Origin of the sequence: Paenibacillus beijingensis, assembly GCF_000961095.1 — a bacterium.
Lineage (GTDB): Bacteria > Bacillota > Bacilli > Paenibacillales > Paenibacillaceae > Paenibacillus_O > Paenibacillus_O beijingensis.
In genome coordinates, this window is sequence record NZ_CP011058.1 from 5,251,373 (window position 1) to 5,308,609 (window position 57,237).

General features: G+C 50.4%; 60 protein-coding genes, 1 pseudogene and 1 riboswitch (2 of these 62 only partly in view). Of the genes and pseudogenes, 16 read left to right on the top strand and 45 right to left on the bottom strand.

Annotated elements, in window-relative coordinates; genetic code table 11:
- The 4 genes from VN24_RS26610 to VN24_RS23685 form a co-directional block, all read left to right on the top strand.
- A protein-coding gene (locus VN24_RS26610; protein ID WP_052703117.1) for a plastocyanin/azurin family copper-binding protein crosses the window boundary here: on the top strand, positions 1-215 show its 3' portion. The gene continues 1,384 nt to the left of window position 1, outside the view; 215 of the gene's 1,599 nt are visible here — the last part of the coding sequence; the start codon falls outside the window, past its left edge; its stop codon occupies positions 213-215.
- Between the two features lie 5 nt (positions 216-220).
- The gene (locus VN24_RS26615) at positions 221-967 is read left to right on the top strand and encodes a cupredoxin domain-containing protein (RefSeq protein WP_082084107.1); all 747 of its coding nucleotides are present in this window, start codon (positions 221-223) and stop codon (positions 965-967) included.
- Between the two features lie 97 nt (positions 968-1,064).
- Positions 1,065-1,634 (top strand): RNA polymerase sigma factor, encoded by a 570-nt coding sequence (locus VN24_RS23680; protein WP_045672430.1) that lies wholly within the window; start codon positions 1,065-1,067, stop codon positions 1,632-1,634.
- Between the two features lie 2 nt (positions 1,635-1,636).
- The gene (locus tag VN24_RS23685) at positions 1,637-2,380 is read left to right on the top strand and encodes an anti-sigma factor (protein ID WP_045672431.1); all 744 of its coding nucleotides are present in this window, start codon (positions 1,637-1,639) and stop codon (positions 2,378-2,380) included.
- Here VN24_RS23685 and VN24_RS23690 read toward each other — a convergent pair whose 3' ends face one another.
- From VN24_RS23690 to VN24_RS23725, 9 genes and pseudogenes are all read right to left on the bottom strand, one after another.
- Positions 2,381-2,767 carry a YkvA family protein gene (locus tag VN24_RS23690; RefSeq protein WP_045672432.1) on the bottom strand — a complete coding sequence of 129 codons (387 nt, stop codon included), beginning with the start codon at positions 2,765-2,767 and terminating at the stop codon, positions 2,381-2,383. It abuts the gene before it with no gap.
- A 155-nt stretch (positions 2,768-2,922) separates the two neighbouring features.
- Positions 2,923-3,066, bottom strand: coding sequence for a hypothetical protein (locus tag VN24_RS27865; protein WP_169751052.1), 144 nt, complete (start codon positions 3,064-3,066; stop codon positions 2,923-2,925).
- Positions 3,067-3,161: 95 nt separating this feature from the next.
- On the bottom strand, positions 3,162-3,500 hold the full coding sequence (locus VN24_RS23695; RefSeq protein ID WP_045672433.1) for a cupin domain-containing protein: 339 nt from the start codon (positions 3,498-3,500) through the stop codon (positions 3,162-3,164).
- A 38-nt stretch (positions 3,501-3,538) separates the two neighbouring features.
- Positions 3,539-3,829 (bottom strand): DUF6509 family protein, encoded by a 291-nt coding sequence (locus VN24_RS23700; protein WP_045672434.1) that lies wholly within the window; start codon positions 3,827-3,829, stop codon positions 3,539-3,541.
- Positions 3,823-5,757: an ATP-dependent DNA helicase gene (locus tag VN24_RS23705; protein ID WP_045672435.1), complete on the bottom strand. Its 1,935-nt coding sequence runs from the start codon at positions 5,755-5,757 to the stop codon at positions 3,823-3,825. Before VN24_RS23705 ends, VN24_RS23700 begins: the two co-directional genes overlap by 7 nt.
- 224 nt (positions 5,758-5,981) lie before the next feature.
- Entirely contained in the window at positions 5,982-6,470 is a 489-nt protein-coding gene (locus VN24_RS23710; protein WP_045672436.1) for a DoxX family protein, read from the bottom strand.
- A gap of 72 nt (positions 6,471-6,542) precedes the next feature.
- A complete protein-coding gene (locus VN24_RS23715) occupies positions 6,543-6,995 on the bottom strand; it encodes a MarR family winged helix-turn-helix transcriptional regulator (RefSeq protein ID WP_158453707.1) in 453 nt (150 codons plus the stop codon).
- A gap of 120 nt (positions 6,996-7,115) precedes the next feature.
- Positions 7,116-7,598: a tyrosine-type recombinase/integrase gene (locus VN24_RS23720; RefSeq protein ID WP_238590764.1), complete on the bottom strand. Its 483-nt coding sequence runs from the start codon at positions 7,596-7,598 to the stop codon at positions 7,116-7,118.
- Between the two features lie 347 nt (positions 7,599-7,945).
- Positions 7,946-8,353 (bottom strand): annotated as a pseudogene (locus tag VN24_RS23725) (alpha/beta hydrolase); the annotation flags it as partial.
- Positions 8,354-8,511: 158 nt separating this feature from the next.
- Here VN24_RS23725 and VN24_RS23730 point away from each other — a divergent pair.
- The gene (locus tag VN24_RS23730) at positions 8,512-9,420 is read left to right on the top strand and encodes a LysR family transcriptional regulator (RefSeq protein ID WP_045672438.1); all 909 of its coding nucleotides are present in this window, start codon (positions 8,512-8,514) and stop codon (positions 9,418-9,420) included.
- Between the two features lie 305 nt (positions 9,421-9,725).
- A complete protein-coding gene (locus VN24_RS23735) occupies positions 9,726-10,115 on the top strand; it encodes a MerR family transcriptional regulator (protein ID WP_045672439.1) in 390 nt (129 codons plus the stop codon).
- A gap of 175 nt (positions 10,116-10,290) precedes the next feature.
- Here the strand turns inward: VN24_RS23735 and VN24_RS23740 are convergent, their stop codons facing one another.
- The 12 genes from VN24_RS23740 to VN24_RS23800 form a co-directional block, all read right to left on the bottom strand.
- Entirely contained in the window at positions 10,291-11,481 is a 1,191-nt protein-coding gene (locus tag VN24_RS23740) for a trans-sulfuration enzyme family protein (protein ID WP_045672440.1), read from the bottom strand.
- Between the two features lie 36 nt (positions 11,482-11,517).
- Positions 11,518-12,105, bottom strand: a complete 588-nt coding sequence (locus tag VN24_RS23745) for a helix-turn-helix domain-containing protein (RefSeq protein WP_045672441.1) — start codon at positions 12,103-12,105, stop codon at positions 11,518-11,520.
- Positions 12,106-12,133: 28 nt separating this feature from the next.
- The gene (locus VN24_RS23750; protein ID WP_045673642.1) at positions 12,134-12,637 is read right to left on the bottom strand and encodes an L-2-amino-thiazoline-4-carboxylic acid hydrolase; all 504 of its coding nucleotides are present in this window, start codon (positions 12,635-12,637) and stop codon (positions 12,134-12,136) included.
- Positions 12,638-12,642: 5 nt separating this feature from the next.
- A complete protein-coding gene (locus VN24_RS23755; RefSeq protein WP_202967405.1) occupies positions 12,643-13,371 on the bottom strand; it encodes an ABC transporter ATP-binding protein in 729 nt (242 codons plus the stop codon).
- Positions 13,352-14,137, bottom strand: a complete 786-nt coding sequence (locus tag VN24_RS23760) for an ABC transporter ATP-binding protein (RefSeq protein ID WP_045672442.1) — start codon at positions 14,135-14,137, stop codon at positions 13,352-13,354. The genes VN24_RS23755 and VN24_RS23760 overlap by 20 nt, the downstream gene beginning before the upstream one ends.
- Positions 14,138-15,148, bottom strand: a complete 1,011-nt coding sequence (locus VN24_RS23765) for a branched-chain amino acid ABC transporter permease (RefSeq protein WP_052703120.1) — start codon at positions 15,146-15,148, stop codon at positions 14,138-14,140.
- A complete protein-coding gene (locus VN24_RS23770) occupies positions 15,149-16,021 on the bottom strand; it encodes a branched-chain amino acid ABC transporter permease (RefSeq protein ID WP_052703121.1) in 873 nt (290 codons plus the stop codon).
- Between the two features lie 6 nt (positions 16,022-16,027).
- Complete coding sequence (locus VN24_RS23775) at positions 16,028-17,218, bottom strand: ABC transporter substrate-binding protein (protein ID WP_052703122.1); 1,191 nt, start codon at positions 17,216-17,218, stop codon at positions 16,028-16,030.
- 498 nt (positions 17,219-17,716) lie between these two features.
- Positions 17,717-19,102 carry an SGNH/GDSL hydrolase family protein gene (locus tag VN24_RS23785; protein WP_052703123.1) on the bottom strand — a complete coding sequence of 462 codons (1,386 nt, stop codon included), beginning with the start codon at positions 19,100-19,102 and terminating at the stop codon, positions 17,717-17,719.
- Positions 19,103-19,313: 211 nt separating this feature from the next.
- Positions 19,314-20,732, bottom strand: a complete 1,419-nt coding sequence (locus tag VN24_RS23790; RefSeq protein ID WP_045672444.1) for a sugar porter family MFS transporter — start codon at positions 20,730-20,732, stop codon at positions 19,314-19,316.
- 235 nt (positions 20,733-20,967) lie between these two features.
- Entirely contained in the window at positions 20,968-22,125 is a 1,158-nt protein-coding gene (locus VN24_RS23795) for a mannitol-1-phosphate 5-dehydrogenase (protein ID WP_045673648.1), read from the bottom strand.
- Positions 22,126-22,407: 282 nt separating this feature from the next.
- On the bottom strand, positions 22,408-23,076 hold the full coding sequence (locus tag VN24_RS23800) for an HAD family hydrolase (RefSeq protein WP_045672445.1): 669 nt from the start codon (positions 23,074-23,076) through the stop codon (positions 22,408-22,410).
- 144 nt (positions 23,077-23,220) lie between these two features.
- Positions 23,221-23,365: riboswitch (cyclic di-AMP (ydaO/yuaA leader) on the bottom strand.
- 284 nt (positions 23,366-23,649) lie between these two features.
- Here VN24_RS23800 and VN24_RS23810 point away from each other — a divergent pair.
- The 3 genes from VN24_RS23810 to VN24_RS23820 all read left to right on the top strand — a co-directional run bounded on the left by VN24_RS23810 (position 23,650) and on the right by VN24_RS23820 (position 27,734).
- A complete protein-coding gene (locus VN24_RS23810) occupies positions 23,650-25,518 on the top strand; it encodes a DUF2334 domain-containing protein (RefSeq protein WP_052703124.1) in 1,869 nt (622 codons plus the stop codon).
- 185 nt (positions 25,519-25,703) lie between these two features.
- Entirely contained in the window at positions 25,704-26,645 is a 942-nt protein-coding gene (gene glsA, locus VN24_RS23815) for a glutaminase A (protein ID WP_045672447.1), read from the top strand.
- Between the two features lie 42 nt (positions 26,646-26,687).
- Positions 26,688-27,734, top strand: coding sequence for an AI-2E family transporter (locus VN24_RS23820; protein WP_045672448.1), 1,047 nt, complete (start codon positions 26,688-26,690; stop codon positions 27,732-27,734).
- 98 nt (positions 27,735-27,832) lie between these two features.
- Here the strand turns inward: VN24_RS23820 and VN24_RS23825 are convergent, their stop codons facing one another.
- Positions 27,833-29,065 carry an aminopeptidase gene (locus VN24_RS23825; protein ID WP_045672449.1) on the bottom strand — a complete coding sequence of 411 codons (1,233 nt, stop codon included), beginning with the start codon at positions 29,063-29,065 and terminating at the stop codon, positions 27,833-27,835.
- A 278-nt stretch (positions 29,066-29,343) separates the two neighbouring features.
- Here VN24_RS23825 and VN24_RS23830 point away from each other — a divergent pair, with 278 nt between their 5' ends.
- Positions 29,344-30,741 carry a hypothetical protein gene (locus VN24_RS23830; RefSeq protein ID WP_238590767.1) on the top strand — a complete coding sequence of 466 codons (1,398 nt, stop codon included), beginning with the start codon at positions 29,344-29,346 and terminating at the stop codon, positions 30,739-30,741.
- Between the two features lie 176 nt (positions 30,742-30,917).
- Here the strand turns inward: VN24_RS23830 and VN24_RS23835 are convergent, their stop codons facing one another.
- The gene (locus VN24_RS23835) at positions 30,918-31,430 is read right to left on the bottom strand and encodes a hypothetical protein (protein ID WP_045672450.1); all 513 of its coding nucleotides are present in this window, start codon (positions 31,428-31,430) and stop codon (positions 30,918-30,920) included.
- 257 nt (positions 31,431-31,687) lie between these two features.
- Between VN24_RS23835 and VN24_RS23840 the strand changes: the two genes are divergently transcribed.
- Positions 31,688-32,836 carry a metallophosphoesterase gene (locus VN24_RS23840; RefSeq protein WP_045672451.1) on the top strand — a complete coding sequence of 383 codons (1,149 nt, stop codon included), beginning with the start codon at positions 31,688-31,690 and terminating at the stop codon, positions 32,834-32,836.
- A gap of 101 nt (positions 32,837-32,937) precedes the next feature.
- On the opposite strand, the gene VN24_RS23845 is transcribed toward VN24_RS23840, so the two are convergent.
- The 3 genes from VN24_RS23845 to VN24_RS23855 form a co-directional block, all read right to left on the bottom strand.
- A complete protein-coding gene (locus VN24_RS23845) occupies positions 32,938-33,483 on the bottom strand; it encodes an NADPH-dependent FMN reductase (RefSeq protein ID WP_045672452.1) in 546 nt (181 codons plus the stop codon).
- A gap of 157 nt (positions 33,484-33,640) precedes the next feature.
- Complete coding sequence (locus VN24_RS23850; RefSeq protein ID WP_082084112.1) at positions 33,641-34,297, bottom strand: response regulator; 657 nt, start codon at positions 34,295-34,297, stop codon at positions 33,641-33,643.
- The gene (locus VN24_RS23855; protein ID WP_045672453.1) at positions 34,294-35,976 is read right to left on the bottom strand and encodes a GAF domain-containing sensor histidine kinase; all 1,683 of its coding nucleotides are present in this window, start codon (positions 35,974-35,976) and stop codon (positions 34,294-34,296) included. Before VN24_RS23855 ends, VN24_RS23850 begins: the two co-directional genes overlap by 4 nt.
- A 231-nt stretch (positions 35,977-36,207) precedes the next feature.
- On the opposite strand from VN24_RS23855, the gene xerS reads away from it, so the two are divergent.
- Together xerS and VN24_RS23865 are read left to right on the top strand one after the other, a co-directional pair.
- Positions 36,208-37,305, top strand: a complete 1,098-nt coding sequence (xerS, locus tag VN24_RS23860; protein ID WP_045672454.1) for a tyrosine recombinase XerS — start codon at positions 36,208-36,210, stop codon at positions 37,303-37,305.
- Positions 37,306-37,375: 70 nt separating this feature from the next.
- The gene (locus tag VN24_RS23865; protein WP_045672455.1) at positions 37,376-38,389 is read left to right on the top strand and encodes an LLM class flavin-dependent oxidoreductase; all 1,014 of its coding nucleotides are present in this window, start codon (positions 37,376-37,378) and stop codon (positions 38,387-38,389) included.
- A 144-nt stretch (positions 38,390-38,533) separates the two neighbouring features.
- Here the strand turns inward: VN24_RS23865 and VN24_RS23870 are convergent, their stop codons facing one another.
- Positions 38,534-39,055: a hypothetical protein gene (locus VN24_RS23870; RefSeq protein ID WP_045672456.1), complete on the bottom strand. Its 522-nt coding sequence runs from the start codon at positions 39,053-39,055 to the stop codon at positions 38,534-38,536.
- A 226-nt stretch (positions 39,056-39,281) separates the two neighbouring features.
- Here VN24_RS23870 and VN24_RS23875 point away from each other — a divergent pair, with 226 nt between their 5' ends.
- Complete coding sequence (locus VN24_RS23875; RefSeq protein ID WP_045672457.1) at positions 39,282-40,265, top strand: YpdA family putative bacillithiol disulfide reductase; 984 nt, start codon at positions 39,282-39,284, stop codon at positions 40,263-40,265.
- Positions 40,266-40,397: 132 nt separating this feature from the next.
- Here VN24_RS23875 and VN24_RS23880 read toward each other — a convergent pair whose 3' ends face one another.
- The 10 genes from VN24_RS23880 to VN24_RS23925 form a co-directional block, all read right to left on the bottom strand.
- On the bottom strand, positions 40,398-40,748 hold the full coding sequence (locus tag VN24_RS23880) for a VOC family protein (RefSeq protein ID WP_045672458.1): 351 nt from the start codon (positions 40,746-40,748) through the stop codon (positions 40,398-40,400).
- A 163-nt stretch (positions 40,749-40,911) separates the two neighbouring features.
- The gene (locus VN24_RS23885; protein WP_045672459.1) at positions 40,912-41,463 is read right to left on the bottom strand and encodes a pyridoxamine 5'-phosphate oxidase family protein; all 552 of its coding nucleotides are present in this window, start codon (positions 41,461-41,463) and stop codon (positions 40,912-40,914) included.
- Positions 41,464-41,552: 89 nt separating this feature from the next.
- Complete coding sequence (locus VN24_RS23890) at positions 41,553-41,846, bottom strand: GNAT family N-acetyltransferase (RefSeq protein WP_238590956.1); 294 nt, start codon at positions 41,844-41,846, stop codon at positions 41,553-41,555.
- 242 nt (positions 41,847-42,088) lie between these two features.
- Entirely contained in the window at positions 42,089-42,547 is a 459-nt protein-coding gene (locus tag VN24_RS26620) for a pentapeptide repeat-containing protein (RefSeq protein ID WP_052703126.1), read from the bottom strand.
- A gap of 162 nt (positions 42,548-42,709) precedes the next feature.
- The gene (locus VN24_RS23900; RefSeq protein WP_045672461.1) at positions 42,710-43,375 is read right to left on the bottom strand and encodes a hypothetical protein; all 666 of its coding nucleotides are present in this window, start codon (positions 43,373-43,375) and stop codon (positions 42,710-42,712) included.
- A 150-nt stretch (positions 43,376-43,525) separates the two neighbouring features.
- A complete protein-coding gene (locus VN24_RS23905) occupies positions 43,526-44,335 on the bottom strand; it encodes an SDR family NAD(P)-dependent oxidoreductase (RefSeq protein ID WP_045672462.1) in 810 nt (269 codons plus the stop codon).
- Between the two features lie 5 nt (positions 44,336-44,340).
- Positions 44,341-45,012 carry an MOSC domain-containing protein gene (locus VN24_RS23910; protein ID WP_045672463.1) on the bottom strand — a complete coding sequence of 224 codons (672 nt, stop codon included), beginning with the start codon at positions 45,010-45,012 and terminating at the stop codon, positions 44,341-44,343.
- Between the two features lie 450 nt (positions 45,013-45,462).
- The gene (locus VN24_RS23915) at positions 45,463-45,768 is read right to left on the bottom strand and encodes a hypothetical protein (RefSeq protein WP_045672464.1); all 306 of its coding nucleotides are present in this window, start codon (positions 45,766-45,768) and stop codon (positions 45,463-45,465) included.
- 80 nt (positions 45,769-45,848) lie between these two features.
- Positions 45,849-46,460, bottom strand: a complete 612-nt coding sequence (locus VN24_RS23920; protein ID WP_045672465.1) for a DUF3298 and DUF4163 domain-containing protein — start codon at positions 46,458-46,460, stop codon at positions 45,849-45,851.
- Positions 46,461-46,546: 86 nt separating this feature from the next.
- Complete coding sequence (locus VN24_RS23925; RefSeq protein ID WP_045672466.1) at positions 46,547-47,272, bottom strand: phosphonate ABC transporter ATP-binding protein; 726 nt, start codon at positions 47,270-47,272, stop codon at positions 46,547-46,549.
- A gap of 191 nt (positions 47,273-47,463) precedes the next feature.
- Between VN24_RS23925 and VN24_RS23930 the strand changes: the two genes are divergently transcribed.
- On the top strand, positions 47,464-47,682 hold the full coding sequence (locus VN24_RS23930) for a hypothetical protein (RefSeq protein ID WP_238590768.1): 219 nt from the start codon (positions 47,464-47,466) through the stop codon (positions 47,680-47,682).
- A 136-nt stretch (positions 47,683-47,818) separates the two neighbouring features.
- Here VN24_RS23930 and VN24_RS27870 read toward each other — a convergent pair whose 3' ends face one another.
- Entirely contained in the window at positions 47,819-47,956 is a 138-nt protein-coding gene (locus VN24_RS27870) for a hypothetical protein (RefSeq protein ID WP_169751053.1), read from the bottom strand.
- A 135-nt stretch (positions 47,957-48,091) separates the two neighbouring features.
- On the opposite strand from VN24_RS27870, the gene VN24_RS23935 reads away from it, so the two are divergent.
- Complete coding sequence (locus VN24_RS23935; RefSeq protein WP_045672468.1) at positions 48,092-48,826, top strand: HAD family hydrolase; 735 nt, start codon at positions 48,092-48,094, stop codon at positions 48,824-48,826.
- A 101-nt stretch (positions 48,827-48,927) separates the two neighbouring features.
- On the opposite strand, the gene VN24_RS23940 is transcribed toward VN24_RS23935, so the two are convergent.
- The 7 genes from VN24_RS23940 to VN24_RS23970 form a co-directional block, all read right to left on the bottom strand.
- Complete coding sequence (locus VN24_RS23940; protein WP_045672469.1) at positions 48,928-49,119, bottom strand: CLC_0170 family protein; 192 nt, start codon at positions 49,117-49,119, stop codon at positions 48,928-48,930.
- A gap of 100 nt (positions 49,120-49,219) precedes the next feature.
- The gene (locus VN24_RS23945; RefSeq protein WP_338012199.1) at positions 49,220-50,392 is read right to left on the bottom strand and encodes a Ger(x)C family spore germination protein; all 1,173 of its coding nucleotides are present in this window, start codon (positions 50,390-50,392) and stop codon (positions 49,220-49,222) included.
- A complete protein-coding gene (locus VN24_RS23950; protein WP_148505294.1) occupies positions 50,361-51,482 on the bottom strand; it encodes a GerAB/ArcD/ProY family transporter in 1,122 nt (373 codons plus the stop codon). Before VN24_RS23950 ends, VN24_RS23945 begins: the two co-directional genes overlap by 32 nt.
- Before the next feature lie 4 nt (positions 51,483-51,486).
- The gene (locus VN24_RS23955; RefSeq protein ID WP_045672471.1) at positions 51,487-53,118 is read right to left on the bottom strand and encodes a spore germination protein; all 1,632 of its coding nucleotides are present in this window, start codon (positions 53,116-53,118) and stop codon (positions 51,487-51,489) included.
- A gap of 317 nt (positions 53,119-53,435) precedes the next feature.
- Positions 53,436-55,802: a type IA DNA topoisomerase gene (locus VN24_RS23960; protein ID WP_045673653.1), complete on the bottom strand. Its 2,367-nt coding sequence runs from the start codon at positions 55,800-55,802 to the stop codon at positions 53,436-53,438.
- Between the two features lie 43 nt (positions 55,803-55,845).
- Positions 55,846-57,069 (bottom strand): glucosaminidase domain-containing protein, encoded by a 1,224-nt coding sequence (locus VN24_RS26625; RefSeq protein WP_052703127.1) that lies wholly within the window; start codon positions 57,067-57,069, stop codon positions 55,846-55,848.
- 49 nt (positions 57,070-57,118) lie between these two features.
- Positions 57,119-57,237, bottom strand: the final stretch of a protein-coding gene (locus VN24_RS23970; RefSeq protein WP_045672472.1) for a hypothetical protein. Its footprint extends 205 nt past the window's final position; 119 of the gene's 324 nt are visible here — the last part of the coding sequence; its start codon lies off the right edge, out of view — the gene reads right to left on this strand; the stop codon is at positions 57,119-57,121.

Consider the following 57,237-nt stretch of genomic DNA (forward strand, 5'->3'; position numbering starts at 1 on the left):
GTTCCGAACCGCTTACCGTAGAAGCAGGCTCTAAAGTGATCTTCACCAACTATGACGACATGAAGCATAATGCGGTAGCCGTGGACGGCTCATTCGCCAGTCCGTTGCTTGCGAAAGGCGAATCGTATACCGTCACGCTGGATAAGGCCGGCACAATCGATTACTACTGCGAGCCCCATAAATCGTTCATGACCGGCCAAATAATTGTGAAGTGAGATCAATGATGAGAACAATAACGCGAAAATTCGGATGGCCTGCCGCTCTTGTCTGTCTCCTGCTCTTATTCGGCTGCGGTCAATCCGGCAACGTTTCCGATTCGGAATCAAGCGGCGCAGCTGCCGCCAACACAGCAACTGCGGATGCCGGCGCCGGGCAGCAAACGGAGACGACCGAATCCGCCTCCCCGCCGCCCGATTCCGGACAACCGGCGCCGGCACAGGAGAGCGCCTCCAATACCGGCGGAACATCGACATCGGAACCGGCTGCCGCGCACGAGGATCATCCGGAGAAAAAGGAAGAGCCGGAGAAAGTCGAAAAGCGCGAAAAAACCGAAACAGCGGAGAAGACTGAGAAACCCGAGAAAAGCGAAACTCAGGAGAAAACCGAGAAGCTCGAGAAAAGTGAAACTAAGGAGAAAACCGATCCGGTTAAGCCTGCTCCGGAGCCTTCCGGCAGCACAGCAAACGTTCCAAAGCAGCCTTCGCATCAAAGTCAACATTACACGGTTGAAATCTCGAATTTCGTCTTCTCGCCCGCAACGCTGGAAATCAGCAAAGGCGACACCGTCACGTTTATTAACCGCGATGAGATCGGCCACACGGCAACGGCAGATGACGAATCGTTCGATACCGGTATTCTCGAACAGGATGACGAACAGAAAATCACTTTTGCAAAAACCGGCAATTTTTCGTATTACTGCGCCCCTCATCCCGGTATGAAAGGTACGATTGTCGTAAAAGACCCATAAGCGAATGCGCACATCGTGAAGCAGGGGCAGCCGTTCTCGGATGCCCCTGCTTCTGGTAAGATAGAACAAACAAGCCTGTGTTGGGGGGCACATTTCAATGCGGAATCTATCCGATTATGAACTCATGCAGCTTGTAAAAAACCGAAAGCAAAAAGCGCTGTCCGTCCTTTATGACCGTTACGGGGCCCTGGTCTACTCCTTTGCCATGAAGGCGCTTCGGGACGAAACGGCCGCGCGGGAAATTGTGCAGGCTGTCTTTCTCCGGCTATGGACGACCGGATCCGGATACGATCCGGAGAAAGGAAAGTTCACGAGCTGGCTGCTCACGGTGACCCGCAATTTAACGACGGACTATATCCGCCAACAGCGGAGAGAATCATTAGGACGGATTCAAATCGACCGGGAACGGTTGAATGCACTTCCCGACCAACATGCGGAATCTCCCGAGGAACATATCGTCCGTCATTCGCTGCGGGAGCAAATCCGCCATGCATGCAAACATTTATCCAAACCCCAGCAAACGTTGCTGGAGCATTTTTACTGGCACGGTTACAGCTTGAACGAGCTCGCGCTGATGTATGATCAACCGCTCGGCACCGTTAAAAACAGGCTTCATCAAACGTTGAAAATTTTGCGCAGGCATCTTGCTTCGGAAGGGGACTCGTAAGGATGAATGACGAACTATACTCAGCCGAGTGCGAATTGGTGCTGGACTATCTGTCCGGTACTGGCACGAAGGAAGATAAAGAGGCTTTCGAACGTCATTTGCCTCATTGTAACCGCTGCAAGCAGGAGTTGGCCGAACTGCAAATGGTATGGGAGGCGCTTCCTACAGATATGGAACGGGTCGAACCGCCGAAAGATTTAAAAAAGCAAATCATGACCGCCGTCAAATCGGAAGCCCGCAGCCAAAACAGCCAACAATATCCAAAGCGAATCCGGTGGGGAAAAGCGGTTTTGGGCGCCGCTGCCGCAATATTGATTTTTGCAGCAGGTTCGTTTTGGGACAATCCGTTCCGCAGCCGTGATGCGGCTCTCCCTTCTTTGGAACAAGCGTTGTCCATTCCGGCATCTCAGATCGTCCGGATCGACAGGCTGATCGCGGAACCGGGCGAAAAAGCGAACGCATACGGCGTTGCCTGCATTATCGACAACGGCACAAGCCGGCAGTTCGCCGTTTATGTATTCGGCGCCCAAGCGACCAGCGGACAACAGGCGTATCAGGTTTGGCTCGCGAGCGACGGCAGCCGGATCAGCGCCGGAACGTTCCGCGTCAACGATTCAGGCGTCGGTTTGCTGGCGATGCCGATTGCATCAAGCGATTTATCCTATGACCGGATCGGAATCACACTGGAACCGGACGATACGGGGGATCATCCGCGCGGACCGAAAGCGTTCGGAACGAAAGCCTGATCAAATGAAAAGAGTTCCAACCCAAACGATAAGCAAAATCCAAACGACGATAACGATAGCGGCGGCAGTCCAGTTTTTGGGCTCGCCTTTTTTTCGCATTTCATCCGCCTTCGCTCTGCAGTCTTCAATCACGCGCTGCGGAATCATTTTGAGTGCCAGCGAAATCCCGATCGGTACAATAATCAAATCGTCCAAATACCCCAATACCGGGATGAAATCCGGGATCAAGTCAATCGGACTAAACGCGTAGGCGACGACACAGACGGCGAACAATTTTACGTACCATGGAACTCTCGGATCTTGATAGGCTAAATAAAGGATAAAGATGTTTTGCTTTATCGCTCTCGCCTGTTTTTTCAGCTTATTAAACGCGTTATTCTCCGTCACTTCCTATCCTCCACGATGAACAGATTGACATCTCTTTGTTGACTCTATTATATCGCAATTTGGCACAAATTCATTTTTACAAAATGGAAGGGCCGCCCCTTAGGCAGGAAGACACCATAAGGGACAGCCCTTTTTTCTCGCAACCCGGTTGCCGGCTAGCCTGTCGAAGGGCTGTTCGGCACGTGGCCTTTCTGGTTCTTGTTTTCCGCAGTAGATGCCGCGACGTTGTTCTCCGCTTGCATGGATCTCACTCCCATCGCAAGCATCTTGCCTTGGAACGACATTTTTTTGCGAGCCATTGCACTTTCCTCCTCGGATCGAAATGGTTGTGAGGATTGAGGCAGTATTAGATTACCCATTAAAGGCAATCGTTAGTTATCCGTCTTCGAACGGATCACTCTTCAATTCGATCTCCCTTGGTCGTCGGCTGGGAAATGACGATAAACTCGACATCTTCATTTGAATCGTTGACTGCCTGGTGCAGCTTTGTCGGCGACACTTCGATCCCTTGCCCCTCCTTCATTTCAAACCATTCGCCCTCGATTTCCATTTTCAAGGTTCCACGCAGCACAAAAAAGAACTGACGGGATTTTTGATGATAATGCCGGGTCTCCATCGTCCCCTGCGGCATTCTTTCCTGCTTGATGCTCAAATCCGAACGTTCGACAAGCGGCCAGCCGTCGCAGTTATTTCCCCAAACGTAATGATTTGCGGTTTCTTTGCTGACAATCACGGGTAGCCCCCCTCAATGAATAGTCATGCCCTATTTTTCTATGCTTCGGAATAGTGCTCCCTGCAAAAGGCTTCAACCGCCGCGATTTCATCTTCTTCGAGGTCAAACTCAATATACTTTTCGGTTGTTCTTTCGAAAATTTCGTATTTCACGATGCCGCTCCCGCTTTCCTCGACGCGGTAAATGACCCTTACATACAATCCGTTATCGGAATGCAGCTCATCATCCTCGGGCACATCGATATCGAGAATAAATTCATACCGCTTCCCGGCCAATATTCCAAAAGGATCCTTCACAAGCTCCACGCTGTACTCGGTAATGGTTAACATAGATTCATCCCTTCGTTATCATCAGGCAGCAGCGCGCATACCTGTTTTCTTACGCTCTCTTGCTCCAGTTCTTTGCCGAAAATGGATACGATGCCGCGGTCGTCTCGGGAGCGTATTAATCGTCCGATTCCCTGCCTTAAGCGAAGCAGCATGTACGGCATGTCGACCTCTTCGAAAGGATGCTGGGCATCGCTGCGTTTGGCCATAAACACCGGATCGTTCGGCGGAAAAGGTAGCGACCATATGAGCACATGCGAAAGCGACGGCCCGGGAATATCGAGCCCCTCCCACAGTGTGACTGCGCATAGAATGCTGTGCTCATCCTGCTGGAAGTCGGAAATCAGATGGCTGATTTCCGCCGACCCTTCATACAGAAACCGGAAGGCTTCCGATTCCGGGTATAACGCAAGGTCCTTCTTGAAGAGGAGGAGCTCCTCTTTGGACGGGAACAACATTAGCGCCCTTCCTTCCGTCTGCTGCAGCAGCTGCAGCGCCTGTTTCATTTTACCCCCTTTGTCCAAATAAAGACTTGCATTCATCTGCTGCTCATAATCGTACGGGGAAGGAACCGAAAACGACAGAAACTGTTCGATTCCAAGACTTTGCGCCGTATAATCAAAGGACCCGTCGACCGAAAGCGTGGCGGAAGAAAAAACGATCGGCATTTTTTTCACAAATACCATTTCCTTCAGCACTTCTTTCACTTTTTTCGGCATGATGACAAGCGTGATCCCCTCTTTATCTTCCGAAACCCACGAGATGAGCTGCTCCGGCTCATTAAATAGCCCGAGCGCGAGCTGGATCATTTCCAGATGCTCCTCGACGATCTTTAGCTGGTAAGGGTCCAGTGAAAAAAGTCCGCTTTCAAATACGATCTCTTCATCGATTGCGGCGAGCAGATCGCGAAAACGACCAACCTCCCGCATCAGCGTTTCGCTGAGCACTAGCTCCTTTCTGTCCGAAGCCTGAACGTGGCGGCTCGTCCGCTCAAGCAGGACAAACAGCGCCTCGCTCTGAGCAATCGCCTCTTCAACGGCGACGGCTAACGTTTCGCGAACTTCCCCTTCCAACAATCGAGTGATGATGCCTTCAAACTGGGCATGCTTCAATTTATAGGTGAGGGCATTTTGCGCGGCTGTCTCAAGCAAATGTCCCTCGTCGAAGACGACCGAGCTGTGGTCGGGCAAAAGCGGGAGCTGTCCTTCACGTTTCCGGGCCTCGTACGTCCAAATATGTTCCATATAGAAATCATGCGAGCAGATGATCAAATCCTCAGACTTCCGGTAATGTTCCCGGGAAAGCGTCTGTCCGCAGCGGTGGCGCTGACTGCAGACGAGGCAATCCTGAAACACATCCCACCCAAGCCGGTCCCACTGCTCATCGGTAAGCTCCGGGTAATCTTTGCGGTTTCCATACGGATAAAAGGACTGCATCGAATCCGGAAAATGGACAAAATCCGGAAGCTCGCGGTGAATGTCCCTGTATAGGTCGGCAGCTTCATCCGGTTCAGTTCTGGCTTCGTCCAGTTTGTTCAGACAAATATATTGATCGGGCGATTTGCCGAGCCTGGCATCTATGACCAGATCTAAATGACGCGCAAGCTTGGCGATATCGCCTTCCGGCTTCACCAGCTGCTCGATTAACGATTCATCGGCACAGGCGATGATCGCGGGCTTGCCGGTATAACGCGCATATGCGATCGCGTACAACAAATACACAAGCGTCTTGCCGGTGCCGACGCCGGCCTCGGCAAAAATCGTTTGCTTCTCGGTGTACGCCCTCTCCAATTGAAAGGCCATATAAATCTGCTCATCGCGGACTTCAAAGCCGGCTTCAGGCAAAATGTCATAAAATACATCCGCAATCCATTCGCTTGCTTGCTGTACGAAAGGCTGCGAAGGGTCAAAATCAAAAGGATATGTTCTCAAGTCGGGTTGTGCCTCCATCTCGTTCGTCAAGCTCATCGGTCCATTATACCGCAAATGTGCGGTTAAATGCTAAGATCGGAAAACCAGTAAACCGCGTGATTGTCCAACCATTTCCTGACATTGCTGAAATCGTGCGTAGAAAATTCTCCAATCCACTCAAGAATCCTTAAGTGACACTGCAATGTAAAAATAAACCCAGGGTGTCCCCTGGGCTTAAGTTTGTATCACTTGGACAGTTCGAAATCATTACCCTGTTTCCTAACAGACCGATGACGGCGGTAAAACATCCATACAGTAAGGCTTACGGAAAGGAAGAGGATTTGCATTAGGGTGCGGGGAATCAATTCATCCTCCGGACTTGTCGCTAGGCCATTTATAGCCATGTAGAGATTGGCAGGGAACATGGCAATCAGTAGAAGTGAGAGCCCGCCGGCTGCCCATGTAACAGTGGGACGCCATAGTAAACCTATTGCCCCGGCCAATTCCAGTACACCGGTGATCGTTACAATCAGGTCGGGATATGGCAAGATAGGAGGAACCATTCTAATAATCTCTGTCCGCATATAAACGAAATGAACTGAGCCGGTTAAAATGAACATCGCTGCAAGACCGCCTCGAAGCGCAACGGGCCATGGGCGCAAACGGCTTACTCCAGCAATTCCTGCAACAAGAATGGCAAGCGTGACGACGACGAGCACAATAAGGGGTTCCATAAAATTACCTCCATAAAATTATTCATAATGTGTATAGATGCTAAACGCATTTCTCAAAAAAAATGGATGCTATCATTTTCCAAGTTGGTTTTCTAACTTTATTAAAAACTCTTTGATATATAACACCTTATCGTCGGGAGCATCCCCTAATACTTCCGCGATCATTTGTTTGAATTGGTTCTGATAATCCAAATGGTGAGCGTATGCAATTTCACCTTTAGGGGTTACCTTTAGAATTAACCTTGACTGATTGCGAACATCCTTTTCTTTGGTGACTAACCCTTTCTGTTCAAGTTTTTTCAGTACTTGGGATATTGCGCCTTTCGTAACTCCACAACGTTCAGCTAGCGCAGTGATATGGATGCCTTCATGCTCTCTTATTTCATTTAGCGTATAGATCTCGGAATGAAATAAAGGCTCGTCTACACCATAATCCCTATTTTTCCTATCCAGTTTGCTGAACGTTTTGAACACATCCAAGAGGATGTTGCTAATTTTCTCTTTTGAAAGTTCATCATTATTCATCATAGACTGAAGTGTATAGCATCTAAATACTATTGTCAAATGAATTTTGAGTCGGATGCTTCATTCTAACGGGTGGGGGTAGTACCAGCGAAGCTGACACCACCCTCAAAGTAGATGTTATTAAATGGGAAATTTATTGATAACCTCATTGTACTCCTGCTGTGCATCGGTGATCGCTAACTTTGAATAGACTTCCAACGACTTACGGCTTTCGTGGCCCGAATATGGCTGTATGAGCGCGTCATCGATACCCTGCTTTTTGAGCCAAGTCAACAGGAAATGTCGCAGCTTGTGTGGCGATAGATTTTGGGCAAGACCGGCATCCTCCGAATTTTTGGCCAATATCTTTCGTATTCCCCGATCGGAATATTTTTTCTTCCACGATGATTCGAACAGATAAACCGCCTGCTTCTTTTTCATTGAATCGGCGTGCATGGCCAGCATTTCCTTGAACGATTGAGGGAAAGGGACGATGCGGTCTTTGCTTCCCTTGCCCTTATTAATCCGGATTTGGCAGTAGTGGAAATCAACATCGGACAACTTGATATTGATCAGCTCGCTTACCCGAACGCCGGTATATAACAGCGTCTTGACGATCAGCATGTCTTGAAAGTTCTTCGCTTGCCAAACCACATCGTAATAGCGCTAAAGCTCCTCTTCTGTAGGTACATCGGGGAGCTTCTTACCTGTTTTTGGAACCTCTACCTCAAGCTCTGCTCGAAGGTGCTGAAACAAGCTTTTGAGATAGGAATAATCTGGCCGTCCCCCCCTGAGATATTTCGCCAGCTCCTTCGCTTTGCGTTTCGGGGATATGCGTCTTTCATCACGCAATAACACCTTCTTCCAACGGAAGGCGCTCACTCATGTTCAGCCTAAATGTGCCGTAAGGGTTTACGTGCGTGTAGATGAGCGGGATAAGCGCTCGAAAATCTAATACGCCTGTCAACCTGCGCTGCGCTGATCGCAAAACCACCGCTGCCACACATACCGATTACACCAATTTGATTCCGGTCTACAAATGGACGCGTACCTAAATAATCAACGGCTGCGCTGAAATCTTCTACGAATAGATCAGGCGAAGAAAGGTGCCGCGGCTCTCCGCTGCTGTAACCGTTGAACGATGGGTCAAATGCAAGAGCCGCAAAACCAGGCTCTGCCATGTTTTGAGCATAAATACCGGGCCCCTGTTCTTTAACGCCGCCATAGGGCGCACCTATAATAACAGCTTTGTGCTTCTTTGACTCATCAAAGTTTTTTGGCAAGTAAAGATCAGCCGCAATTTTGATTCCAAACCTGTTTTTATATGAAACTGATTTTCTTGTTACCTTATCGCTTAACTCAAAAATATAGTTTGACATACTTAGATAACATCCTTTCTTACTGTTGTGTTCACCCTTCGTTATTTATTCTAGCTATGCCTTTTGCATATAACAAATACTTATATCTTATATCAAGATATGCTTGTTGGGCATTTCTAAAGTGTGTATACTAAAACATAAGAATGGAGGAGTGTTGGATGGAATTTAGAGTTTTGCGATATTTTCTTACTGTTGCAAGAGAAGGAAGCATTACGGGCGCTGCTGATTTTTTGCATGTTACACAGCCAACCTTGTCCAGACAATTAAAAGACCTTGAACAAGAGTTAGGGAAAAAACTATTTATTCGCAGTAGTCACAGTATCATTCTTACAGATGAAGGAATGCTCCTGCGAAAGAGAGCAGAAGAAATCGTTGATATGGTCGATAAATTAGAGGCAGAATTCAGTTCTATGGAAGAAACAATAAGTGGTGATGTATACATTGGCAGTGGGGAAACTTACGCCATGAAACAGATTGCACGCGTAGTAAAAGATTTACAGTTAAAGTATCCAAATATACGGTATCACCTCTTCAGCGGAAACGAAGACGATGTGACTGAACGGCTTGACAAGGGCTTGATTGACTTTGGTATTTTAATTGATCCAGCAGATTTATCAAAATACAATTATATCAATATCCCAGCCAAAGATGTTTGGGGCGTTGTTATGAGGAAAGACAGTCCTCTGGCTGTCAAAGATAGCATTCAACTAGTGGATTTATTAAAAGTTCCGCTAATCTGTTCACGACAGGCTATGAAACAGACATTGTCTAAAAATGACTTTGTGGATTGGTTTGGTGAAGATTTCGATAAATTAAACATCGTGACTACATTCAATCTTGCATATAATGCTGCTATTATGGTTGAAGAGGGCATCGGTTATGCAGTAACCATTGATAAAATAGTGAATACGTCGAGTGATAGTAACCTTTGTTTTAGACCGCTAAAGCCAAGACTTGAATCTGGCTTGAATATTGTTTGGAAAAAGCATCAGGTTTTTTCCGCTGCTGCTGATAAGTTTTTAAATGAAATTAAGACAAAATTTTCAAATTCTTTATCAGATGTATAGGACAAGCTCGTAGACGTATTATAAATTATTGAATATAATCAATTTCCCCCGCGCTGCCTTGGCTTCGACAGTTCTTCGCCATCGGCCCGCTGCCATTATTCGACAGCTTTTTGCTTACTTTAGTCGTTAGGTCAAACCCCATATTTTTACAACTACTTTGCGGGTGGTGTCAGCTTCGCTGTTACTACCCCGGGTACGAGTTGAATGAATTGAATAAGGGAGCTGCGGATACATGCAAATCTTGTGCAAAAAAAGAATGATATCCGGGACGTTCAGCCGAATGCGGCATCGTTTATAATTAAGGTATGAAAAAAGCATATACCATTCAGCAAACGGCCGAGTGCACCGGCTTGAGTGTCCATACGCTGCGTTATTACGAGAAAATCGGACTGCTTACCGATGTCAATCGCGATGGAAACGGATATCGGCTGTATACGGAAGCCGACCTTGGATGGATCGATTTTTTGATCCGTCTGCGCGCAACGGGGATGCCGATTCATGAAATGAAGACTTTTTCCGATTTGCGGAGCCGGGGCGAATCAACGGTAAGCGAAAGACGGGCGCTGCTCGAGGAGCATCAGAAACTCAGTCTGGAACGGATGAGAGAACTGCAGGAAAATTTGAAAAAAATCGCGGAGAAAATCGATATTTACAAAGAAATGGAAGATCGGCTGAAAAAGGAGCAGTTCATTTAGCTTGGGCTGCGCCTATCAGGATGAGGCTTAGAAACAGCTGCACGGGAATGGCAAAACCGGCAGCCTGATTGACGATATGGAAATCGCCACCTGCTGCCGGGATCGCGGTTTATCATGATATTCCAGGCTGCTTGCCGATTTGCCGGTATTGCCGGTATTGCCGCCGCTTTGCCGATTACACTTGTTGCAACGCTTGACTCAAATCCTCCATCAGATCGTCCGCATTTTCGAGTCCGACATGAAGACGAACTAGCTGGTGGGTAATGCCGATTTTCGCAAATTGCTCCTCATCGATCCCCTTCCCGAAGCTGACAAGAGAAGGAACGCATATCGACTCGTAACCGCCCCAGCTGAGACCGATTTTAATGAGCCGCAGCGAGTTGAAAAATGGGGCCATCCGCTCTTTGGGCGCATCGATCTCAAAGCTGAACAAGCTGCTGAAGCCGCTCATCTGGCTCTTCGCGAGCGCATGCTGGCGAAACGAAGGCAGCCCCGGATAATTGACGCTACGGACTTTCGGATGAGCCTCCAGAAACGAAGCGACCGCAAGCGCGCACTTCGAATGCTCCTTCATGCGGATCGGCAGCGTGCGCATCCCCCGCAATATGAGCCACGCTTCAAAAGGGGCTGGCGAAGAACCGGCTATTTTGTGCTGCTTGCGGATTTTGGGCATATGCGGCTTGTTCGCAACGATGACCCCGCCGATCGTATCGCTGTGGCCGCTTAAATATTTCGTTGCGGAATGAACGACGACGTCAATGCCGAGCTTGAGCGGTTTCTGGAATATCGGCGACGAATAGGAATTGTCAATGACCGTCACAACGCCTCTTGACCGGCACAAATTCGAGATGCCTCTTAAATCCTGCACACAAAACGTCACGCTTGCCGGGCTTTCGAGCACAACGAGCCGGGTATTCGGCTGCATCGCTTCCTCGAACTCATACAAATGCTCTCCGGTGACGTACGTTACTTGCACGTTCATTTTGTCTTCCAAATAATCGAGCAAGCTTCGCGTCGGACCGTACAGGTTGGAAATCGCTATAATATGGTCTCCGATTTGGATCTGGGCCATTATCGCAATCGAAATCGCGGAAACTCCCGAGCTTGTTAACAGCGCTTCATCGCCCTGCTCCAAATCAGCCATTTTTCGGCATAAGATATCGAAATTCGGATTCCCATAGCGCGTATAGCAGTAGCTGTCGCCCCCATGATTGATCGTTTCGGCAAATTCTTCGTAGGTGCTGCTTGTAAACAACGACGTTTGAAAAATCGGAGGCACTACGGAATTCATATAACGGTCATTGTTTTCTTCCCCCAAATGGAGCAAATTCGTCGTCTCGCCGTGAATCGAGTGCTGCTGAATCATCCTTTCACCTTCTCCCAAAGTCCATAAGTAGTTGGTTTAAACCGGCTTGTGCTTGAATCCGATCCAGATTCCGACGGCAACATCGCCGCCCGTATTCTCCGAATGATGCGGAATCATGGAATTGTAGCAGATTGAGTCGCCTTGCTTGCACGTAATCAGCTGATCGCCCAAATGAAGCGTAATTTCACCTTGAATGACATATAAAAATTCCCAGCCTTCGTGGGTTACTATTCCCGGATCGCTGCCATTTTCCGGTTCAAGCGTCACATACAGCGGTTCGATTTCCAAATGCTCTCCCGGTGTCAGGATTCGAATTTTGCGCTGACCGTTCTTTCCTTCCAGCGTAATTTGATCTTCGAACGGAAAATATAAATACTGCTGCTCCTCCGAGTTTTCGGCATCAAAAAAATAATGCAAGTTTTTTTTGAACGTATCGCTCAGTTTGAGCATGACCTGAAGCGAAGGGATCGCTTTCCCGTTTTCCAGCTGGCTTAAATAGCCCGCAGACAACCCCGTAAGTTCGGATAAATCGCGCAGACTCAGTCCTCTTTGGTTACGAAGATCCCGCAGCCGGTAGCCGATGCGTCTTATTTCTACAGCTTCGTTGATGATTTCGTTGGACAAAATAGGACACCTCGCTGCTTTGTGAAGGTTAAGATTGCTTCCGTTCTTCTTTTCTGGAAAATATAAATTTGCAGTATCCGTCTCCTGCGGCAATGCGCTTCTCCGCTTTATATTCAAACTCCGGGAATCCGAGCATCAAGCCGTGATCGCCTTCAATCGCCCATTGGCACAGCGTATCGATATGCTCGTCCGAATTCCCGCCTTTCTTCCAGCTTTCCACGAGCGGGCAGTAATGAAGATGAATTTCCGCCTCATCCGTTTCCACCCGCTCCACGCTCATCTCAAAGACGTTCGCAACGAGCTCGCTCGCAAATTGCTTTACAAACTCTTCCAAGTTATCGGACTGAATCATTTTCTGGCTTTTCAAAAAACCGAACCTTTGAATGGCGCGGCGGGCAATTGTCTCCGGCTCGGCCCCGACCGCTTCCGCCTCCTTCGTCAGCAGATCGAACCAGGCCGCTCTGTCCTCAATTGCGTTTCGCACCATCGTTACGGCTTCACTGTACGGAATAACATCGTTTTTTATCGTCATTGCCATCATGCCTCCTTCGAATATTTTTCGCCTAAATACGCTTTGCGAACGCGGTCGTTATGAAGCATATCCGCCGCCTTTTCTTCAAAAGCGATTTGGCCGGTTTCCAGCACGATGCCGCGGTGGGATACCTTTAACGCCTGCCGGGCATTTTGCTCGATAATGAGAATGGTGATGCCTTTCTGCTGAATATGGCGGATCAGCTCAAATATTTGCTTGATAATGAGCGGCGCCAAGCCGAGCGAAGGCTCATCGAGAATGAGCAGCTTTGGCTCCGACATGAGCGCGCGGCCGATGGCCAGCATCTGCTGCTCCCCGCCGCTGAGCGTTTCGCTAAGCTGGCTGTATCGCTCCTTCAAGCGGGGAAACAGCTCAAGCACATATTCCAGCGACCGGTTCACCGCCTTCGGATCCCGGACGATGTAGCCGCCCATCAACAAGTTTTCGCGGATCGTCATCGATGGGAAAACTTTGCGCCCTTCCGGAGAATGGGAGATGCCCAGACGTACGATTTGGTCCGGACGAAGCTGATCGATTCGCTCGCCCATAAAGCGGATTTCGCCTTCCCGTGCCTTCATCAGACCGGAGATCGTTCTCACTGTCGTCGTTTTGCCGGCGCCGTTGTTGCCGATGAGCGCCACCGTTTCACCCGCATCCACATGGAACGAGACTCCGCGCAAGGCGCAAATATTGCCGTAATACGCGCTTAAATTGTTAATTTCCAGCATGGACATAATCTTCCGCGTCCTCCTCTCCCAAATAAGCCTCGATCACTTTCGTGTTGTTCTGGATTTGGAGCGGCGTCCCTTCGGCGATTTGCTTGCCGAAGTTAATGACATAGATGCGTTCGCACACTTCCATAATGACGCTCATATCGTGCTCGATCAGAAGTACGGTATGGCCGGCGCTGCGGATTTTTCGAATATGCTCCACCAGCTGTTCGGATTCGGTTCCGTTCATTCCGGCTCCCGGCTCGTCAAGAATAAGAAGCGTCGGATCCGTTGCCAGCGCCCGGATGATTTCCAAATACCGCTGCTCCCCGTAAGCGAGGCTGCTCGCCTGGTGCTTTCCTTTAGACTCCAAACCGACCATCGCGAGCAGCTCATACGCCTTCTGTTCGATCCTCTCCATCTCTTCCCGGTATGTCCGGGTCATCAAAATGGAGTTCAGCATGTTCACCTTCGATTTCGGGTATAAGGCGATTTTGACGTTGTCCTCGACGCTCAGCGAACCGAACAGCTTAATATTTTGAAACGTTCGCGCCATTCCCATTTGCGCAATTTCATGGACCGCCTTGCGGGTTATATCGACGCCTCCAAAATGGACACTGCCCTCGCTCGCTTTATGCACGCCGGTCAGCAAATTGAACATCGTTGTTTTGCCGGCTCCGTTCGGCCCGATCAGTCCGAGAATTTCGCCTTCCCGGACTTGTAAGTTCAAGCTTTCCACCGCAACGAGACCGCCGAACCGCTTCGTTAAATTTTCGGTTTGCAGAAGCATTTAACCGCCTCCCTCGCTGGATACGACCGTCAAATCCTGATTGGTCTGTTTCTCCGCAGCTTTTCGCTTCTTTCTTGCCGCCCACTTGATGGAAAGCGTTTCGCTGATGATCCCCTGCGGGCGCAGCAGCACCATCATGAACAGCAGCACGCCATAGATGATCATGCGGTACTCATCCATAAACCGCAGCACGTCCGGAGCGACAGCGAGCAGCAGCGCAGCGACGATGACGCCGGGCATGCTGCCGAGTCCGCCGAATACGACCATCGACAGCAGCGTGATCGATTCCATAAACGAGAAATTGCTAGGGCTGATATAGGCGGCGTGGAAGGAAAAAAACGCTCCGAGCAAACCGGCAATTGCGCTGCCCACGACAAAAGCTTTCACTTTATACGACTGGGCATTGACGCCGAGCGTCTGTGCCGCTTCCTCATTCTCCCTGACGGCTCTTAGCACCATGCCGAACGGCGAGTAGCTTAGCCGCCACATGATATATAGCGCCGGCAGCAGTAACCCGAGCATCAAGTAATATTGGCTGAAATTGCTCATGAATTGAAATCCGAACAAAGACGGAACGGGAATGCCGGCGATGCCCATCGGCCCCCTCGTCACGGATATCCAGTTTAAAAAGATCATGCGGATAATTTCGCCGAAAGCGAGCGTCGTAACGGCGAGGTAGATGCCTTTTAGCCGGATTGTAGGCAGAGCCAGGAGAAATCCCGCCCCCGCCGCCATTAATGCCCCGGCGATCAAGGTGACGAAGAACGGGATGTGAAAGTGGATCGATAACAGCGCCGACGTGTAAGCGCCGATGCCGTAAAAGGCCGCCTGGCCCAGATTGAGCTGACCCGCGATTCCGAACACCACATTCAAGCTGCACGCAAGCCCGACATAAATGCCGGCAATGATCAGCACTTTTGTCACATATGGACTTGCGATTGCAGGTATGAGCAGTGCGATCACAATAGCTGCCATAGAGGCCGACATCGGCGAAATGTAGCGCTTCTGCATTTAAGACCGCCCCCTCTTCCCGCCCAATCCGTTAGGACGGAGAATCAACAGCAGCAGGAGCAGCAGGAATGCGATCGCGTCCTGAAAACCGGAGTTGATGTAAGCGCCCGACAGCGACTCCGACATCCCGAGAATAATGCCGCCGATGACCGCCCCCGGAATGCTCGTCAGCCCTCCCAATGCCATGGCGACAAACGCTTTTATACCGGGCATATAACCCATATGAGGATCGACGGCATTGTAATAAAGGGCTACCAGAACACCGGCTGCCGCGCCCAAAGCCGATCCGATCGCAAACGTATAGTTCACCGTTCGTTCCACGTTGACGCCCATTAAATAGGCTGCATCCCGGTTTTGGGAAATGGCGCGGATACCGGCCCCCACTCTCGTTTTGTAAAGCAATTGCTGCAGGCCGATCATCAATAGGATCGACACCGCGATGATCACAATTTGGGTTCCCGAAAATTCGACGCCGCCGGTTCCCCAGCTGCTCGTCAAAAATTTGTTCTGCGTGCTGAGCGAATGCGTTTCGGGCCCCCAAATAAGCGTGGCGACTTCTTTTAATAAGATCGATAAACCTAATGTGGCCAGCAGCGTCGTTTCGTGCTTCGTATTGCGCAGCGGTTTGAATGCGATCTTTTCCATCGCCATGCCCATCAGCGCCCCTGCGATCACTCCCCCGCAAAAGGATGGGACGATGCCCCATCCTGCAAATTGCGACAACGTGTATGTGACGAAAGCGCCGCTCATGTACACTTCGCCGTGCGCAAAATTGACCAGACCAAGCACTCCGAAAATGAGCGTAAACCCGATCGCCGTCAAGGAGTACGTCATCCCGACACTTAGACCGTTAATGATTTGTTGAAATAGCAACCCGATCTACTCCTTTTTGTACAGAGTAAACTGCCCGTCCTTCACGTCCAGTTTCGCAAGATCTTTTTCGACATTGCGGATGTCGTTAAAGCTTGTTTTACCCGTAATTCCAGGAAAATCTTTCATCGCTGCCAGCGCGTCGCGGATGCCTTTGCGGCTTGTTTCACCCTTTTCGATAATGGAAAGAAGCATATTGGCGGAATCGTATGTCAGTGCGGCGAACATGTCAGGATCTTTGCTGTAGGTTTTCTTGTAAGCTTCAACGAACTTCTGAACCTCCGGACGAGGGTCGGCCGGGAAGAAATAGCTGGAGAGATGCGTCCCTTCGACGTCTTTCCCGCCTAACTGGATATACTGGTCGGAGTAAAGAATGGAGGTGCCGATAAAACCGGCTTTGATGCCCAATTTTTTGGACTGCTGGGCGATAAGAGCCGACTCGGTGTAAGGAGCGCCAAGGTAGATAACATCCGGGCCGCTTTCGCGAATCTTGATCAAAATATTGTTAAAATCCTTTGTGTCGGGGTTGAAATTAAGCGAGTTTGACACTTCGCCGCCGGCTTCTTTAAATTTGGCCTCGAAGTTCTCTTTGGCGGCAATGCCCCAGTCATTCTGGATATAAATGACCGCTGATTTTTTGTAACCGAGCTCTTTCGCATAATCGGCTACAAATGCGCCTTCGATCTTTTGGGTCGGAACGTTGCGGAAAATATAATCTCCGGTACTTGTGAAGTCGGGATGGGAGGAAGTTGGGGATAGCTGTACCAGTCCTGAGCGCTGGTAAATCGGAGATGCGGCCATCGATGTCGTACTGGAAAAGTCGCCGACGACTGCCACGATGTTGTCGTTATCGACCAATTTCTGAGCGATATTGGCGCTTTCCTTCGGATCGTTTTTCGAATCCATTTCAACGAGATTGACTTTTACGGCCCCGCCTTTGGCGTTAAATTCGTCGATCGCCATCTTCATCGCATTCCGGAAGCTTTCGCCGTATTGGGCGCTGTTGCCGGTTAAAGGAGCGGACAAGCCGAGCGAAACCTCTTTCGTCTCTTTACTTTCCGCTGCTGCGGATGAGCCGGATGTTTCCTTGCCGCCGGATGTTTCTTGTGCACCCGATGTTTCCTTGCCGCCGCATGCCGTCATTGTCAATACGAGCAGAGAACATATTGCGAAAAAACCGATTCGAGACCCACGTTTCATAGAAATGCCTCCCTATTAATTTAATTACAGTTAATTTTCTTTCTGTAAGTAAACAAGAAGCTAAAAAAATTTTTCTCTAACGCACTTTGCCTCAACAAAGACTGGCCTTGCCCGATTGAAATCGTCCCCTTCCTTTCGTTCGGAATTGTTTTCTTTTAGTAACTCTTTTTTCTTACAGTAAACAAAGAGCCAAACAAAAATGAAATTTTTCAATTTCATAACCTCATTATAAGACATCGCCGACATGTCGGCAATAAGTAATGTCATGATATTTTACATCATTGTTGAGATTCAATCAAAAAATTAACTTTCATTTGAATTATTCGCTCAAATAAACTTGTAAAATAACAAAATTGCGTCATGTTGTTGTTAGATTTAATGGTGATACGCGCGAAAAGTTAACGCATAAAAAGAAAAAAGGGCAGCATCGGTATGCTTGCTTCCCTTCTTCCCGCAGTTCTTCCTGCACTTCTTCCTGCACATGTCGGCAATCTTACATTAACGGTTAATAAAGACGGTTTTAATTCCGGAGCGGTATACGACCTGCAGATCAAGTCCGCGCGAGAGCGCCGCCAGCGGCAAATACGTTTTTGTGTCGGCTGCGCTTTGCTGTAAAAATGCAGGCGTGGTAAGCGGCACCGCTTTCCCGTCAACCTTCATCGACTTGCTGCCGATGGTGAACGCGACCTCTCGTCCTCCGAGCTTTACGCTGGCCGTTCTCGTCTTGTTGCTCCACTTCAGGTCGGCGCCTGCCGCAATTGCAATATCGCGCATTGGAACGTACGTTGTGTTGTTTTTTACGATCGGCTTGCTGGCGGGACCTAGTTCTTTGCCTGAAACGACGACGGAAATCGGCACATTGGCGGGACGCGGCGACGGCTGAATATAATCTCCCCATATGGCGGACGCAAATTCGCGGCCCATCACGCTGTATCCGGTTTGAGTTGGATGGATGTCCCGTTTGCCGATATTCGAAATATTCGTATATTCGCTCTCATGCCCGGCAAATGCATCCCCGACGGAGGCAACCTTGACGTTGTATCCTTCCGAAGACAACACTTCCGCTATGCCTGACAACCGTTCCTTTATTTGTACTCGGCCCTGATTCAAATAATCGTAATTGCTTCCGCCGCTTGCGTTCGTGCCGGCCAAGTACTTCGTAATCGGCAAATATTGATCCGCCACAACAATTTGCGCTTTGGCGTTCAGCTGCAGGATGGAACGAAGCGCAGCTTCCACATCGCTTGCATATTCGTCTAGTACCGCCGACAACCATTGGTCGGTTACATCTTTATCTTCGTTATCTTTCAATTTGTTGAACAAAGGGGTGAAATTGTTTCCGCCGATCGTGACGACAACCAGACTGGCCTGCATCAAATCGGAACGAAGCCCGGCGGTTGCCGCAAAAATCCGTTCTGCACGCGGATCAATCGATGCGATTCCGCTTTGGATCTCGTCCGCAGCAGGATTCGAACTGCCGCTTTGGGCGCTATTGAGCCAGTTCTGAAGACCCTCCGTGCTCAGTCCGAGGACTCCGTAGTTTGCAAATTCGGTCCGAAGTCCGTGAAATAAAGCCTGCTCATAGACGCGGTCTGCATAGCCGTAAGGTACCGGATTTTTCACGTTTTCCATCCCCGGCTCATAACCTGCCGTCAGCGAGTCACCGATGGCGACAATCCGGTACATTCCGCTTTGCTGCGTCCCGGCCGTGGAAACCTCCGCACTGTTCGCGCTTGCCGCAGCAGCCATTTTGGGACCCGCCTCAAACCTTATTCCCGCTGCCGGATTGCTTCCGGATCCGACAAATGAGCCTGCCAAAGCTGCAGACAGCGCGATAACGGCTGTTTTGGCAGGAATATTCCAAATCTTCAGCTTGCTGTGCAATACGTCCACTTCCTTTTAACGTGATAGGGAGACACATTGAAAAAAACGTGCGGGTTTAAGTAAATGAGGGGGTATAACCAACTAAAAAATGGAAGGCCACATCCTGTATTATTTTAACATCACTCCTAAATGATATCAATGAAAAAGGGTTATCCCCCGTCGTAAGACAAGTGGGATAACCCTTTTCATGATCGGAATGACGTCCGTTTAACTACGCTCGATCCGCCTTTATCCATATGGACTCGATTTCTTCCAGCGATTTCCCTTTCGTCTCCGGAACGACGCGCCACATAAACAAAAAGGTGAACAGTCCCATCGCGCCGAAAATCCAAAAGGTTGGTGCGGATCCGATTGTGTTAAGCAACGGCGGAAAAGCTTGCGTCACGACATAATTTGCCGCCCACAGTGCCATGTTGGCGATCGCGGTCGCAATGCCGCGAATGCGGTTCGGAAAGATTTCGGAAAGCAGCACCCATACCGCTGTACCGAGTGAGATCGCAAAAGACGCTACATACAGCAATATAAAGATCATCACCAAAGGTCCGGCTGTATGGCCCGTATGGAACGCAATACCGATGACAGCAAGCGAAATCGTCATCATAGATGAGCCGACAAGAACAAGCGCTTTGCGTCCTACTTTGTCAATCAGCCATATCGACACCAGCGTAAACACCAAATTGATTAAACCGACGAGAATCGTTTGCAGGAGCGAAGCGTCCGTTCCGGCGCCCGCCGCCTTGAAAATTTCCGGTGCATAATACATGACGGCATTGATGCCTGTAATCTGCTGCGTAAGCGCCACTACAATTCCTACAATTAGAATGGCGCGCAACCCCCGGTCGGACAGCATTTCCCGCATCGTTGCCTGCTTTTCATTAAACGATGCTTTAATGTCCAATACTTCTTTTCTGGCCAGTTCTTCCCCGTGAATCCGCAGCAAGATGGGAAGCGAATCGGCGGGTCTGCCCTGCTTGATCAGCCATCTTGGACTTTCAGGGACAAAGAACAACAGAATGATAAACAAGATGCTGGGTACCGCTCCAACTCCGAACATCCAGCGCCATGCAGTGGAAATGTCCCAAGCATCATCCCCTAAACCTGCAATGAACAGATTGAGGAAATAAACCAATAAAATTCCCGATACGATCGCGACTTGATTAAGCGCTACCAAACGGCCGCGATATTTTGCGGGTGCGATCTCGGCATTATATAGCGGCGCCAACGTGGCGGTAATCCCGATTCCTAATCCGCTAACGAGCCTCGCAATGACGTAAGCCGAAAAAGAGGGCGACAATGCGGCGCCCACGGAACCGATCAAATACAGAACCGCTCCCGCATACAGCACCTTTTTCCGCCCGAATTTGTCGCTGATCCCTCCCGCGCCGGCAGCGCCGAATATACAGCCGACAATCAAGCACGAAACCGCCCAGCCGACTTCCACCTGATTCAAACCGAATCTGATTTTCATGAAGCCGATCGCGCCGGACACGGCAGCAGTATCGAATCCGAACAGCAAGCCGCCAAGCGCGGCTACGATGGCAACGAGCGTAACAAACCGCATATTGATTTGCTGCCCGGTGCTGTCCGATCGGCTCTCGACAGCTTCTTTCTCTACAGCGATGTTCTCCATTTCCACTCTCCAATTTCTTTTCTTTTTCTATATATGGTCCTTTTGTATTAAACCATCTGAGCTGGCGACGGTCAAGTTAACGAATAGGATCAAACCCGGTTGAAAAATAACAAACGTAATGAAATGAAAGCTCCATTCGTTCAAAATAAAAACCCGCTGCATCCGTCAGCGGGTTGTTGTGAACGCGGATTCCATCGAATCCGATCCGTTGCTCGCACTCGTTCTAAATCCGCGGTTACTTTAATTGTTCATATGCTGCAACGATTTCGGAGTGGACGGCATGATTTTTTGCAATCCCCATCCGTTGGGCGATAAAGTGAGAAATGCCCTTCTTCTCAATAATCGACTGCATTTCGACGGCTTCAGGGTCTTTCTCATTGTTGAACAGAAGTGCAGCCGCGATAGCCGACGTTAAATGCGGAGCCTTCAATCCGCGCTCATGCGCCTGTATTAGCGGGCGAACGAGACGGTCGTTGTGTGAGAGCTTGCGCAACGGTGAACGTCCGACCCTGAACACTTTGTCGGTAATGGCCGGATTTTTGAATCGTTCCAACGTTTTATCGATATATTTCCGGTGTTCCGCCGGATTTAAATGATATTTATGAATTAATAATTGGCCGGTTTCCTCTAATACCTGCCGAACTTTTGTTTCAAGAGCGGGATCTTTCAACGCTTGTTGAATGGTCTGGAACCCTTCCAGAAACCCGAAATATGCCGCACAGCAGTGGCCGGTATTAACCGTAAACAGCTTCCGTTCCACAAATGGCTCGAGCGAGTCCGCGTATTTGGCTCCTTCAATTTCTTGAAAGCCGTTCTGGAAACCGGAACGGTCGATCACCCATTCGTAGAAAGGTTCTACTTTAATGGCCAATGGATCTTCATGCTTTTGGGCGGGAACGATACGGTCAATCGTTGAATCGGGGAAAGAAATCAAGCGGTCTGCCTCGGCGCGGGCTTCGGCAGAAAGATGTTGATACACCCATTTTTTGAGCAGCGAGCTTCCGCCAACGGCATTTTCGCATGCAATAACGTGCAATGGGCGTGTATTATGCCTCAGACGTTTTTCGATCCCCTGGGCGATTACTTTGGCGATAGACGGCAAAGCGGATACGCCGACGGCCGTCGTAAGCAGCTCGGCTTCCGTAATATGCTCGTTGACGTCTTTGCGATTATTGATTTGAACGGCTGTGACGTTCTTAACAATTTCCGTATCTTCGTTCTCATTCGCATACGTAACGGTATATTGCTTTTTTTGCTGCAGAAGCTCGATTTGAGTTTCATTTCGAGCGACAAAACAGACCTCGTAGCCTGAATTGGATAACATCATTCCGATAAAGCCGCGACCGATGTTGCCGGCTCCAAAATGAACGGCTTTCCTTTTTTTGCTGGGCATCGTTTTCTTGCTCTCATGACGAAAAGGACGAATTTTCCACTCGTTGCTCGATTCCTTTTTATTATAACTGACACTCAATTTGCTTCTCCCCTTTCCGAATTCCTGCTTACCACCTCTTGAAGTTGTAATATTAGCAATTTTCAGATCATTTAAGCTGCGATAATTGAACTAACGCAACGCACACAGTATTCTGCGCGCGTTGCGGCACTGCATAACGACGTTCGAGCCGCATGCTTATCATTGCTCTATTAACAAGCTGCTTTCAAATAAGCCGCTTTAGGCTTATTTGGTTTGGGCAACTGCACCTGCAAACACGGTGCTGAACGCAAGATCGCGCAGCGACTCCACTCGATGCAGACTGTTACCAAATTCAAGAGTTTTGGTGATGGAGTTCGGAGTAAGAACGCATGGGATTCCGGCAGCCTCAGCCGCTTTTGCGCCGTTAGGTGAATCTTCAATCGCAATAGCTTCATCAGCCTTTACACCCAGTCCCTTCAGGGTCTGAAGATACAATTCGGGGTCAGGTTTTACATTTTGCACATCGTCAGCGGTACGGATACAATCGAAGTAATCATAAATGCCTAACTGCTTCAAATATTTCTCGACCCATTCCAGAGGCGAACTGGAAGCGAGGCCGATCTTCAATCCGGATTGTTTGGCGCTTTGCAAATACTCCAGTACGCCGGGGCGCATCTCCTCAACCTCCATGAGCTGGGAGTGGTGCAGCTGTACCGCTTTGCGGAATTCGTCCCGGTCAATCGGCAAATTCAAATCGGTCATCAAATACTCATAAGGGTTAAACTTGTGAAGACTCGTTCCAATGCATCCCGAGTACATCTCCAGGGAAAGGTCTACCTCGTGTTTCTTGTAGGCCTCCCGGAATGCTACGTACCAGGCAGTCTCCGTGTCGATAATCGTTCCGTCAAAATCAAAAATAATCGCTTTAGTCATGGTCTCTACTCCCTCCGATTTGCTTGTTCTCTCTTTGTAGACAAACGATCGGATCAAGCGGGGACATGCCAGCTGTTGAGCAGGGGAAAAATAAAAAGACCCCTAACTCAAAGGGTCTCAACTCTAAAAAATTAATTTAGAAAGAAATGACCCATCTTGTGCTGACGAGGTTAGCTGACGGACTCGGGTAAGATGGTACCCTACATTCATTAAAAGCAATGAAATGATTCGCCCCAAAAGGTGGTTCCCCCGCTCTCCGACGTTGTCGGAAACTAAGCATATTCATATAATAATGGGAATTGTCTAAAAAGTCAAGTTTACTGTAAAGTTTACTGTAAAGCTGTTGTCCACCATCCTGACATAAATCTCCCATACTACTGCGATTTTTATCCTGAAAAAGTCTCGCGCCTCCGCAAAAACAAGATACCGCTGAACGAGAACACCGCGAGCGGAAACAACATACTTTTTAATAGGCTTATGCTTACGAAGTGGTTTTGCCTCCGGCAAAACCTAGGCTTATGCTTACGAAGTGGTTTTGCCTCCGGCAAAACCTTTAGGAGGACTCCAGTGAAAATGGCGATGATACGGCTTGAGGATATCGGTCCGGGGGGATACTACGAATCCGCCGAAAACCAGACGAAACTGACTGTCGTTGCCGATTATTTACAATCGGAAGGCATTCCGTTTCAAGTGGCCGTCATTTCCCGTTATATCGATCCGACCCGCGGGATCGACCGTGCCTTGACGGATCGTACCGACTCAATAGCCGTACGCTTTGTCCAAACGCTGCATGCATTGGTTAAGCGAGGGGCATCGCTTGGCATGCATGGATATACGCATCAATTCGGCAAAGCGGTCAGTGCCGACGGTTATGAATTTCATTATGCGGATTGCAGCGCCGATTGTCCGCCGGATGACTCGCAAGAAGCGCTCAGCCGTCCCAAGTCACTGCGCCATTCCTATGCTTACGGCCGGTTTACTGCAGCCTTGCGGATGTTTCAGTCCACAGGGCTGCGGCCCGATTGGTTCGAAACGCCCCATTACGCGGCATCGGCGATCCAGCGATCCGTCTTGGAAGCTTGCAGCGGAATCATGTACGAAACGAACCCTTCGGCTCCGCATAGCCGGACGGTTACCGTCCGCGCTTCGCATTCTCCTTTGTCGGGAGGCTCCTTGTATGTGCCGACGCCCCTCTTCTATGTTGGCGGAGCGGCCATTGAAGATGACGTGCAACGGATTGCCGAAGCGATCCGATCGTACGGCGATCATGAGCTTGCTTCTTTTTTCTATCATCCGTTTCTTGAATTTCCTTATATCCGATTGCAGGAAGGCGCTTCACCGGTTTACGAACAGCATTCGCCGCTCAAAAGGCTGATCCGCGCTTTCAAAGGCGCAGGGCGCAAATTTCTCTCGATTCCGGATGTGCTCACATTCATTCCGGATTTCAGGGAAACCGGGTTATTCGGAGGCAAAGATTACCGCATCATGCCGGTAAAGAGCGGCAATGGACGAGGAAACAAACTTCTGGTCCGCCAATATTCGACCGGCATTTGGTCCATCGCGGAAGTTAATCAGGGTAGCAGAAATAAGATGGAGAACGGTATCCGCAATATTCGTACCGTGCTGACGGGTTGGCCTTCTTTTGCCGCAGGAGAGGAGCTGATCGGCGATTTCAACGGGGATGGGCGGGACGATATCGCCATCTGGCATTCGGAATCCGGCGTTTGCCCCGTTGCTCTCCATAGTGGAACAACGCTGCTTCCGGACGGCAATTGGTTGGCTGCGGGAGAACGTTTCAAAGGGTGGCGTGCTTTAGCAGGAGATTGGAACGGGGACGGATTGACCGATTTGGCACTGTGGGACCCGAGATCGGGCCACCTCGCGACAGCTTATAATGAAACCGGAAAGTTTCAATTCCCTGTGCGAGTATCCGAGGAACCTTTAATCGGCAAAAACCGCTCCCCTTACATCGGCGATGTCAACGGCGACGGACTGGACGATCTGGTTTTGTGGGACCGGTCTTCCGGTTCGTGGGAGGTTTGGCTAAATGACGGCGTTGAATTTCAATGGGCGGGAGTCTGGCTGGCCGGTCATGCGATTGAGAACTCCTCCTGCGCACTTCTGGCCGATGTTAACGGAGACGGACGGGCCGATCTGCTGCTGGTGAATCGAAAGACCGGCTACTGGTCCGTTGCGTTTAGTACGGGAAAGACATTTGTGCTTCGAGACAATGCCTTCGGACCATGGGCGCCTGGAGCGGATACCGTGCCGCTAGCTGTGGATTTCCACGGAAACGGCCGTGCCGGCCTGCTCGCAATCATCCCCGGGCGTTACGGCGGGACGCTGGACGCTGCTGTCAACGCGCTGAATTGGCATCTGCCCGCTTCCAATTTTCCTACCTTAACCGGCTATTGCTCCTGCTTCCTTCCCGAGCTTCAATGATACCGGCATAAACCAACGAAACTAAGATTCCTCAGTAGAATTCACAACTAAATTTGGTTTGTTTTCTGCCATTGCGATAGGTTAAACTTAATTTACACCGACAGCGCAGATCATGCCCCGTTTGCCTCTTAGATGCAAACCATGAAACGGTAGTTGCCGGCGCGAATCGTTAAGGAGGAACCTATATGTCACCCATCGAAACCGATCGAATCCAATCCCTGCTCCCTCATTGGGTTGAAACAAGCCGTCAGCGCTCCTCCCAAGGCAAAGTGGCAGCCTACATTCCCGAACTGTCCAAATCGCCGATCGACGCATTAGGAGTTTACATTTTAGGTGCGGACGGCACCTCGGCCAGCGCCGGCGATTACAACCTTTCATTTACAATGCAAAGCATTTCGAAAGTATTTACCTTAATTTTGGCACTGATGGACAACGGCGAAGAAGGGGTATTTTCCAAAGTCGGAATGGAGCCTACGGGTGATAATTTCAACTCGATGCTGAAGCTGGAACTCGTACAGCCGGGAATTCCGTTCAACCCGCTTATCAATGCCGGGGCAATCGTAATTTCTTCATTAATATCCGGACATAGCAACGATGAAAAATCTTCCCGCATCCTCAATTTTTTCCGCGAGCTGTCGGGCAACGACACGTTAACCTATAACTTCGACGTTTACCGCTCGGAATCGGCAACGGCTCATCTGAACCGGTCCATGGCTTATTTTCTATTGGACAACGGCGTGCTCCAGGGAGAAGTCGAAGATGTGCTGGACGTTTATTTCCGGCACTGCGCAATCAACGTCACCTGCGCGGATTTGGCACGCATGGCATTGGTATTGGCGCACGACGGTACCGATCCTTTGACGGGAGCAGCGCTGATTCCCCGCCGTTACGTCCAAATCGCCAAAACGTTCATGATCACTTGCGGGATGTACAATGCATCCGGAGAATTTGCGATTCAAGTCGGTCTGCCGGCCAAAAGCGGGGTTTCCGGAGGCATCCTGACGATGGTCCCGGGCAGATACGGCATCGGGGTGGTCGGCCCGGCTTTAAACCGGAAAGGCAACAGCATCGCAGGCGTACATCTTCTCGAAACGCTGTCGCGCGAATTTGATTGGAGCCTGTTTTAAGCGTACAACATTGATGAGGCTAGATTACATAGGGGGAACGAAATGATTTCGGTAAAAGCTTTTTTTGAAAACGTGACGGTCCGGAGATTTTCGGTCCTTCTTCTGATGGTGCTGCTCCTCTACTTCCTGCGGGGCATGCTGAATTTAATTTTACTGCTGTTCCTTGTTACTTATGTCATGGACAGGCTTCAGCAGCTGGTGACTCGGCAGGTGAACCGGCTCTTTCCGGTCAATTATAAAGTCGTCGTTATTTTTCTTTATCTGCTGGCAACTCTCGGTTTCGTCATCGGCGCTTCCAATTACTTGCCGCAAATTATAACGCAGATGAAGCAGCTGTCCGGCGTATTGATAACCTTTGTCCAATCGAACCTAAATTCGGAGACGAGCTTTGTCAATGAACTGCCGTTCAATATGGCGGAATTTTTGCAAAAACTGGACGTGCAAGCATACGCCAACCATATGTTGACCTACCTGCTGAAATTCAGCAAGTGGGTTGAAACGATATTGTTCGTAATTTTGCTCAGCTTCTTTTTCCTGCTCCAAAAAGAAAGCACCAAAAAATTTACGGCCAAATTTCGGGACAGCAAAATCGGCTGGATCTATAACGAGCTTAGCTATTTCGGCGACCGGTTCCTGGTTTCCTTCGGCAAAGTAATTGAAGCCCAGCTCATTATTGCCGTGTTTAATACCATTTTTACGACACTCGGATTATGGGCGCTCGGATTCCCTTACCTGTTCGCCTTGTCGATCATGATTTTGCTGCTAAGTCTTATTCCGGTAGCTGGTGTTATCATTTCGCTGGTGCCGCTCGGCCTAATCGCGTTTGATATCGGCGGAATCAAAATGGTCGTCTACATCCTCGTCATGATTATGATCATTCACGCTCTGGAGAGCTATTTCCTGAATCCGCGGCTGATGTCGGCGAAAACGGAGCTGCCGATGTTTTATACGTTCATCATTCTGATCTTTTCCCAGCATTATTTCGGGACCTGGGGACTTATTATCGGCATTCCGGCGTTTGTGTTCGTGCTGGATCTGCTGGAAGTCAATCAAATCTCCAAAGAGGAAAAAGCGTTATCTAAACGGTAGCGGACGCATCTGCTTTCCCCGCTAAACCAAAACGAAACACTCCGCTTAGCTTAGGCTGCGGAGTGTTTCATTTTGGTTTGATTGCTGCTGCATGGGCGCTAAATGGCCCAGTTTCCATTGCGGAAGATCGGCTCCCGCTTGCCGTCCTGCGTTACACCGTCGATGTCCAGCTCGGACGAGCCGATCATAAAATCTTCGTGAACGAGACTTTTGTTTGCGCCGCTCCGAAGGAGCTCCTGCTCGTCCATACCGGCACCTCCTTGCAAATTGACCGGGTACGCTTGTCCAAGCGCCAAATGGCACGATGCATTTTCGTCGAACAACGTATTGTAAAAGACTATATTCGAATTGGAGATCGGGGAATCGTGCGGGACGAGAGCCACTTCTCCGAGCGCACGGGCGCCCTCATCTGTATTCAGCAGCTTTTCCAGCGCTTCGTACCCCAGCTCCGCCGAAAAATCAACGACTTTTCCATCCTTGAACGTCAACGAGAAACCGTCAATCAGCTGTCCCCTGTAGTTCAACGGTTTCGTGCTGCGAACGCTGCCGTTAACGCCGTTTCGGCTTGGCATCGTAAACACTTCTTCAGTCGGCATGTTCGGGTTGAACAAGACGCCTTTGGCGTTCGCTTTTGCCCCGCCCAGCCAAACATGCTTCTCCGGCAAATCGACCGTCAGGCTCGTCCCCGGCGCTTCGTACACCAGCTGCTTGTACCGTTTCCGGTTCAGGAGCTCCACCGTTTCCTGCAGCTTGGCATTATGCTCTTTCCACGCGTGAAGCGGATCGTCCCGGTCGACACGAACGGCATCGAAAATCCTCTCCCACAGCTTGCGCACCGCTTCCTCCTCCGAAATGCCGGGAAACACTTTCGCCGCCCACTCCGGTGTGGCGTATGAGATTAGCGTCCACGCGTTTTTGTGCGCCATTAAATAGCTGCGGTACTTGTTTAAAGCTTCTGCCGCCGCTTTGCCCGCTTGTGCAACCCGTTCCGGGTCAACATCGGTCAGCAGATCGGGATTCGGGGAGTAGATCTGAATAAATGTGGCGCCATTCTCCGCAAATTGCTCCCATGCCTGGGCGCGCCATATCGGATATTCGGCAATCGCTTCTTCCGGAGCATGCTTATATTTAATAAGCGATAGCTGCTCATCGTTATATTCCACGTGTACATTGCGGGCCCCCGCGTCATATGCCTTCCGGACGATCAGACGTACCAAGTCCGCAGAAGCAATCGGCGCCATAACGACGACGATTTGTTCTTTTTGCACATTTGCGCCTACTTTGACGGCAAGCTCCGCATAATCTTCCAATTGTTTTGCGGTTGGGTACATGTTTGAGTCCTCCTTAAATATTTGCTTCGCAAAAATACTTCGTAAGGATTAGCTTAATTTCAACAGCTGCAAATGGGTAAAATTACTATTCTATAACTATAGTCTTATTTGATCTTTGTTTTCAAGCTTCCTGCGGACAGGTGTTCACAACGATTTTCTCGATCCGGCACAAGAATCATGGTACTATTTCATTGACAACCTTTACCTTTTGCCGTAATATACGGAGCAATCAATACTATGTTGATTGATTTAATCAGATTTAAGGAGGACATGCCATCATGATGACAATCCATTCTAAACATGCTGAACATGCAGGTAAACCGCTCCGTAAGACGCTTGTCACGCTCTCGCTCGCTGTATCGCTCGTTTCCGCATCTTCGATCTCCTATGCAAGCGCCCCTGCGGTAAAGCCGATTTCTGCCGCGCACGAAATTTCCGCAGCCGAATACGCGCAGTTTCTGGAGCTAAAGTTCGGCATCGACATTGCACCTGCATCGTCGAAAGGCGACTTCATCCGGAATGTGAGTCTGGCTCTTGCACTGAAGGCGGATAACGAGGCGAAAGTTGCGTTTGACGATTTGCCTGTCAGCGATCCGCTGTATGGACCTGCAGCCGCTTTATTCGAAAAAGGCATTATTACCTCCTCAGCCGTAAACACGCAAAAGCCGTTGGATGCATTCACGGCGATATTCATTGCCGTTAAAGCCGCCGGGCTGAAAGAGCTCGCTTATACATATCCGCAAAGCAAAGTAAACACCGCACTCGCGAAAGCGAAGCTGAAGCCGGGCGCATTCAGCAAGCAGGCGGGACAGGAAGTTGCAGCGGCGATCGACAACGGACTTGTGCCGTCCTCCCTGTTTCCGGAACTGAGCGGCAAGAAACCGGTATCGGCTTCCTTCGTCGAGACGCTGCTCGGCAAAGTTCTTGTTTTTAATGGAAGCTTCAAGCATTACATCGGATATACAAGCGATGCAGACATTTACAACAAATTGAACGACGCTTACAATACTTCCCGCCTCATTCAAGTTCCGGACCTGCAGCAGGTTGTTGACACGGCCTTAAAACAAAACCTCGTGACCGGCTATAATTTGAAAGATTTGCGTTATGAGTCCGAATTTATCGATTCATTATCCATTACATACGGACACGACAACTTGACGCACGCCAAGCAATTGATCGGTCTGCTGCGAAGTGAAGGAATCGATGCCAAGGTGCAATTCGAACCGAAGACGTCCGCCTACATCTACCTGAAAGAATGGGGCGAACCGAAGGATACCGAGGACTACCACGTCGTGCAAATCGAAAACAGCAATTATATCGCTTATGCGAAGGAATACGACCTGGCGTTTGAATTTGCAAGCGCAGCGGATAAGCAGCGGTTTCAATCCCTTATTTTCGCCTACGCCAAAAAGAACGATGACAAGGCGACGGGTCTGATCGCCAGCTCGTGGTGGCAGCCGCTTTATTATTCCAATACGGAGCTTGCCGATTACGATATCATCACGAATAACCGCATTACGAAAGGCAATTATTATGCGCAATCGTTCTCGCTGAACGAAAATTCGGAGGCCATCGTGAACGGCTTCAAAAAGCTTGATCCTGCACTCGAAGTGGAAACGTACAAATTTTGGGTCGATCATCCCTTCTTCAATTATTTGAACGGGGGCTCGAATTAATCGCGGTCAATGAGAAAACCTCTATCGAAGGTTTTATCGCCAAGATAGAATTTGATTTCGCAACTGCGAAAGTTGAGTTATAAATTCTATCTGTGGTTAAAAATGCACCTTCTGGAAAAATATTTCCAAAAGGTGCATTTCATTTGCAAGGCTATTCCGGATCTCAGCCGGACCCGTTAAGGAATGTACTGCTGGACAATTTTCGTCACTTTACCGTCGTGAATCGTAACGTGATACGGATAATCCGATACACTGAGGATATCCTCAGTGGTCAACAGCTCGGCGAGCTTGGACAGCGTAATTTGCTCATTCCAGTTAATTTGCGCATCTTCCGGATTGCCGTCGTGATCGAAAATTTGCATTTGCACGTCCGCACCGGCATTCACTTCAAACGTTGCCGTCTCTTCGCTGCCGTTGATGATATAATAGCCGTCAGGCGCTTCATCCAAACCGGAATCCGGCTCCTGCTCGGCAAACACTTTGTTAGCCGCTTCCCCTTCGTACCATTCGATCGGGTCAACGGTTATGTACCATTTTCCTCCCTGCTCGTAAAGCTTGTTTATATATGCAGATTGCGTATCGGCCGATTTCGGAACCGGTGTATAATCGCCGCCGACGGCATTGGCGGTCGTAATAAAATAAAACAAGACAGAGGCGATCGTAACCATGCTGAAAGCTGTTTTTTTCATCCTTATGTCTCCCCTTTAGTTCTCATGACGACAAGATGCGCCATTAGAAGTTGTTTAACCTTATGATTCGGCCTCAAAACGGATTGCCCCTTATTAGGACCAGGTAATATGACCTTCTATTATTACTATAAACGAAGGCGGAACCGAAAATGTTTCAAGAAAGTTACAAAACTTGCGGCTGCCATAAATTTCATGTAAAAAGAAAGAAGAGGTCCTGATCAGCAAATTATACGATGAAGGTTGAGGGAGAGTAACAGATGCGGAACATTCGTACAATTATTTTCATCACCGGTGCGCTGCTCGTCTGGTTGGGTGTCAACTATTATATTGGCTGGCACATCGCCGTATTCCTCCAATGGACCGGGATTGATAACGGATTTATTTTTTGGCCGGCTTTTACGATCGTTACTTTCTCCTACCTGATCGGACGGGCCGGCGGCGGAACGCTGGGCCCTTTGTCCAGACTGCTCAAAGTTATCGGTTCCTACTATTTCGCGGTCATGGAATTCGCCATCCTGCTGCTCATTCCCGCCGACATTGCGGCACTGATCCTTCATGCCGCCGGAATCCCTTTCCGCACCATTGTTCAAGTGGAAGGTACTATCGTGCTTGCGCTGTTGATCATCCTGCTCGCTTGGGGAATCCGCAACGCCTGGAGCCCCGTTATTCGCTCTTACGAAATTACCGTCGATAAAGCGGCCGGTTCCCGAAAAATGCTCACGATAGCAGTCGCCTCGGATATCCACCTCGGAAACATCGTCGGCAACCGGCATTTGCGCCGCCTTCTTCACCAAGTCGAACAAATTAATCCCGATCTCATTTTGCTTCCCGGGGATGTCATCGATGATGTTCTCGAACCTTTCGTGCGCAACGTGATGAGCGACACGCTGGCAAAGTTGAAGGCGCCGCTCGGAACGTATGCCGTGCTTGGAAACCATGAGTATTACGGAGGCCATATTGCGGAATATGTGGAAAGGATGAACGCCATCGACATTCCGGTCCTTCAGGATGAGAGAATAATGGTGGACGGTTCGTTTTATTTGGCCGGGCGCAAAGACAAAACCGCCGAATCGATGGAAGAAGGAAGATTAAGCGTGGAAAAGCTGCTTGAAGGCGCCGACCGAAAGTTCCCGATTCTATTAATGGATCACCAGCCGTATCAATTTCAGCTCGCTGCCGACGCCGGCGTCGATCTTCTGCTGTGCGGGCATACCCACCGCGGCCAATTCGCCCCCAATCACTGGATTACCCGCCGCCTGTTCGAGCTGGACTGGGGTTATATGCGCAAAGCGGTCATGCATGTTTTCGTCTCTTCCGGATTCGGCAGCTGGGGCCCTCCCGTTCGTCTGGCAAGCCGCAGCGAAGTGCTGAAAATCGTCGTTCATTTCAAAAGTGCGGCAATTTAAGAGGTTTGCACAAAGAAGAGCCGTCAGAAACGCGCACTCGTTCTGACGGCTCTTTATTTTTTTGTCGTGACGGCTGCCATTCAAAGCGTTTATAACTTCGATTAAACTTTTACTGCAAGCCGCTGCGTGAATTCCAAAAAGGCGCCAAGCGCGCGGCGGATCCGCACCTCCATGTCATGGCCGACCCCGCTGCCGCCCGGCTCGAACCAATTGCGCTGTTCGCCTCCGATTGAAATCCATTCCGGCATGTTAATGCCGTGCAGGTTGCGCACAATAGCCTGCAGCTGCTGCAGCGAGCTGACGCCTACCGCCCCGCCCGATGAGCTCATGGAAAGAACCGGTTTATTGCCGAAGTGCTCCTGGCTGAGATGGTCCAGCGCATTTTTCAATACGCCCGAAATGCTTCCATGGTATTCCGGCGTTGCAAGGATGATTCCATCGGCATTCAGGACAGCTTGTTTCAATTCCTTCAGAGCCGCATGATCCGAATACGGTTGATCAGTTGAATAAAAAGGCACCGGCGACCGGTACAGGTCGAATAACTTCACGTTTGCATGTTGTTCCTTGATCAAGCCTTCCACATATTCGGCGAGCCGCGTGCTGGTGGCGCCTTTCCGGTTGCTGCCCGCAATAATGACGATATTCATGGTTCATCTTTCCTTTCTATTTCGCTTCATTTGATGCATTTATCGTACCCGATCTTCGTGATAAGGGCGTCGGCAGAGGGGATGATTTTTCGGACAAAAAAACGTCCAACTATGGGCTGAACGTTTCTACGACTTTCGTCTGATTTTTTGGGAAGCATTATCCGCCTTGACCGTACTTGATCGCATAAATCGCGGCCTGTGTCCGGTCTGCCATTCCAAGCTTATTCAATACATGGCTGACATGGGTTTTAACCGTTTTTTCGGTAATGACTAAAATCTCGGCAATTTCCTTGTTGCTCTTGCCGGATGCGATAAGCCGCAGCACCTCTTGCTCCCGTTTCGTTAACTCCGCTAATAAATCCGGATTCCGCTCCGGCGGCTTCGGCGGCTCCGCTTCGGCGATCAGGTCCATTAATTGCCCCGCCGCTTCGGGATGCAGCTCAACCTGCCCTTGATAAACCCGCCGAATCGCACGGGCCAGCTCCTCCGGTTCAACGTCCTTGAGCAAATATCCTTTGGCACCTGCCCGGATGGCGGGAAGAACATGATCCTGATCGGAAAATGAAGTCAGTACGATTACTTTGACATTCGGAAATGCCGCCTTGATTTGCTTCGTCGCTTCGATCCCGTTTAACCCGGGCATGTTCAGATCCATTAAGATGACGTCCGGCTGCAGGGCGGCTGCTTTGTCCAGCGTTTCCAGCCCGTTTGACGCTTCGCCGACAAGTTCCATATCCGATTGCGTATTTAGAAACACCTGCAGCCCTTTTCTTACCATGGCGTGATCGTCCGCCAGCAATAATCGAATCGTCACGGCTCTTCACCTCGTTCTGTTACGGATGGCAGCGGAATCGCAGCCTCGACCGTCGTTCCATGACCGATGGCGCTCGCTAGCGTAAACGTTCCTCCGAGCGCTTCGCAACGTTCCCGCATCGTCGAAAGCCCGATCGATCCAAGACCGTTGCTCGTTCCCCGATTGCGGATTCCTCGCCCTTTGTCTGCGACACGCAAAATAATTTCGCTGCCGCCCAGAATCAACGAGACCTCCGCTTTAGCGGTGCCGGCATGCTTGCTCACGTTGTTCAGCGCCTCCTGCCCGATTCGCCATAGCGCCTCTTCCACGGCATGCGGCAGCTCCCGGATGCCGGACTTATGCACCGCTAGGTCCAATTCCAGCTTCCGGCCGTATTGTTGCAGCGCTTGGACGAGTCCGGCTTCAAGTCCGGCGGGCCGCAGCTGCATAATGAGCGCGCGCATTTCTTTCAATGCGCTTTTGGAAAGGGACTGCATATCTTTTACGGCGGAGCGAGCCGAATCCAGCTGCTCGCTCGAAAGGAGCGATTCGACTCCCTTTGCCGTCATACTAAGCGAAAACAGCATTTGGGATACGGAATCGTGCAGATCGCGGGCTAAGCGGTTCCTCTCTTCCATCCGGGCAAGCTCCCGCCGGTTCTCTTCAAGACGAGCGCTTTCCAATGCGACGGCGACATGCTCCGCAATCGCTTCAAGTACTTCCTCATCAATTCGTTTCAATTTATGTGTCTTATTGCTATGGCCTACAAACAGCAATCCGGCAGCCGCTCCGCTTCCAAGCGTAACAACAGCCGCCGTTGCCGATCGGAGCGGCGGCAATACTGTCCGAAGCTCAGGCCTGTTTAACAGCCATTCTGCAGGCTTCGACTTAATCTCCTGGAAACAAATCTTGGGAGCGGCTCTGTTACACATATCAATATCGGTCATGGGAAGTTGAATAAACGGAGTATCCGTCCGCCCGCCGACATGAACGGTCCGCAGCACAATATCGTCGCCCAGAAACTCGATCATTCCCGCCGCCGGCCAATCGAAATGCTCGCCGATTAATTCAACGGCCCGATCTACCAATTGGCCGGGCGCAACGCCGCCGCTCACCACAACGCTGAGGGCACGGCTGAACTCTCCCAGCTTTGTAAACAGCTCCGCTCTTCTCTGCTCCAGGGCGTGCAGGCGCATCCGTTCCACCGCTCCGCCGATCTGAAACGCGACTGCCTGAAGCAGCGCCAGCTCCTCGCCCGCGAAATGTTCTTTTCCCGGAGCGGCCACATTGAGCACGCCGAAGTTGCGGCTGCCCGCCCTGAGCGGAACGGTCGCATGATGCGTAATCCCGCAAGTATCCCCAAGTCGGTTCGCCTCGGCATCGTCAAGCCTTTTGCAATTCAAGATATTGACGGCATTTTTCAGCCGCCCGTCCCAGAAACGATCCAGACACCAGCACGTTCCGCACCGCATCGGCTGTTTGTCTTGATGCAGCAAAGCAGGCGGCAGCCGGCGGTCGGCCGCAAATTCATAATCTGAAGTACCGTCCGACAAAAAAATCCAGCCCGTCGTCAGACCGGTTACGTCGAGCAATTTTTCCAGAACCGTATCCAGCATCGTCGTCAAATCGTTGGACTGGTTTAACTTCTCCGCAATCGTTTTGAGCGTAATCAGCTCCTGCACGCGAGGATCGTTCGTCACAGCTTGTTCTCCCTCATGGACTGATTTGCAGTCATGCCTGCATGACAGCGTTATTATCCGTTCTTTATTCGCGAATCCAAACATTAATTCCTTCGCCTTACCGATTTAAGCCCATTCTTTGATCAATAAGTTAACATATTCGGAGTTACGTTATGTTGTCCTTATTGACGGGGATTGCTAAAATAGGAATTGAAACCCGGCGTTTCGGGTCGCGATTGGAGGCGCCAATTTATGAATATTTTAAAGCAAAAAGACCGGCAGGAGCTGGACCGGCGTGTTCCGATGATGCCATGGTACGTCGAAAAATTCATCAATTACAAGCTGCCCGACCTCTCCCCTTCCTCGCTATTGGAATATGTCCGGGATTATGAGACGTTTTTCCGCTGGCTGCTGGCTGAAGGGCTGGCCGCAGGACCGACATTTGCCGAAGTCAAGCTGGAAGAGCTGGAGAAGCTCCATATGGACAGCATCGACAACTTCCGGATGTTCCTTGCGACGCGGCCGGAAAATGCCAATACCCGCACGACGGTGTCGCGGAAGCTCTCCTCCCTGCGCTCTTTGTTTCATTATTTGAGCCAAATTGCCGAGGATGAGCAGTTCTATCCGCTGCTGAGGCGCAACGTAATGGCCAAGGTATCGATCAAGCGGACTCATAAGCCGAAGGATACGGCGGCGAAGCTGGAAGGCAAGCTGCTGCAGGAAGAAGAGATCGCGGAGTTTCTAAGTTATGTCAAACGCGATTACGGAAGCGATGTGGCGTCGAACAAGCAGGCGCTGTACGCTTATAAACAAAATGTCGTGCGGGATGCCTGCATCATCAGCCTCATATTGAATTCGGGTCTGCGCGTATCCGAGGTCGTCAACTTGAATATGGACGATCTCGATCTGAAAAAGAAGCTGACGTACGTTTACCGCAAAGGTAAAAACGACGATACGTTCAAGACGCCCGTCTATTTCCGGCAGGAAGCGGTCGACGACTTAGCTGCATATATGCAGCTGCGCGATACGCATTACAAAGCCCCGAAGCGGGAAAAAGCGTTTTTTCTCGCCATTGCCAACGGCAAAAACGAAGGTTCGCGGATGACCAAGCGGGCGATCCAGGAAATGGTAATCAAATACGCCAAACGGTTCGGCAAGCCTTCGCTGTCCGTACATAAGCTGAGGCATTCTTTTGCGACGGATTATTATTTGCGCAACGACTTGTATAAGACGCAGGAGCAGCTCGGACACGCCTCCCCGGAGACGACCCAAATCTACGCTCATCTGACCGACAAAACGATGGCGGAAGCGATCGACCGCACCGAAGGCAGAAGCGCCGCCGACCGATAGAGAACCCGGTTATTCTACCAGGCGCACGCGCACGAGCAACCCTTGTATTTAAAGACGGAGGTGTTTTTCCATGCTTACCTTAAGCGTGCTCGACCAGTCTCCCGTTCCGGAAGGAAAGACGGCTTCCGAAGCGCTGGCCTATACAACGAAGCTGGCGCAGGAAACCGAAAAGCTAGGCTTCCGCCGCTTCTGGGTATCGGAGCATCACGCTTCGAACGCTCTGGCCGGCTCCAGTCCGGAAGTGCTGATCGCCCATCTGGCGGCGAATACGAAGCATATCCGCATCGGCTCCGGAGGCGTCATGCTGCCTCATTACAGCGCATATAAAGTGGCGGAAAATTTCCGGCTGCTGGAGGCGCTGCATCCCGGCCGGATCGATCTCGGCCTCGGCCGCGCGCCCGGCGGAATGCCGCTTTCCACCCGCGCGCTGCAGGAAGGCAAAACTAGATCCGTGGACCGGTACCCTGATCAAATCTCGGATTTGACGGACTATTTGCACGGTACGCCGGGAGGCCACCATCCGTTTGCCGGACTGAAGGCTTCCCCGGTCGTCGATACCGCGCCGCAGCTGTGGCTGCTCGGCTCCAGCGGCGACAGTGCCGTCATCGCGGCCTTGCAGGGAGCATCTTTCGCCTTTGCCCACTTCATTAATCCGTACGGCGGCGAGGAAGCGATGAAATACTACAAAGAGCATTTCCGCTCGTCGGTTTGGAACGAGCATCCGAATGGAATTGTAGCCGCCTTCGTCATTTGCGCGGAAACCGACGAAGAAGCGGTGCGCCTCTCCCGCAGCTTCGATCTCTCCTTCCACCTGCTGGAGCGGGGCAAGGAATGGCCCGGCTTCCCGTCCGTTCAGTCGGCCGAGGCGTATTCGTTCAACGAATTCGACATGGAGCGGATCCGGCATAACCGGCAGCGTCTCATTGTCGGCAGTCCGGAAACGGTGAAGAGAAAATTGCTTGCGCTTCAGGACGCTTACGAAACCGATGAGCTGATGATCGTCACGCTGGCCCACGATTTCGAAGCGCGTCTGAATTCGTACCGGCTTCTTGCCGAAGCGTTTCAGCTGGAGCCGACAGCTTAAAGTCTCTCCCCACGAGGCCGGGAGTTGGTCCACTCAAACGCCAAAAGACCGGGACATCTGAAGGCTCCCGGTCTTTTGGCCTGTCCTGACAGTTTGAATGTCTTTGCCGCTTCTATGCTGCATCGGCTTGTACGGTTGGGTAGACTAATTGTCCCATACTTGGGGGGAGATGCCCTCTTCCACCGCAAACTCGAAATCTTCGATGTCGTATACCTGAACCGGCACTTCCGCTTCAATCAGCTTATCCTGAAACTCGAACTGATCGGAAAGCAGCGGCAGCTCCAGCTTCGAAGCGGTGAGCAGCAGCTCGGTTTCAATCGGATCAAAATATTCCCCATATTGCGCGTTATCCAGTGCATGCACGACCGTAAACTGTATCGTATCGCTGAGCAGCAGCGGCGAACTTTCACGCCACGGCGCCTGCAGCGCCCGTTCGATTTTTTTACGGTTTAGCGGATCCTCGAAAAAAGCGATCAGCTCCCCGATTTTTTGCCTGACATACGTATCGTCCTTCGGATCGTCCATAATCGGATCGTTCCCGTCCTTCATGTCATACAGCTCAAGAATCGTCGAATACGGCAGCACATAGTCCACCGGATGACCCGGAACGAGCAATTGGCCGTAAGTCGCCACCATTACCGCCTCGATAACAAAACGTCGCCTCATCCCGCATCCCTCCTACTACTTTGAACTTTGTAAGCTAGTCTTTATTATACATGAAACCGACGCTCGTACACAGAGTCAATAGCCGAGTTTGCAGTCACAGCCTGAGCATGGTTAAAATAAAGTATCGACACAAACAGAATGGCGCAATCATAACGGAATATGAATTCACCTCGTTTATTATTTATACCGTTAACAGTAGCTGCCGCATTCAGGAGGTAAGAGATTCATGCAAAAGGAAGACGTTATTATTGTAGGCGCTGGACCATGCGGCCTTGCTGCGGCGCTCGAGCTGCAGCAGATCGGAATGAAACCGCTGATCATTGAAAAAAGAAACCTGGTCCACTCGATTTCGCAATACCCGACATACATGCATTTCTTCAGCACGCCGGAAATGCTCGAGATCGGGGATATCCCGTTTACGACTGCGCATGAGAAGCCGTCCCGGCTTGAAGCGCTCACGTATTACCGGACGGTTGCGCTGCGCCACCGGGTCCGCATCAACGCATACGAGTCCGTCAACCGGGTGACGCCGCTCGGACAAGGCTTCCAGCTCGAAAGCAAAGACCGGACCGGAGATCGCAAGCTGTATCATGCCGATGCGGTTGTGATGGCAACCGGATATTTTGATCAGCCCAACCTGCTCGGCATCCCGGGGGAAGATAGCGACAAAGTCACCCACTTTTTCCGTGAAGCTCATCCTTATACCGGCATGCGCGTCGCCATTATCGGAGGCAGTAATTCCGCCATCGACGCAGCGCTGGAGCTCGAACGCGCCGGTGCAATCGTTACGGTCGTCTACCGCGGCATGGAGTATTCGCCGGGAATTAAGCCGTGGGTGCGACCGGTTTTTGAAAGCTTGGTCGCCAAAGAGCGAATTACGATGCTGTTTCAATCGCGGGTTACGGAAATTCACCCGCACCACGTCACCATCGAAAGCGCGGAAGGAGCATTCTCGCTGCCAAACGATTTTGTGCTCGCCTTAACCGGGTTTCATCCCGACCGCGAATTTTTGACGCAAATCGGGGTGCGGATCGAACCTGAAGGCTACCCTTACTTCGATTCCGATACGATGGAAACGAATGTGCCTGGCATTTATTTGGCGGGTGTTATCGCCTCCAGACGGGAAGCCAACGAAATTTTCATCGAGACCGGCCGCTTCCACGGCCGCAAAATCGCCGCGCAACTGGCTTCGCTTCGTCAAGGCACTTAACCCTCTCCAATACAAAGCGGCCGTGCAAAACGATAAAATAACGTTTTGCACGGCCGTTTTCTTCAACAAAGAAGTTTGCTTCCATCCATTTCAATCGGATCGCTTGCAAATCGAATTTGATCCGAATCCGGATCATTTATACTGAATAAGTCCAATTCCATTTCCAACCGGGTCAACCAAGTAAGCTAAATAAAAATCGTCAAACTCCATCTTCTCTCTTACGATCTGAGCCCCCAAATCAACCGATTTGGTTATCGTTTCATCGATGTTCTGGACTTCGATTTGAATTCGGGTTCCATGAGGAAAGTCGCTAGGCCCTTTCGAAATGCCGCCATTAATTCCTTGCTTATCCGCTTCTCCCGTTGTGGCGGGGTAATATCCCCAATTAGGCTCGGCTATTTTCCAGCCAAAAACAGTAGAGTAGAAGCCGGCAGCACGTTCCGGATCTTGACTGCTCAATTCAAACGAGACAACTCGATTCATAACATTCAACCTCCCAGTTGGTATTTATTGCCACACACATTATATCGAACATACGTTCCCTTGTAAATAGTTTTTTTCGCTTTTTCCGAAATAATGTTAGCGCTTTCTAAGACAAATAAAAAGTATGTAATGAGTCATTTCCCATGGAAGCAAGGTCTTGCTTTTAGAACGAGCTTTTCCCGATCGGTGTAACGATGCCATCCATACTGACCGTGTTTTTTTTGTTCCGATATTCCGTCAGCTTGTCTTCCCCTTGTTTGTCCGCCCAGTCGACGAGCATGCTTCTGTCATCAACAAACTCATAGAAAGGGACGCTGAAGCCGCAAGACGTCTTGACGCCATGAATCTCCGAGACGATAATTTGCCTTGTCCCGGGCAGCACGTTGAAATGCCCCTTCAACTCTTCCCATGCGTTGGTTCCGGGTAAAATAACGTCCCCGTTCCCATAAAGCCTCAATATTAACGGCGTTTTCGAGAATGAAACGAACATGAACGTCATTCGATTCGTGTCCGTTAAGTGCGCGCTTGTTTCATTTCCGCTTCCCGTCAAATCGAGGTAAGCAACCTTGTTCGGAGATAATATTCGAAACACGTCGTATCCCTTTGGCGAAACATTGACGTGACCGTTTGCTCCCGCCGTCCCGACAAAAAAGAGATGCTGCTCCTTAATGAACGCTTCGTGTTCCGGCAACAGTGAATCAAACATTTTTCCCATAAGGACCGCCTCATTTCGCTCTATTAGTAAGCCATTTATTCCGCAAATGACCGCACCGGACATGCCTCCGACTGATTGCCGCGTTATTTTTACTTGCTCTCTTTCAAACCGTAACCGTCATAAACCGCTTCCCAATTCAACGGTCTAGCCATGTTCAATTTCGGATGCTCGACAATGACGCTGATCAGCCATTTGCCGAGCTCTTTTCCTCTATACTCGGGAACGACAAAAACATCTCCTAACCACGAAAACCGAACCAGATCCGATATGACACACGCAAAACCGACCTGCCTCGCTTCGCCATGAACAGGATTGCCGTCATAGATCCCATAGCAGAGCGTCGAGTTTTGAATCGATGCAGCAACGAGCTCCTTCGCGGGCACATCCGACAATTGTTCGACTTCCATACAATAAAAATAAGTAAATAACGTTTCCGACGTGAAATGCGGACAAAAGAATTAAAGACAGCTTTGGTCTCTTCGATTATTTTGGGTTCATGATTTTTTAAATGCCGATGTGACAGGTATGCCGACAAACTTCTTTTCCGCCAATTCAATAATTTCGACTGTGTTTGACATGATCGTGCTCCCATTCATAAAGTGTTTTGTTCAGCGATCATTTCTTGTCACCGGCTCTTATTCTTGAATTGTTCAATTAACTCCTTCACGGCAATTCCGTCAATCTTTAATCCGTCAATATTGCAATGGTTCAATTCGACATCCGATAAATCGCATCGATCAAAAATAGCCGTGCTCAGATTACTGTTTAGGAAAAGGACCGGTTCTACGTTAACCCAACCGTCCGTGCCGGGTTCTTCGAGCAGATGGCTTTCGTGCGACTTCGGACGGACAATATTCTCAAATACAGTTCCACCCATTTGAATCATATTGATGTGTACATTTGAAAAATAGATATGTTCCCACTTGGAGTTTACGAAATTGGTATGAGCAAAAGTCGTATTTCTCATATCAATTCCATGAAAGTTCGACCCTTTAAAACAAACCATATGAATGTTTTCGTCCCGTAAATCTTGAAGCTCAAGCCCGTTTTTCGAATCCACGATTTTCTTCTCGGAAAGCGGCATCTCGAATCTTCCCTTCTCGTTTTCTCCAATTTAATGATGGATGCGCAATAGGAGGCAATAAAAAATCCCGCCCCGTAACAGTTGACCGCTAATACTGGACTGGCTTCATCTGTTATTCGAGTCGGGATCGTTGTTGTCAGGAATATATTACCACACGCTTCTTTAGCTTGAGTAGTATAATTTTGCCTTCAAGAAGCGGGATAACGAGTCCATATGATTTCCTACGAACACATTTCGTTCCGCTTGAACGCTGCGGGCCGCCGGCGCCATCGATAGCTGAGCCGCAACGATCGCCTGATTCGGGCGCTCAGAAACCAATTGCTGAATACCTTTCGTTACGGCTTTCATGTACTCCGCTTTTCTGCCTTTCATAAGAAGCTCAAATGTATCTTCCAGCAAGACGGGCTCTGCCTGAATTTCTTTGCCTCTCTGTTTCGAAAAAGAAAGCAACTGGTCCATCGTGCCCTGGACGGTGTTCGGATTGGTAAAGAGCATCAACAGCGGCTGGCTCAAGTCGCAAATTTGTTGAAACAAAGGCTCGTCAATTTTGACGATCAGAATCGGATACGCCAGCAAATCTTCATCCCGTAATTGTGCAGTGAAATACGTGCATGTCACGAGGACGGCATCGACACGGCATTTGACGATCCAGTCTAATGTTTCGATTATTTTACGGCGTAAAATATCGCTTGTCATAGAAGGTTCGGCTTTCATGCGGTCGAAGCCGGGGTCCACAAAATGCACCCATTCGACATCAAAGCAATCGAAAGCCTGCTCTATAAGCTCAATATTGGAATGGTGTGCGTGAAAGCAGCCTATTTTTTTCATCGATTTATCACCTTACGAGACTCTTTGTCTTTTCTGCTGGATTTTCATGCATTTAAGTTAACATAATAGTAGTTATGTTTATGTAACCCGATCCAACCCGTACAGTTCTTCTGTTTTTCTCGGAAAAGCTCTTGATTAAGCCGGTTTACGCTATTTTTCATCGGGCTCATAGATCATTTTGCGCGTCATGCCGCCATCGACGACGAGGTTGATTCCGGTCACAAAATCATTGCGCGGATCGGTCAAATATTGACATGCCCGCACAATATCGGCTACGCGCCCTACCCTTCCGGCAGGATGCTGGCGATGATCGAGTTCACGAAGCGCCTCGTAATTCCCGGTTTCGATCCAGCCCGGACTGATGCAATTCACGGTAATACGGTCGCGTCCGAGGGAGACGGCCAGCGCGTGCGTCAGCGCGACGATACCGCCTTTGGAAGCCGCATACGCCTCCGAGCCCGGTTCCGACATCATCGCACGGGTGGAAGCGATATTGACGATTGCCCCGCCTCTGCCGCTGTCTCTCATGCGTGCCGCAGCTTCTCGCGCGCATATAAATGTGCCGCGCAAATTGGTCAGCAGCACGTCATCCCATTCCTCCACCGAGAGATCGTAAGGGCTTTTCCAGATACCGAAGCCGGCATTGTTGATGACGATATCGATGGAGCCAAAATGGCTTTGTCCCGTTTCGACCAAACGCGTTATCTCTTCCGGGTTGCGCAGGTCCGTTTTGCAAAAAAGCAGCCGCTCCAGCGCGTCCGGTTTCGGCTCTTCCCCGCCGCTCTCTTCACCTTGCGATCGAGCGCGGCCGATCCGGCTGGCGACTTCACGGCCCTTTTTTTCATCGTTGTCAGCCATCACAACCTTATAACCGTCCAAATAGTACGCCTCTGCCAGCGCACTGCCGATTCCTCCGGCTGCGCCTGTTACGATTACGGTGCGGGTTCCCGACGACTCCATCCCGCTCATCCTCCTTCACCCTCATGCGCAAGCTTGTCCAATCTGGTCTCAAGCGCCTCGCGCCAGCTTGCCGCCAATTCCGGCGTCGTGAGCAGCTTGCGGATGGAAGAGATATCTCTTTTTCGCTCATAGTAAATGTGATTCGCTTCCGCAACCGTTATTTCATGAGACGGACGCTCGATAATCGACGCCGTATCGCCGGCGGAAATCGCGCCTTCCTCAAGTACCCGGAAATAAAGCCCGGTGTATCCGGTCGTCTGCACCCATACGGTAAGCTCCGGCAAGCCGTGCCGGATCCCGATCTTGAAGCAGGGCTGCCGCGGCTGGCTGACTTGAACGGTTGCGCTGCCGATCGTAAGGATATCGCCAATCCGCAAATCCCGCTCCGTACCGCCGTCCAGCGTAATATTTTCACCAAATGAACCCCATTCTAGCTTGCAGTTGAGACGCTCTTCCCAATATGGATAATGACTGCTGAAATAGACGCACAGCGCCTTATCGGGGCCGCCATGATGGATTAGGTCCGCCTGCCCGTCTCCTTCAGGGCCTCCGGCATGTACGTTTACGCGGCCGGAGACAGATGTTTTGAAGATGCCCGTCTCAATAGTCTTGGCACCGTGAGCGACGGCAACAGGGAGACCAACGTTAAATGAGCGAACTTGAAATAAAGTCGACATAAGAAGCTCCTCTCTTTGCAGCTCCGTTTGACAAGAGCAGGATGTGTCCATTATACGAGCTAACTGCCAAAATCTGCAATTGCCCGAATGTGTTTAACATAATACGCCGTCCAAACCTTATCCGATTCGAAAGTAGAATTATGATTGAAATTGTTAATCCCGTTAATGATTAACGACATCTTTTTCGACAAAACGACAGCTCTGTACACTGCGAATTGTCGAAAGTTTCTTCTTCTTGTTGCTTCCTGCGCTTCCCCGGGAAATAGGAGCTGAACCCGGGAAATTTCCCGTCTGTTCAGGCCGGTAAACTTCCTGTACGTTTACAGCGGAAACCCGCTTCCGGAAGGCTGCCGGATTGAAGAGCAGCGCCTGCGGGTTGTCATTTCGTTTGGGAAATTACCGTTGAATAGGAATCGTGGCGAATAAGAGGGGTGTTCTGCGTGCCCGTTTTCAACCGGAGCCGAACCGGAGCCATAACAGCATGGCCGCTGCGCTTGCGGCCCACACCGCTGCGTGCAGCAGCAGCCGTTTCATTCGCTCACGGATGTGCAGACGCCGCAGCAGCCAGACGTTCAGAACAATGAGCACAGCGGCGTAAATGAACGCGATCAACGTTCCCGTCCACTGCTCTTTAACCGTTGGAGGGGTCATAAAACCATAAAGAAGCAGTATGCTGCCGACCAGAATATATGGAAACAGAAGTCCAAGAATTAGATGGAACACAATACCGATCGTTATCCGGATGCCGCTTGTCAACGGACTGCCCCTTTCCGGCTTGGGATGCGCTTCATGTACTCGTGTTCCGCTGCCCCGGCCGCCTGTGTCGATGCGAACGGTTAATCATTTACCGCCATCGGCGCAAGCGGCCCGTTCTCGTCAATTAAATCCTGAATGTCGTAAACCGAAATCGGAAAGTATGGAAATCCGTATACGTAAGGCGTCAATTCATACAGGCTGAAATAAATGACCAAACTGCGGTCCGCAATATAATAATCCTGATCGGGACGGATCGCCTTGAACGGTTCCAGCGTCGGAACGTCGCGCTGCTTGATCTGCAGAGCAATCAATTCGGACAAGCGCGCTACATAAGGGCTTCCGGGCTTGAACAGCTGCGCAAGCGTATACGAGCGCCCATCCGAAACGGTAAACGTCAGCGAGCGCTGCAAAGTCAGCCCATGAGCCCCTCCCGTATACGCATAATTGTACAGCGAAAGGCTTAAAACCCCTTTTTCATTCGTTTTCACTTCGAAATAGCCCTGCATCTCCGCACGCGGATCGTCCAAAGAGCCCTGATCCTTTACTAGCTGCTGTACGGCCGCCCGGATATCCATATTGATGCGGCTGCCGGCGGATGCATTCGGAACGCCGCTGACGACGGGAATATATAGCTCGGTCTTCGGTCTCGTAATGCGGGTGGAATAAACGATGACGGGAGGCTGGAAAGCCATAACGGACAACACCTGCCTATAAGTTGGTGTTCCATTGTATGCGTCCGGCATCGTTTCTGATGACAACCGTTTGACTTCATGAGCGGCTACAGCAGCATTTTCTCCCGTTCCGTCAATCGGCGTCCGTTAACCTGCAGCACGATTTTTCCCTTATTCAAACCGATGATGCGGTCGGCGAACCTCTCCGCCCAGTCGCCTTGATGGAGCACCGCGATGACGATAACGCCCTGCTGCTTGCACAGCGCCTTCAAATCACGCAGGACCGCTTCGGCCGAATGCGGGTCAAGACCCGAAACCGGCTCGTCGGCAAGCAGCACGTGCGCCCCGTGCACGAGGGCCTGGGCGATCGCGACGCGCTGTTTTTCGCCGCCGCTCAATTTGTCTCCCCGCTGATGCGCTTTGTCTAGCAGACCCATTTTTTCGAGCATATCCATCGCGCCCATATAATCGTCATTGCGGACCATTCCCGTAACGCGCCGGACCAACGTCGTCTGCGCCGCGGAACCGATCAGCACGTTTTTCAGAGCGGTTTTGCCCGGATACAGGGTCGGCTTTTCCTCCAAATAAGCGACCTGCTTGCGGATTTTAAATTTGCCCAGCAGGCTTTGGGTCGGAATTTCCTTGCCTTCAAACGTATATTTGCCGCTTGTCCAGCTCACCTGCAGCGACAAACAGCGAAGAAGCATCGACTTGCCGCTTCCGCTTGCTCCTTTCACTGCGATAAACTCCCCCTCGTCGGCGCGGAAACTGATGTCGTCCAGCACCTTAGGGCCTCCCGGAATCTGCTTCGTCAAATGGGCAATATGTATCATATAAAAGCGCTCCTTTGCAACCGCGTTCGTCTGTTCGTTCGTATTGATCAAAATTAATCGTATCAAAATTTAAGCGATGAATCCAGTTTAACCGTTGCAAAAAATGCTTTTCACACGAACAAATGTTTGCTATAATGAGAACAGAACAAACGTTCCTTTTACGAAAATAAATTTGAGGGAGTGATCATCTGATGAATTGCGAGCATTTTCGTTTTGTAGAGAAGCATCGTCCATACCGCGATTTAACGTTCAAGTTTTTTGCCGACGGGAAATTGATTATTTTGGATAACAATACGGATCGGGTGATTACTCCCCGCGATTTGAAAGGGGACAGTATGGACTTTTATGTCAGGCAACGAATTGCGTTCATCAAGAAGGATCTCGTCGCAAAGACGATTAAATACGCATAACGAGGAAGAGCCGTTTCTCTTCCTCGTTTGGGCTTATTAACAATCTTTTCGTTCATCATTATTCATACGGTAGGACCGCTGTTATGCAGCGAGGTCGGGCGCTGGGAGCGGCGCGCGCTGCGAAAATCAAAAGCTGTTAATGCTGCTGCTTCTCAATGCCGTTTAAGCTTGCCGGACGCTTTGCCGTCTTGCTGTTCTCGGTCGTAATGGACGGCTCGCTTCGGCTCGATTTGTTCTGCAGATTTTCGGTACGGTTTCCTTTGTTATGCGGCACGGAAATCACCTCCGGCTTCATTATGCCGACCGGGCTTTCTTTTTATTCCGCCGTTTGACGAAACGGAAAGTTTGCGGTAGATTGAAGGGTACATAACAACCCGCATTTCCGTCGTTAGAGGAGCCGTGAACGAAGATGAAACAGACAATCGTATTCGACTTGGATGATACGCTTATTCACTGCAACAAATATTTCAATCTTGTAATCGACCAGTTTGTCGACGCGATGACAACCTGGTTCAAAGGCTATCCCGACGTTACCGCCGATTCGGTCCGGGATAAACAAACGGAAATTGATATTGCGGGCGTACAGCTGCACGGTTTCAAGAGCGATCATTTCCCGCAATCTTTTCTCGACACATATTCCTTCTTTTGTGAAATGACGGGCCGCAAGCCGTCGCCGCTGGAAACCGATCTGCTGTGGAAAATGGGCTTGAGCGTTTATGAACAGGAAGCGGAGCCGTATCCCGATATGGAAGCCACATTGGACAAACTGGCCGGGGAAGGCCACCATTTGCATCTCTATACGGGAGGCGAGCCTTTAATACAGCAGCGGAAGATTGACCACTTCCAGCTGGAACGCTATTTCGGGGACCGGATTTATATCCGCCGCCATAAGAACAGCGAAGCGCTCGAGGAAATTTTGCAGCAGGGCGGATTCGACCGGCCCAGCACGTGGATGATCGGCAATTCGATCCGGACCGATGTCGTGCCGGCGCTGACGACCGGCATTCACGCGATTCATGTTCAAACCGAGAAAGAATGGTTGTTCAATGTCGTTTCGATTGATGTGGAGCCGAAAGGTGCCTTCCTGACGCTGAACCATCTGCGGGATGTTCCGTCAGCGATTAATGACTATATCGGCCGCTGATGCTTACTATAGTGGGAGGGGGCAGCCAGCCCCCTCTTTTTTCCGCTTTTACCGAGACGGATGCTTATCCTTCTAGACTGGCATTCGTTTGTCGGCCTCCGCTATATGAACCAACTCCCGATCAATGCCAATATCCCGAGCACAACGTTGATCCAGCCGATCAATCGGCTCGCTCTCGCTTCCTTTTTCATTGTTCTCAGCTTATATCCGACTGCATCCAGCCGCAGAATGAGGTATGCGCTCATGAACCATAACGGTATCGAAAATTCAAAGGCTTTGCCGATGCCTATCATATTTAGGTAAAGCCCCCTGTCAGAAAGATAAACGATTTATTTGGCTTTCATTCCGACCCGCCGCGTTTTGACGATCGCTTGAATTTCGACGGAAGTATCTTTATACATTTCCTGCCATTTTCTTTCGTTTTGATATGACGATTCCAATACCCCGGTTTTTCGCTCGCACATATTCGCCAAATCCGAATATATCGGCTCCTTGCTTCTGCGTTTTTTCAATCACTTCTTCGTGAAGTTTTTTAATCCTTTTTTGGTCATCACGTTCGATTTGGGCGAGTATTTCCGGGGTATTGACGTAAAATTGCTCACTTATTTTTTCTTCGACGTTAACCTCATAAAGGATGGTCGCATGAATATGCGGACGGCCGTTTTTGATCCGGACGTCAATTTTGGATTTGCGGTTGAATGCAAAAAGCGAAATCGTTTTCCAACCACCATCCACTCTCACAAAAGTCCGAAGCCCGTCCGGATTCACCCCTTTGATCCCCAAATAGGATGCGATTTCAAGCGGTTTCGTAACACCGACCATTTTATCGTTATTAAAATAAGCCAATCCCTTGATTTCAACATTTTGTTCTTTCTTTATTTGCACATAAGGAAGAAAACCTTCCTGGCCTTTCTTCGAGGAGTTGCTCCAGAACATTCCGACGTAGTCTTCCAGAAACTTGCCCATTTTCACGGCTTCATCCAACGTGGACATCAAATATAACGTCGGTACGCGTTCCAGTTTAGGCGCAGCTTTCATAATCGCTTCCGCATTTCCGTGCGCAACGATCATCCACGCCATTCTTCGTACTTGAGAATCGCGCCGGAAATAATCGTTGAAATTTTGCAATCCTTTTCTGGCAATATCTTCGGATACGACGATGATGCGCAAATGTCCCAAAAACAGTCTGCTTGAAATTTGCTGCTGCAAACCCATTAGCGCATCGTCAATCGAATGTCCCACCACACTGATCACCCAAATCGTTTGGTCTGAGCCCTTGCTCCCTCCGCTTCCCCCTTCTCCCGGTCCGAGCGGAATTTTCCCCGGAAGGGCGATCTGTACGGCGACGCGGATCATTTCTTTATCCGGTGCGGGAAAAGAGCCGCGAAGATGCGCAATCTCATCTTCTTTGTTTTCAGCTTCCTTCTCCGCGACGTCAATCGATATCCCTAAAACGACGGCCCGGTCCTCGATTTCAAGACGGTCCCAGCACCCGGTCAGAAGCGGAAAGAACAGGAGCATTCCGGATACGATTTTAACCGGTTTCATCCATCGGTTTATTTTCAACCTGATCCCCTCTTTTCTTACGAATAATGGAGACGGTCCACAGCAGACCGGGATAAACAATCGTCATCATAAGACCGAACCTTCCCACGACCTCGATGATTCGGTACATCTGAAAAATATTTTGAGGCACCATTGCCATCACAAAAACAAAAGGCAGCATGAAAAAAGAAAACATCTTATGGTCCCGTAAACGAAACAGCTTGCTTATCCCGTGAATGACAAGAAAATAGCTCGAGTACAGCGTTGTAAAAACAGCCGTCACCCAGACCGCAAGAAAGGCCGCATCCAGCCGTTCCAAAACATTCGCAGGCAAAGATGTCGCCTTGGCCAATTCCAAGGTAGGCCATAACAAATGTTTGATCTCTTCGGCACCGAATACGCTGACCGCTCCCGCCACAATCAGGACGTAATGTCCTCCGGCAATGAGAATGCCCCATAAACTTGCTGTCATCACCTTCTCTGGCCGGCGCATCGCCGGTATGACAACGGTCACGATAAAGGATCCCTGAAAAAGAGCAGCCACTGTAACGGCACCTTCGAGCATTCCGCCGGCTTCATTCCCCCAAATCGGCAGCCGGTTAAGTGGATCGGCATTTTTCATGGAAAGCGCAAGCATCAGCATTATTGGAAAAATTAGGATAGGGGAATAAAAGAAATGAATGTAAGCAAGCGTGGTGATATCGTTGCGGGCGGAAATGGCCGCCAATAGCAGCATCACAATAACCGTCACTTCCAGCGAGGTCATTTGCAGAACTGACGTTTCGACGACTTCACCGAACTCGCGGGCGGTTAGCGAGGTCAGAACGGCAAAGAAGGCGATCAAGCAGGCGCTTCCGATCCAGGCGGGCCATTTTCCGATAATGTCCTCGCTGTATTGCATGATGGATTGGTTTGGAAAACGAATGCCGAGCAGCGTAATGAGCACCAACCCGACGACGGCGATCGCCACTCCAAGCAAAGTAACGAGCGGTGCCCCCGTATCCGCTACTTTTACGGCTATGGAAGGCAATGCAAGCACGCCTACTCCGATAATGGTACTGACAACAATCGCTGTTGCTTGAAGCACGGTTATCTGGCGAGGCGATTCCACTTTGTCACTCTCCCTTTTTCTTATTGCCATTGGTCGGTTCCAGCACATTGTGCTGCGGATTCTGAAGCTCGTCCACCGTACTGCTGTTCAGTTTGGTCTTTTCCTGTGGATGAAGAAACGAAGGTCTTTTCTGCAGTGACCATAACGGCCCGCGAATAAGCAGATCCTTCAACCCTTGAGCATCTACGGGAACAAGCGGACTCAAGTAAGGAACGCCAAATGATTTTAAGGAAAGAAGATGATTCGTAATCAGGATCAATCCGACCATAATGCCGTACAGTCCGAACATTCCGGCCATAATGATGAGCGGAAAGCGCAGAAGCCGGAGGGCGAGGGCCGCATTATAAGCCGGCGTTGCAAACGAGCCGATTGTCGTCAAAGCAATAATAACGACGGAGATCGGACTGGCAAAGCCTGCCGCCACCGCCGCCTGTCCGATCACGAGCACGCCGACGATGGACAGCGCGCCGCCGACTTGCTGCGGCAGCCGGATTGTCGCTTCGCGCAATACTTCCATTGATACTTCAATAATGAGCACTTCAACAACGGCGGGGAAAGGAACGCCTGCCCGTCCACCGGCTACCGCTACTGCAAACTCGGTTGGAATCAGCTCCGGATTGAACGAAATAATCGCAACATAAAGCGCAGGCAGGACTAGCGAGAAGAGCAAGGCTACAAGCCTTGCCAACCGAATCGAGCTCATCAGCAGAAAGCGTTCCGTATAATCCTCGACTGTCTGATAAAATTGGTTGAAAACGGTCGGAACGACAAGGGCTAACGGAGATCCGTCGACCAAAATAGCAACCCTGCCTTCCAGCAGGTTGGCAACGACTTTGTCCGGCCGTTCCGTGTATTGAACTTGGGGAAATGGGGAGAGATGATTGTCCTCAAGAAATTGCTCCAGATAACCTGAATCCATTACCGCATCGATATCAATATTGTGCAAACGCCGGTTGACTTCCTTTACAAGGTCCGGATCCGTGATGCCTTCCATCCGGCAAACCGCCACTTTCGATTTGGTCCGGCGGCCGATTTCCATTGTTGTCACGCGTAAATCAGCCGTCTGCAGCCGGTAGCGGATCAGGGCGATATTCGAGCCCAAAGGCTCGATAAAGCCGTCACGCGGTCCCCGGATAACCTGCTCGGTAGCAGGCTGTTCGATTCCCCGCTTGTCGATACTGCGCGTACCGATCAGAAAAGCTTCGTCCAACCCATCGACTGCGACGACAGTCTGCCCGCGAAGCAGGCCTTCGACCAGCTCATTAAGCCGCCATTCCAGCTTTCCTTCGCTGTGGTACAAGGAATCGTTCAGGAGAATGTCCTTTAACCGATCGATCCCGATGTCCTTCCCTTCCAAATGGGCCGGTACATACATAAACGGTTTCAAAATTTCGGTGTTTATGGTCCCCTGCTCGATCATATTGGAGTAGTAAAACATGACCGCATGATACCGCCCGAACACATGGAAGCGACGGTGGACAAAGTCATCGCTGTCTCCTAATATGCCATTGAAAAAAGCAATCGTATTTTCCAGCAGCCCGTCTATTTTCACATCCTTGTACGTTTCCAGAGCTTGATTCGGTACAGACGCAGCCGCCGGCTTGTTCGATTTTCGGTTCTGATTCATAAAGAGCATGAGATCACCCCTCGCTCTATAATGGCCGAAGCTTTCGATTACGGCTTCTTATCTTACCCATATTTGACATATCATTGGACGTTTAAACCCGGTTCCGGGAAAAAGAGATGTTCGTTTCAGGCAGGCAGAAAGCAAAAAGCAACCGGACGTTAGTCATGCGACTGAAGCTGGGCAAAATGAAATCGGCCGCCGTACATGATCCCACACCATTTTGCGTGAATCGAACTTTACGAGGATTGAAAGATGCCGGTCAATTTCCGCATTAAAAAACCGGCATTCGTCCCTGCTGGAACGAGATGCCGGCTTGCGTATCCGTTTTACGTTTCGGACCGGATACTGAGCGTACCCTTGGCGCGGTCGCTCAGCACCCACTTGCCTTTATAGGAAGTGCCGTCCTTGTTCTTGAACGTCAGCACGGAAGTGGCGCCTTTGGAGATCAGCGATTTAAGCATCGGCACCGATACTTTTTTCCCCTGCTGCTCCTTCCAGATGACAAAACCGCACCCTTCCCGGTAGCGGCTGCAGCCGTACCCGCGCTTGCCCTCGATAATCGAGCCGCCGCAGCCCGCTCTCGGACAAGCCTCCAGCGCGACTAAACCAGCCGCCGCTCCTTTGGCGGGGGATGACGGAGCAGCCGGAGTACGTACAGCCGCTGCAGTACCGCCGCTTCGGGAACTGTGTACGCTTTCCCCGTCCGGTACGCCCGGTACTGCCGCTTCGCCGGACGGGGCGGTTCCGGAGCGACCGGAGCTTCCGGAGCGTTTAGCGGCAGCGCTGCGGGAAGCTTTTGCTCCTCCCCGCCCTTTACGGCCGGCTGTACCGCCCTCATCCTCAAACGTTCCCGGTGGCGCGGGAGGCTGCTGCTTTACTTTGTCAACGATCACGCGGGCGAACTGCTTCACCTGCTCCATGAACCGTTCGTCGGATGCTTCGCCCCGGGAGATCTGCACAAGCCGCTGCTCCCATTGTCCGGTCATGACAGGCGATGCGAGCAGTTCGACGCCCGCGCCGCGGATCAGCTCCACTGCTGCGACTCCCTTGGACGTAATATCGAGTTTTTTGCCGCTGAGCGTTATATATCCGACCTGCTTCAACCGTTCAATCGTAGCAGCGCGCGTTGCCGGCGTACCAAGTCCGCTGTCTTTCATCGTTTCGCGCAGCTCCTCGTCCTCCATCGTCTTTCCCGCGCTCTCCATCGCTTTGAGCAGTGTGCCCTCGGTATACGATTTGGGCGGCTGCGTCGCTTTCTCCTGCGCCACTGAATCGGTGCACTGCACCGGAAGCGCGGGATCGACGGCAAACGCCGAATCGGTGAGCTGCTCATCGTCTTCCTCCGAATCGGCTTTGCCTTTCTTTTTGGACGATTTTTTGTTGTCCTCCGCCCCCGCTGCCTGCGTCACTTTCCAGCCGGGAGCAAGCTGCTGCTTAATTCGCGTCCGGAACAGCTCCTGTTCCACCTCGGTCATCACCGTATGATTGTTATAGATTGCCGGAGGATAATAATGAGAAAGAAAGCGGCGCACGATCATATCATAAATCTTGTTCTCGTCCGCGCTTAAAATGGGTGCCTTCTTCGGCGTCGGCAAAATAGCATGGTGATCCTCGACCTTGGAAGGATTGCATACCGCTTTGTTTCCTTTATGTACACGGCTGCGGTCCGCTCCCTGCACCAGATCGGCATAAGATGTGCCGCCAAGCATCGACAGCACCTTGCCCATGACAGGCAAATTTTCTTCCGTCACATAGTTGGAATTGGTTCGCGGATACGAAATGACTTTGTGCTTTTCATAGAGCGCTTGTGCAAGGTCAAGCGTTTTTTTGGCGGAGAAGCCGTATTTTCCGTTCGCCTCCCGCTGCAGCAGCGTCAAGTCGTAAAGCCGGTATGGATATTCCTTGCTTTCCGTCACATCGTACGACTGGATGCGTCCCGGCTTGCCTTTCACCTTGGCGGCGATCGCCTCCGCTTTCCCTTTATCGGTCAGCCTCTCTCCCTGCCAAACGCCGCGGTAGGATGAGGACAACTGCTCCATGACGGCGCTGACGACATAATAAGTTTCCGGTTTAAAATCGCTCAATTCCCGGTAACGGTCATACAACAGCGCAAGCACCGGCGTCTGCACGCGTCCGACCGACAGCAGCGCCCGATGGCGGATCGTGAAGGCGCGGGAGGCGTTCATTCCGATCAGCCAATCGGCCTCGCTTCTGGCGCTTGCCGCCCGTGTCAGATCGTCATAATCGTTATCGCTGCGCAGGTTGTCGAACCCTTTGCGAATCGTTTCGGCGGTTAAGTCGGATATCCACAACCGCTGGGCGGGCTGATTGAGCTTCAGGTAGGTACGGATCAGATGAAAAATAAGCTGCCCCTCCCTCCCGGCATCGCAGGCGTTCACAAGCCTTCCGCACCGCTTCGCGAGTTCGCCGATCGTCTTGAGCTGATCTTTTGTCCTCGGGTTAGGCTTCAGCTTGAAGCGATCGGGAATAATGGGCAAATCATGTTCGTTCCACCGTTTATATTTGGCGTCGTAGGAATCGGGCTCCGCCAATCCGACAAGATGGCCGATCGCCCATGTCACGATGTAACGCTCGCCTTCCAAATAAGTCCGGCGATTGACCGCCTTAGGTTCCACTACGGCGGCAATCGTCCGTCCCATGTCCGGTTTTTCCGCAATAATTAACGTTTTCAGGTCTATCGCCTCTTTAACGGTTTGGTTGTCATTCACACCTTTGTTATGGCCCTCCGGGCGTACCCGCAATTTCCTCCAGCATCTTAAGTATGCTGCGCACGCCGTTCGCCCAATTCGGATCTTCCGCGTATTTGCGGTTGATCCACGTAATCGGGTCTACTTCGCCGGGGCGCCGAGCGCTGAGCGTGACGATTGTCTTCGCCGCAATCGATGCCGATTCCTGAATATTGGAGTTGAATTCCTGCCAGCTGTGGTACACGTTAAACGGATTGTTGGCAATCTTTTTCGCCACTTCGCCGGTCGCAGGAACAAAGGACTGTTCCTGCCCGGTAATGGCATACATCAGGAGCGGATTGATATCGTAGCGCTTGGCGGCGGAAATGATCGCATGCATCGCATCATTTGCGGCCAGCAGCGAATTGCGGCTTCGCAAAAAAGCTTTGAGCTTGTCCGCATCAATCGTCTGGTACCGCAAATATGGCGGAAGTTCATTGCCGGGAACAGCCTTCTTGACCGTTTTCTGTGCAGGCGGGGGTGAAGAAATGACCTTTTCCGCCTTTTGACCGGCTTCCGCTGTCCGTGTTTGATTGGTTTCCATAATAGTACCGGTTTCGTTGCCGGCCAGCTTGGAGGGGTCATCTGCAGGAGCTGAAAACAACTTCAAGCCATATATTATAATTGAAAAAGCAAACAGCATAAACAGCAGCGCATATCCCATGACGCGGGAACGCTGCACGCCCGGGGCTTCAACCGGAACCTCAACCGTGCCTGCAGCAGCGAGCCGGGAAACGGATTTAAATCCCGCCGCATATTGCCGCTCCCGTAAAAGCTGATTTTTTAACGTTTGCCAAAGCTGATGTGCCCCGGCGTCACCGGATTGCTGCTTCATGCTGCGCACTTTTGTTATTGCTTCCTGGAACTCCGAAACTTCAAGCGACAGGTCCAATTTTTGACCGATCCACTTTCGCAGCGGATGCTTCATATCGTCTTCACGCAAATTTAGTTCCAAACATACCGACAAAATATCGCTTGCCAAAACCGTCTTGCTTTTCTTATTCATCGTTGTTCGAATCAGGCGACGGGTGATTTCGTGCTTCACTGCTTCCTTAAAATCGGGAAGCTGGCGGTGAATGATCCGGCCAGCGGCATCGGCAATCATTTGAGCCCGCCGTTCAATCGGCATATCGTTATGTTTCGTATGAACGTAAGAACGTATATTTCGGATGTCCTCAGGCGTCAAAATTGCGGCGCCCTCGGTATAACGCAAAACTATCACTCCTCAAGAATGTCGTTGACCTATACCATTCTAGCACATCCTAAAGATCCATTTGCGAGGAAACTTTTGCAATCATTTCTTGCACGCCGGGAAGAGAGATATAACTTGCCAATTGGGCCTTCTCTTCCGCCGTAAACTGAAATTCGCAATCGCACCCTT

Coding starts and splice junctions, on each gene's coding strand:
- VN24_RS23755 (WP_202967405.1), bottom strand. CDS start 13,371: ATGTCCATGCTGGAAATTAACAATTTAAGCGCGTATTACGGCAATATT.
- VN24_RS23880 (WP_045672458.1), bottom strand. CDS start 40,748: ATGAATCGAGTTGTCTCGTTTGAATTGAGCAGTCAAGATCCGGAACGT.
- VN24_RS23710 (WP_045672436.1), bottom strand. CDS start 6,470: ATGGAACCCCTTATTGTGCTCGTCGTCGTCACGCTTGCCATTCTTGTT.
- VN24_RS23685 (WP_045672431.1), top strand. CDS start 1,637: ATGAATGACGAACTATACTCAGCCGAGTGCGAATTGGTGCTGGACTAT.
- VN24_RS23795 (WP_045673648.1), bottom strand. CDS start 22,125: ATGCCCAGCAAAAAAAGGAAAGCCGTTCATTTTGGAGCCGGCAACATC.
- VN24_RS23820 (WP_045672448.1), top strand. CDS start 26,688: ATGATTTCGGTAAAAGCTTTTTTTGAAAACGTGACGGTCCGGAGATTT.
- VN24_RS23735 (WP_045672439.1), top strand. CDS start 9,726: ATGAAAAAAGCATATACCATTCAGCAAACGGCCGAGTGCACCGGCTTG.
- VN24_RS23715 (WP_158453707.1), bottom strand. CDS start 6,995: ATGAATAATGATGAACTTTCAAAAGAGAAAATTAGCAACATCCTCTTG.
- VN24_RS23830 (WP_238590767.1), top strand. CDS start 29,344: ATGATGACAATCCATTCTAAACATGCTGAACATGCAGGTAAACCGCTC.
- VN24_RS23700 (WP_045672434.1), bottom strand. CDS start 3,829: ATGTTAACCATTACCGAGTACAGCGTGGAGCTTGTGAAGGATCCTTTT.
- VN24_RS23905 (WP_045672462.1), bottom strand. CDS start 44,335: ATGGAGTCGTCGGGAACCCGCACCGTAATCGTAACAGGCGCAGCCGGA.
- VN24_RS23920 (WP_045672465.1), bottom strand. CDS start 46,460: ATGGCTTTCCAGCCTCCCGTCATCGTTTATTCCACCCGCATTACGAGA.
- glsA (WP_045672447.1), top strand. CDS start 25,704: ATGTCACCCATCGAAACCGATCGAATCCAATCCCTGCTCCCTCATTGG.
- VN24_RS23885 (WP_045672459.1), bottom strand. CDS start 41,463: ATGGGAAAAATGTTTGATTCACTGTTGCCGGAACACGAAGCGTTCATT.
- VN24_RS26615 (WP_082084107.1), top strand. CDS start 221: ATGATGAGAACAATAACGCGAAAATTCGGATGGCCTGCCGCTCTTGTC.
- VN24_RS23810 (WP_052703124.1), top strand. CDS start 23,650: ATGGCGATGATACGGCTTGAGGATATCGGTCCGGGGGGATACTACGAA.
- VN24_RS23765 (WP_052703120.1), bottom strand. CDS start 15,148: ATGCAGAAGCGCTACATTTCGCCGATGTCGGCCTCTATGGCAGCTATT.
- VN24_RS23760 (WP_045672442.1), bottom strand. CDS start 14,137: ATGCTTCTGCAAACCGAAAATTTAACGAAGCGGTTCGGCGGTCTCGTT.
- VN24_RS23930 (WP_238590768.1), top strand. CDS start 47,464: ATGAATTGCGAGCATTTTCGTTTTGTAGAGAAGCATCGTCCATACCGC.
- VN24_RS23925 (WP_045672466.1), bottom strand. CDS start 47,272: ATGATACATATTGCCCATTTGACGAAGCAGATTCCGGGAGGCCCTAAG.
- xerS (WP_045672454.1), top strand. CDS start 36,208: ATGAATATTTTAAAGCAAAAAGACCGGCAGGAGCTGGACCGGCGTGTT.
- VN24_RS23875 (WP_045672457.1), top strand. CDS start 39,282: ATGCAAAAGGAAGACGTTATTATTGTAGGCGCTGGACCATGCGGCCTT.
- VN24_RS23800 (WP_045672445.1), bottom strand. CDS start 23,076: ATGACTAAAGCGATTATTTTTGATTTTGACGGAACGATTATCGACACG.
- VN24_RS27865 (WP_169751052.1), bottom strand. CDS start 3,066: ATGGCTCGCAAAAAAATGTCGTTCCAAGGCAAGATGCTTGCGATGGGA.
- VN24_RS23845 (WP_045672452.1), bottom strand. CDS start 33,483: ATGAATATCGTCATTATTGCGGGCAGCAACCGGAAAGGCGCCACCAGC.
- VN24_RS23940 (WP_045672469.1), bottom strand. CDS start 49,119: ATGATAGGCATCGGCAAAGCCTTTGAATTTTCGATACCGTTATGGTTC.
- VN24_RS23720 (WP_238590764.1), bottom strand. CDS start 7,598: ATGCTGATCGTCAAGACGCTGTTATATACCGGCGTTCGGGTAAGCGAG.
- VN24_RS23935 (WP_045672468.1), top strand. CDS start 48,092: ATGAAACAGACAATCGTATTCGACTTGGATGATACGCTTATTCACTGC.
- VN24_RS23900 (WP_045672461.1), bottom strand. CDS start 43,375: ATGAAAAAAATAGGCTGCTTTCACGCACACCATTCCAATATTGAGCTT.
- VN24_RS23775 (WP_052703122.1), bottom strand. CDS start 17,218: ATGAAACGTGGGTCTCGAATCGGTTTTTTCGCAATATGTTCTCTGCTC.
- VN24_RS23835 (WP_045672450.1), bottom strand. CDS start 31,430: ATGAAAAAAACAGCTTTCAGCATGGTTACGATCGCCTCTGTCTTGTTT.
- VN24_RS23865 (WP_045672455.1), top strand. CDS start 37,376: ATGCTTACCTTAAGCGTGCTCGACCAGTCTCCCGTTCCGGAAGGAAAG.
- VN24_RS23840 (WP_045672451.1), top strand. CDS start 31,688: ATGCGGAACATTCGTACAATTATTTTCATCACCGGTGCGCTGCTCGTC.
- VN24_RS23680 (WP_045672430.1), top strand. CDS start 1,065: ATGCGGAATCTATCCGATTATGAACTCATGCAGCTTGTAAAAAACCGA.
- VN24_RS23825 (WP_045672449.1), bottom strand. CDS start 29,065: ATGTACCCAACCGCAAAACAATTGGAAGATTATGCGGAGCTTGCCGTC.
- VN24_RS23730 (WP_045672438.1), top strand. CDS start 8,512: ATGGAATTTAGAGTTTTGCGATATTTTCTTACTGTTGCAAGAGAAGGA.
- VN24_RS23740 (WP_045672440.1), bottom strand. CDS start 11,481: ATGATTCAGCAGCACTCGATTCACGGCGAGACGACGAATTTGCTCCAT.
- VN24_RS23870 (WP_045672456.1), bottom strand. CDS start 39,055: ATGAGGCGACGTTTTGTTATCGAGGCGGTAATGGTGGCGACTTACGGC.
- VN24_RS23750 (WP_045673642.1), bottom strand. CDS start 12,637: ATGACGATAAAAAACGATGTTATTCCGTACAGTGAAGCCGTAACGATG.
- VN24_RS23910 (WP_045672463.1), bottom strand. CDS start 45,012: ATGTCGACTTTATTTCAAGTTCGCTCATTTAACGTTGGTCTCCCTGTT.
- VN24_RS23790 (WP_045672444.1), bottom strand. CDS start 20,732: ATGGAGAACATCGCTGTAGAGAAAGAAGCTGTCGAGAGCCGATCGGAC.
- VN24_RS23955 (WP_045672471.1), bottom strand. CDS start 53,118: ATGCTCTTTATGAATCAGAACCGAAAATCGAACAAGCCGGCGGCTGCG.
- VN24_RS26620 (WP_052703126.1), bottom strand. CDS start 42,547: ATGCCGCTTTCCGAGAAGAAAATCGTGGATTCGAAAAACGGGCTTGAG.